The following is a 54,457-nucleotide window of genomic DNA, read 5'->3' as shown; positions in this document are numbered from 1 at the left end:
GGTCCAAAATCGAAATCCCCATAGCTCAGCGCATGCGGCCCGCAGGTTCGGGCACCGTCGACTTTCCGACGCCTCACGGCGTCCGAAACTCTAAACGAAACCCGAACGGCAGCTTTCTTCCGAATTACCGCAAAAGCAGCCCCCCGTTCAGCCCCCGTGTTCGCGCCCGAAATCAGGCCGCTCGTCGTCTTGCCCCTGTTCGATCACCTGACGCCGGATCGCGCGCGTGCGGGTGAACAGGTCGAACAGCGCGTCGCCATCGGCTGAGCGGATGGCGCGCTGCATGGCGGTGAGGTCTTCCGTGAACCGCCCCAGCATCTCCAGCACCGCGCCCTTGTTGCTGAGGAACACATCGCGCCACATGACCGGGTCGGACGCGGCGATGCGGGTGAAATCGCGGAAGCCGCCTGCCGAATACTTGATCACTTCGCTTTGGGTCACATCCTCCAGATCGCTGGCGGTGCCCACGATAGTGTAGGCGATCAGGTGGGGGATGTGGCTGGTGACGGCGAGCACCAGATCATGGTGCGCCGCATCCATCAGCTCGACCTTCGATCCGAGCGCGGCCCAGAATTGGCTGAGCGCCTCCAGCTGCGCCGGATCGCAGCCTTCGGGCGGGGTGATGATGCACCAGCGGCCAGCAAACAGCGTGGCGAACCCGGCGTCCGGCCCGCTCTGCTCGGTCCCGGCGACGGGGTGCGCCGGGATGATGCAGGCACCCGGCAAGGCCTCGGCGAGGGCTGTGGCCACCGCTTCCTTGGACGAGCCGACATCGCTGATAATGGCATCGGGTTTGAGCCCCGGCGCAATCGCCCGCGCCGCATCGCCCATGGCGCCGACGGGGACGCACAGGATCACCAGATCGGCTTCAGCAACGGCGGCTTCGGCCGTGTCGCAGACGGTGCCAACCAGCCCGCGCTCGGCCGCGCGGGCGCGCACTGCTGCGTCGCGGTCCCAGCCGGTGGTGGCAATGCCGAGGCCCCGCGCCGTGATTGCCAGCCCGATCGATCCCCCCAGCAGGCCCAGCCCGATAATGGCGACGCGGGAAACCGTCACGCAGCTTCTCCGCACAGCGCCCGCAAGGTCGCGATGACGCGGGTCATATCGTCGGTCTTCCCGATCGTGATGCGCAGCGCATTGGGCAGGCCTTGGCCGGGAAGGTGGCGGACCGCATAGCCGGCATCTGCGAGGGCTTCCAAGGCCTGGAGCGCGGTCACATCGCCTTCAAACTGCACGAGCAGGAAGTTCGCCTCGCTCGGGCTGGCCGAGATGCCGTGGTTGCCGAGCATGGCGATGGCATCGGCCAGACGCGTGCGTTCGCGGGTGTTGTGGTCACGGCTGGCGGCGACGAAATCCTGATCGCCCAGCGCCGCAAGCGCCGCCTTTTGTCCGCTGACCGAAACATTGAACGCGCCTCGCAGCCGGTTGATCAGATCGATCAGATGCGGGGCGCCCGTGACCCAGCCGACCCGCTCGGACGCCAAGCCATAGGCCTTGGAGAAGGTGCGGCTGACCAGCACGTTCTCGTGGCGCGCGGCCAGTTCGAAGGCGGCGTGCTGGAGGGCGGGATCGATGTATTCGCCATAAGCCTCGTCGACGATCAACAGCACGTGCGGCGGAAGCCCGGCATGCAGGCGTGCGACTTCGGACGGGGGCAGATAGCTGCCGACCGGGTTGTTGGGATTGTCAAGCAGCACAACCTTGGTGGCGGGCGTGACCGCAGCCAGCAGATTGTCCACGCTGGCAGCATAGCTGACATCATCGGCGAACACCGGGGTCGCCCCGATTTTCTGCGCGAGCAGCGGATAGAGCGAGAAGGAATAGCGCGAGGCCAGCACCTCGTCTCCCGGCCCGGCCAGCGCCTGCACCGCGCAATGCAGCAGCTCGCCCGAACCCGTGCCGCACACGATCCGGGCCGGATCGAGGCCATGCACCGCAGCAATTTTTTCGCGCAAGGCACGGGCATCGGGATCGGGATAATCGGCCGGGTTGTGCCCCTCAAACAGGGCCGCGAGCGCCGCGGGGCTGGCGCCTAGCGGGTTCTCGTTGGCCGACAGCTTGGTCAGCGGTTTTCCGCTCGCCGACTTGGACTTGCCGGGCACATAGGCGTGGATCGCGCTGATCCACGGTTTGGGTTCTGGTCTGAGCATGGTCATCGTAACCGGTCGCTTGAAGAAAAGACGGTGCTTCGACAAGCGCAAGCCGAAGGCGAAATCAAAAAATCTCCCCTGACCCTTCGCCCTGAGCTTGTCGAAGGGCCGTTTTTCCGCTTTCGCAGCTTTTCCATGAACGCCGCGCCATCCATCTCTCCGGTCTATGCGATCCCCCACCCCCTGCCGCTCGACAGCGGGCAGGTGCTTGCCGATGCGCAGATCGCTTACGAAACCTACGGGACGCTGGCCGCTGACAAAAGCAACGCGGTGCTGGTGTGCCATGCGCTGACGGGCGATCAGTATCTTGCCAGCCCGCACCCGATCACCGGCAAGCCCGGCTGGTGGGAGCGGATGGTCGGCCCCGGCAAGCCGATCGATACGAACCGCCACTTCGTCATATGCGCCAATGTCATCGGCAGCTGCATGGGATCGAGCGGGCCTGCCAGCCTCGCACCCGATGGTCAGCCTTACGCCATGCGCTTCCCCGTCATCACCATCCGCGACATGGTGCGCGGGCTGGTGGCCTTGCTCGATGGGCTGGGGATCGAACGGCTGCACGCCGTGGTGGGCGGGTCGATGGGCGGGATGCAGGCGCTGAGCCTTGCCGCCAACTGGCCCGAGCGCGCGGCGCGGGTGCTGGTGATCGCATCGACCGCGCGCCATTCCGCGCAGAACATCGCCTTTCACGAGGTCGGGCGCCAGGCGATCATGGCTGACCCCGCGTGGGCCGGGGGCGATTATTACGCGAGCGATGCCAAGCCCGACAACGGCCTCGCCGTGGCGCGGATGGCGGCGCATATCACCTACCTGTCCGAGGCGGGGCTGACCGAGAAATTCGGCCGCCGCTTGCAGGACCGGGAGGCCAAGGGCTTCGGCTTTGACGCCGAGTTTCAGGTGGAAAGCTACCTGCGCTATCAAGGCAGCGGCTTCACCCGCCGGTTCGATGCCAACAGCTACCTCTATATCACCCGCGCGATGGATTATTACGACATCGCCGAGGAGTTTTCCGATGTCCCGGGGGGCGGCAAGCTGGCGGATGCGTTCCGGGGGACGCAGGCCCGCTTCTGCATCGTCAGCTTCGACACCGACTGGCTCTACCCCACCGCCGAAAGCCGCCATGTCGTCCACGCGCTGAACGCGGCCGGCGCGAAGGTCAGCTTTGTCGAACTCTCCGCGCCGCACGGGCATGACAGCTTCCTGCTGGAACACGATCAGCTTGACCGGGTGGTGAAGGGGTTTGTGGAATGACGCCCTCCAATTCCAACCTGCGCCCGGACCTTGCCGCGATTGCCGCCCATGTCGCGCCGGGCAGCCGGGTGCTCGACATTGGCTGCGGGGACGGGGCGCTGATGGCGGAGCTTGAAAGCGTCAGCGGCTGCGATGCGCGGGGCATGGAGTTGGATGGCGCGCTGGTGGAACGCTGCGTATCGCGCGGCCTCAGCGTGGTGCAGGGCGATGCCAATCTCGATCTGGCGAACTATCCCGACAAGGCGTTCGATTACGCAATCCTGAGCCAGACATTGCAGACCGCAACTCGGCCCGACCTGATCCTTGACGAATTGCTGCGCGTCGGGCGGCGGGCGTTCGTCTCCTTCCCCAACTTTGCCCATTGGCGCACGCGGGCGGTGCTGATGTTCGGCGGGCGGATGCCGGTGACGCGCGCGCTGCCGGTGAGCTGGTACGAAACCCAAAACATCCACCACGTCACGGTCGAGGATTTCCGTGACCTCGCCCGGATGAAGGGCGCGAAGGTTGAACGCGCGTGGTTTTTTGCCAACGAAAAACAAATCGGCGCGCCAGCCGCTAACTGGCGCGCCGAATTCGCGGTGTTTGAATTGAGTAGGTAGTTTTGCGGCCATCTCTCGGTGGCGCAGACCCCCCGCCCCGCCTCCCCACCCGGCCACCAATAGTACCACTATGTTATGGTGGCCGGGCGGGGAGGCGGGGCCGGCGGTCTGAGGGGGCACCTGCGTGACCCCTTCCCATCAAACCCTATGCAGCATGCACAGCTTGTGGCCATCCAGATCGAGCACGTAGCCGAGGTTCAGCGTCCCCATCGCGCCGGTGCGCGGGCCCGGCGGGTCTTCGATCGATGTGCCGCCCGCTGCCACCGCGGCATCGTGGAATGCCTGCACCTGTTCCAGGGAATCGCACGCAAAGCCAATGGTCGCGCCGTTGGCACAGGTCGCCGGTTCGTTGTTGATCGGCTGGCTGATCGCAAAGATCCCGCCCTTGTGGAACCAGAATGCCCGCTTGTGGCCGGTTGCCGCCTCGTTGACGTTGCCGGGACCAGCGCCCAGCGTCGCCAGCACAGCATCATAAAACGCCTTGGCGCGGTCAAAGTCGTTGGTGCCGACCATTATGTGACTGAACATGGATTTGCGTCTCCTCTCAAAGGACGGGTTGCGGATTAGGACGGAATTCACGCGCCCGCAATCGGCATTTCGGGACAGATTTCGGTAGCGCCCGGTTCAGCTTGCAGGCCATAGAACGGCCTATGCTCAACGCCATTCTTGCCGCTGCACTGACCCTGCAATCCGTTGCCCCGATGGCCGCCGCCGCACCGGCGGGGCCTGAACCCGCGCCGCTATCCCAGGAAAACCGCGCGCTGCTGCGCTGTGCCGCGGGTTTTGCGCTGGTGGCGCAAGGACAGGCCGCAGGCGATCCGCAGGCCAAGGCCTGGCCCGATCTGTCGGTGCGCGGGCGGGAGTTCTTTGTCCGGGCGATGGCGCAACTGATGGATGCGACCGGGCGCGACCGGGCTGGCATTGCCGCGCTGGCCAATGCCGAGGCGCAGGCGCTGACCGCCAATGGTGAGGCTTACAAGGTCATGCCATCGTGCATGCTGATGCTTGAGGCGACGCGGCTTTGAATACTCCCCCGTTAGTGGCGCCGTGCGCTGGATTTGGTATGCAAAATGCTGCACAGCTAAGCGCCTTATGTGGCTCCTCTATCAATTTCCGTTGTGCCCCTTCAGCCGCAAAATCCGGTTGCTGCTGAGCGAGAAGAACGTGCCCTTCGATCTGGCGCGCGAAGACCCGTGGTCTGCGTCGGATATGTTCTTCAACCTCAATCCCGCCGGGCGCACGCCGGTGATCGTCAATGCCGAAAAGAACATCACCATCCCCGATAGCCGCGCGATCGCGGAATATTTCGAGGAAACGGTGGACCGCAATCCGATGATCAATGGCACCGCCACCCAGCGGGCGGAAATCCGCCGGCTGGTCGCGCTGTTCGACGAGAATTTCTACGCCGATGTCACCGCGCCCCTGCTGTCCGAACGCATGAAGAAGCGCATCCTGCGCCAGCCGCCCGATAGCGGCGCGCTGCGCAATGCGATGAAGATGGCGCATGGGCATCTCGATTATCTCGACTGGCTGATCGACAATCGCCCGTGGGTGGCGGGATCGACGATGAGCCTTGCCGATCTGGCGGCAGCAGCGCAGATTTCAGTTGCGGATTATCTGGGCGGGATCGACTGGCAGGGCCACGAACAATCGCGCGGCTGGTATGCCGTGTTCAAAAGCCGCCCGAGCTTTCGACCGCTGCTGACCGAGCGGATGGACACGATCAAGCCGCCTGCGCACTATGCGCTGCTGGATGGGTGATGGCCCGGCGGCGGCGGGCGCTTATTCGGCCTCGTCTTCTTTGTTGCTGATGGCGTGGGCGATCGTCCAATTCGCGATGGCGACCGTAAACAGGCTGCCAATCACGACGCCCGAGATATCGAGCCAGCCCAAAATCCGTGCGGCGGTCATGCCCAATGCCATAAGCACCAGGACCGAGCCGAGTGTCCGCAATAAGATGATCTGAGCGCTTTTGTCTTCTGTCTGCATAGCAGCCTTTCTTGGCGATCGTCGTAGATTGTCAGACTTGTCCGGTGCTAACTATCACCCATATGCCGGACGGACAAAAGGCATGACGATCCAAGGGAGAAGGCGATGGAGAAGCTTGAACTGACCGAAGCCGAATGGCGCGAAAAGCTATCGCCGTTGCAGTATCACATCCTGCGCGAAGCCGGCACCGAACGCGCCTTCACCGGCGAATATGACAAGCTCTATGACGAAGGCGAATACCACTGCGCCGCCTGCGGGACGCAGCTGTTTTATTCGACCGCGAAGTATAACAGCGGCTGCGGCTGGCCCGCCTTTACCCGCCCGGCGGACGAGGACGTGATCGAGGAACACCGCGACACAGCCTACGGCATGATCCGCACCGAAGTGCGCTGCGGCACATGCGGCGGCCACCTTGGCCATGTCTTCCCCGATGGCCCGCCCGAACAGGGCGGCTTGCGGTACTGCATCAATTCGGCTGCGTTGATCTTTACGCCTGCCTAGGTGTGCAGGTCTGATGGCGGGCGCGGTCGGGGCAGCGCCGGGGAAGGCATGGTAAACCCGGGTTCACCCCCGGTTACAACTTGCCTATGCATGGGCGCGCCTCCCGCTTTATGCGGGGGGTCTCAGATAGGCGCAGATAATGTCGAAACGGGGTGAGCGGTTGCAGAACAAGGGGGGACGCGGAACGCGCCGGGCAGCGACGCAGCGAACAGCCGGGCCTGCCTCGGATGGCGGCGATGGCGATGCGCAGCCCTCGCGCGTCAGGCGGTGGGTCGGGCGCGTGGCCGTGTGGAGCGGCGGGCTGGCGCTGCTGGGTCTGATCTTCCTCGCCTTTGCGGTGGGTTTCGCCGCGTCGTCATTGCCCGACTATGCAACCCTGCAAGCGACCCAGCCGGGCCAGACCATCGTCATCCGCGCGCGCGACGGGCGCGAACTGGTTGAAATCGGGCCAAGCTTTGGCGAATGGATCGATTATCCCGACATCCCCGAAAACATGACCAACGCGATGATCGCGGTCGAGGACAAGCGCTTCCGCTCGCATTTCGGGGTTGATCCTGTGCGCCTGACCGGGGCGCTGATCGAAGGCGTAACCGGATCACGCTCGCGCCTTGGCGGTACGTCAACCATCACCCAGCAGCTGGCCCGCAACCTGTTCCTCAACAACAACCGTTCGCTCGACCGCAAGGCGCGCGAGGCGGTGCTGGCGCTGGCGCTCGAATGGAAGTTCTCCAAGGAGCAGATCCTCGAACTGTACCTCAACAAGGTCTATTTCGGCGGCGGCGCCTATGGCATCGATTCCGCCAGCCGCAAGTTCTTCAGCCACCCGGCCAATGCCCTGAGCGTCGAGGAAGCGGCGATCATCGCCGGGCTGGTCAAAGCCCCCAGCCAGTATTCACCCACCGCCGATGTGCAGGCTGCGGTCGACCGGGCGCAGGTGGTGCTCGGCCTGATGCGCGAGCAGGGATACATTTCTGCCGATCAGGCGATGGTCGATGTCAGCGCGGTCCAATTGAAGGAGCAGGCGGGGCAAAACTCGGTGCGCTATTTCACCGATTGGGTGCTGCCGCAGCTCGATATCATCCTGCCCGAAACCTACGAGCCGATCGAGGTGTGGACCACGCTTGATACAGGCATGCAGCGCGCGGCCACCGCTGCGATCGAGGCGAACACGCCCGGCGGCGCGCAGGGCGCGCTGGTCAGTCTCGACCGGGACGGCGCGATCCTGGCGCTGGTCGGCGGCACGGATTATGTCGCCAGCAATTTCAACCGCGCCACCACCGCGCTGCGCCAGCCTGGCTCTGCATGGAAGCTGTTTGTCTATCTTGCCGCGCTGGAAGCGGGGTACACGCCCGAAGACAAGGTGGTCGACACGCCGGTGACGATTGACGGGTGGAGCCCGCGCAATTCCAATGGCCGCAACGTCGGCGAGACCGATCTGCGCACGGCCTTTGCCTATTCGATCAACACGGTCGCAGCCCAGCTTGGCAACGAGGTCGGGTTCGGCACGGTCGCATCGATGGCCCGGCGGTTCGGGGTGAATTCCAAGATCGACACCAATCCTTCGATGGTGCTGGGCGCGTCCGAGATGCGCGTGATCGAGATGACACAGGCCTTTGCCGGGATCGCGGCCAAGGGGGTTCCGGTGGCGCCCTATGGCATCACCAAGGTGACCGGCGCGAGCGGCGAGGTGCTGTACCGCCGCGAAGCCCAGCGCCAGTCGGCCGCCGTGCCCGATTACGTGGTCGCGGGGATCACCGATCTGCTGCAAGCCGCCGTGCAGACCGGCACGGGCCGGGCGGCCGATATCGGGCGGCCGGTGGCGGGCAAGACCGGCACCACGTCGTCCAACAAGGATGGCTGGTTTATCGGCTTTTCCAGCGGGATCACCACCGGCGTCTGGATGGGCCGGGATGACGCCAAGGCGGTGCCGGGGCTGCAAGGCGGACGCGCACCGGCGCAGGCCTTTGCCGCCTATATGCGCTATGCTGTGCGAAGCCGCCCGGTCGAGGAATTCGATGTTAAGCTCGAACTGCCCGACTGGCAGCTTGAGCCGGACGAAGAGGCCATGTTCGGCGCCCCAGAGGATTATTACTACATCGACGAAAACGGCAACATGGTCGAGCCGGCGCGGCGCGAACCGGATGGCGAACCCTTCGGCGTCGAGGGCGAACGTGGGCCCAACGCGCCGCCAGCCGCCAGTCAGGACTTCCTTGAGGAGGCGACCGGCGGGGCGCTGACCCAGAACCCGCGTCCGCCGCGGGAGCCGCGGCGCAGCGCGCCGCCCTTGCCGCCGGCTCTCAAGCCGGTCGAGGATTAGGCGGGCCCACTCTCGGCAGCGAATTGACGAGAGTGGTGGCGTAAAAAAAGGGGCGCCGGGATATGCTCCCGGCGCCCCCTTTTTGAAGGCAGTCAAACTGCGGCTGCGTCAGCGCAGACGGATCGGCACGAACTGCGGCGGCTGGGTCCGGCGCTGGATGCGCAGCAGGATGGCGTCGCGTTTCTCAGCGGTTGCCGCATTGATCTGCGCCAGCAGTGCCTCGACCGTGGCGACGGACTGGTAATTGGCCGACAGGATGATGTCCCCGCGGCGCAGACCCTTGCGGGCTGCATCGCTGTTGGGATCGACCGCGGCGACCACAACGCCTTGCGTTTCGGCCGGTACGCCGAGCGAACGGGCGATCTGCGCGCTCATCGGCATGACCTGCATGCCCAGCTTCTGCTCGATCGTGCTGTCGGAGGTTCCCGGTGCCATCGGTTCTTCGGCATCGGGATCGAAGGTCTGCGCCTGGCTTTGCAATTCCGCTTCGGTCGGGCGCTTGCCCAGCGTGACATTCACGTTGACCTTGGCACCGTCACGCAAGACTTCGACCGGCACCTTGGCGCCCGGCTGGAGATTGGCGACCAGGAACGAAACCGATTGGTCGGCAGTCACGTCCTTGCCGTTGACCATGGTGACGATATCGCCCGGCTTCAGGCCAGCGCGGGCCGCAGGGCTATCGTCCTGGACGGTCTGAACCAGCTCGCCCCGGCGCTTGGGCAGGCCGAGCGAGGCAGCGAAATCTTCGTCAATCGGGGCCAGGCCAACGCCGAGATAACCGCGCTCGATCTCACGGCCTTCGCGCAGTTTCTCGACGATCGGTGCAGCGATTTCCGCAGGAATGGCAAAGCCGATCCCGACGCTGCCGCCCGAGGGCGAGAAGATCGCGTTGTTGATGCCGATCACATTGCCGCGCATGTCGAACAGCGGGCCGCCCGAATTGCCGCGGTTGATGCTGGCATCGGTCTGGAGAAAGCGATCATAGGGGCCGCCCTGGCCCGTGTTGCGATACACGGCAGAGATGATCCCGCTGGTCACGGTGCCGCCAAGCCCGAAGGGATTGCCGATTGCGACCACCCAATCGCCCACGCGGGCCGCGCTCGAATCGCCGAACTGCACGAAGGGGAAGGTCTTGTTGGCGCGGATCTTGAGCACGGCAAGGTCGGACGCCGGATCGGCGCCGACAAGGTCGGCTTCATATTCGGTGCCATCGGGCAGCGTGACGGTGATGGCCTCCAGCTTGGCGCGGGTATCGGGCGGTGCGATCACGTGGTTGTTGGTCACCACATAGCCATCGGCCGAAATGATGAAGCCTGACCCCAGCGACTGGGCTTCGCGGGTTTGCGGCTGCCCGCTGCCACTTCCGCCGCCGCGGCGGTTGAACAGTTCGGCAAAGGGCGTGCCGGCAAAGGGGTTGTTGGCCACTTCGACCCGCTGGCGGGTGGCGATATTGACCACCGCGGGCTGCAACTGGGCCGTCAAGTCGGCGAAGCTGGCAGGCGCGCCGGCAACCGGCACCACCCGGTCCATGACCGCACCATCGTTTTGCGCAACCTGAGCGCCCAGCGGCGATCCGGTAATCAGTGACATGGCAGCGCCGCCCAGCAGCAGCGCGCTCGACAATCCGTATACGTAGCGCACGTTGTTCACGTCCTCATGGTCCTTATACTGTGCAAGAACGCGCAGGCCTACCGCAGCGTTCCGCAAACCGTTGACAGGGCCGGCCACGCAGGGCCGGTTTCACTTCCCCAAATGCCCTTTTGCGGGCTGAACGCGGATTGAACGCGACCAGCATTCGGCGGCGCTGGTCGTCGCTTGATCGATTGCGGCCTCATTCACCTTTGAACTGGCGGAAATACTCGCTGTCCTGCGACAGGACCATTGTGCTTTGTCCTTCGCCGGCAAGGAATGTCTGGCGATAGCTCTGCATGGCGCGGTAGAAGTCGTAGAACTTCGGGTCCTTGCCATAGGCTTCGGCATAGATGCTGGCTGCTGCCGCCGAGGCTTCGGCCTGAATGATCTGGGCATCGCGTTGCCCGGCGGCCCGGATCGTCGCGGCCTCTTCCTGCCGATCGGTTTCCATCCGCGTGAAGGCTGCATCAAGCGGGCGGCCTTCGGGCAGGTCGGCCGCCTTGATCCGCACATCGAGCACCTGCGCGCCGTAATTGCGCGCCTGCCGATCAAGCGTGGCGGTGATGTTCGCCATCGCCGTGCCGCGTTCGGCATTGATCAGCGCCGAGAACGGCCGGCGTCCCAATTCCTGACGCAGAACCGAGGTCAGGATCGGCAGCAATTGGGCCTCAAGCTGGCGCTCTGTCCCGGCCTTTTCGACCAGCGTGACCGGATCGATGATCCGGTAGCGGGCATAGGCATCGACTTGCAGGCGCTGCTGATCGTTGGAAAGCACCTGCGTGCGCTCCATATCGAGATCAAGCACCCGGCGGTCGATCATTTGCACCTGTTCGAGGAACGGGATGCGCAGCTGCAAGCCCGCGCCGGTCTGGCCATAGGGCACATCGGGACGGAACTGGTTGAAGACGCGGACGGGCTTACCGGCCTGCACCACCACCGCCTGATGGGTTTCGGGAATGATCACCACGCTCGAAAGCAGGGCGACCACCAGCGCAGCCGCAGCGATCCCCAGGGCTTTGTAGTTCTGGAGTAGGTTGGTCATGGCTTTACTCCCCCTGCTGCGATTGCGGCGCGGGCTGGGCTGGCGCTTGCGCGCGGCGCTTCAATTCGGGCAGCGGCAGGTATGGTGTCACATTGCCGGTTTCGACGATGGTCTTGTCGGTCTTCGACAGGATCTGCTCCATGGTCTCGTAATACAGCCGGCGCCGGGTCACTTCGGGGGCCAGCTTGTATTCGGCATAAATGTCGTTGAATTCGCTTGCATCACCCTGCGCGCGGGCCAGCAGCTGCTGCGCAACAGCGCGCGACCGGTTGATCGCGGCATCGGCATCCTGCTGGGCTGACGAGACGTCCTTGAACGCTTCTTCAACGCGGCTGGGCGGATCGACCTTGTTGATTTCGATCCCCTGGACCGAAATCCCCGACCGATAGGCATCAAGCCGCGCCTGCATGGCGGCGCGCACATCCTGTTCGATCTCGGCCCGGCCTTCGCCGGTCAGCACGGTGTCGAGCTTTTGGCGCGCCACAGCCGCACGCATCGCGGCCTCGCCGATCTCAAGCAGGGCGTTGCGCGGATCGGACAACTGATACTGGTAGAGCGTCAGGTCCGAAATATTCCAGCGGATCAGATAGCTCAGATCGACCAGGTTCTGGTCGCCGGTGAGGATCAGCTTTTCGGTCTTGGTGCCGGGCACTTCTTCCAGCCGCACCTGCGTGACGTTTTCTTTCTGGACCATGTGCAGTGGCCAAGGCGCGGTGAAATTCGTGCCCGAGTTCAGCTCATGGGAATATTTGCCGCCAAGCCATGTCACCACCGCCTGTTCGCCCGGCTGGATGAAATGCACGCTGGTTGCGCCCACCCACACCAGAGCAACCCCGGCGAGGATCACCGGCAGCCAGCTTTTGCCATCGGGGCGTTCGGGAAAGCGAAAGGCCGGCCCGCCGCCGCCGCCAGCGCGGCGCGGGCCTTCCGGGCCGCGGCTTTTGAAGATGTCTTCGATGCTGGCAGAGCGCCGCTTGCCGGGCTCGTTTGCGCCGGGAAGCCACGGGTTGCGCGGGCCGCTGTCACTGCCACCGCCGTCGCCCGAAGGCCCGTCCTCACCAGACCCTCCGCCGCCGCCCCAGGGGTTGTTCTTTCCAGCCATGGCAAGGCCTTTCAGACCTGCGCCAAGGCGTTCTCTCCAGCCGTCCATTCTTTGCATAAGCTGTTTATAGGCACGGGTTCTCGTGAAAAACAGGGGTCCGCTGCGTGAATTTGGTGGTAGAGGCGTGCGCAAATGGACAAGTCACCCCCCAAACCTGCACAAACAGGTGCTGACGAGGCACTGATCCGCGCGGCCTTGCCTGCTGAAATCGACCATCGCTTGCGCTCTGCCAGGATTGTGGCGCGCCGCGCGGTGATCGTCGCCGAAGCGGGCGATCTGGGCGATACCGCCCGCGCTGCGTTGGAGGCGGATATCACGGCGGCGCTGACCCCGCTGGCTGACATCGACGAAGTGCGGATCGCGCTGATCGGGGAACGGCGCCGGCGGCGGCTGATCGCGGTGGGCAGCGGCAAGGGCGGGGTCGGCAAGTCGACGCTGACCACCAATCTTGCTGTCGCCCTCGCCCGGATGGGCCGCAAGGTCGGCGTGATTGACGGTGACATTTACGGGCCGTCTCAACCCAAGCTGTTGAAGACCGAAGGGATCAAACCCGCCGCCACGCCCGATGGCAAACAGCTGATCGCGATCGACAGCCCTTATGGCGTCAAAGTGCTATCGATGGGTCATATCGTTGCACCGGGCAAGGCGCTGGCATGGCGCGGGCCGATGACCGGCAAGGCTTTGTCGCAGTTGGTCGATGCAGATTGGGGCGATGCCGATCTGCTGCTGATCGACCTGCCGCCGGGCACGGGCGATGTGCAACTGTCGATGCTGTCCGCCCATCGGCCCGACGGCGCGGTGCTGGTATCGACGCCGCAGGATCTCGCGCTGATCGATGCCGCGCGCGCGGGGCAATTGTTTGAACAAGGCGATGTGCCGATTATCGGCCTGATCGAGAACATGGCCGGCTATTGTTGCCCCGAATGCGGCCATATCAGCGATCCCTTTGGGTCGGGCGGGGTGGAGAAGTTTGCCGCAGCGCTCGACATCCCGTTCCTGGGCCGCGTGCCATTGACGCTGGTGACGCGGATCGCAGGCGATCGGGGCGAGCCTCCTGCGGCCGGCGATGACGAGACTGCCGCGCCGTTTCGCGCCCTTGCGGAAAGCCTTGCGCGCTGGCTCGATACCGGGACCGTCTAGGCGATGCCGGTCTCGCGGCGCGGATTGCTGGCAGGGGCAGCGGCGGGCGGCGGCCTGGTTCTGGCCTGGTGGCTGATGCCGCGCGCCTATGCCAGCCCGCTGGTCGCCGCAACCGGTGAGCACGTGTTTGGCGCCTGGCTGAAAATCGCGCAGGACGGCGTGGTGACTGTGGCGGTTCCCCAGCTTGAAATGGGGCAGGGGATCTCCACGCTGCTCCCCCAGATTGTTGCGTATGAATTGGGGGCGGATTGGCGGCAGATCGCGGTCGAGCCTGCGCCGGTTTCGGGCGCCTATGCCAATATCCCGCTGGCGGCCCAGTGGATGGCGCTGTGGGATCCGTTTGGCGCGGGCCTTTCTGCTGCCAGCGATGCTGTGATTGCCGCACGCTTTGCCGGGTCGCACCGCTTCAATGCGACAGCGGCGGGCACATCCCTTGCCGCCTATGAACAACCCTGCCGCGAAGCCGCTGCGGCCGCCCGCGCGATGCTGGCCCAGGAAGCCGCCTCGCGCTGGGGCGTGGCGTGGGAAGAGTGCGAGGTCGAAGGCGGTTTTGTGACCCACGGCACCCAGCGCGCCACCTTTGGCGAACTGGCCGAGGCGGCGGCGGAATATACGCCGCCCGACCCGCCTCCCTTGCGGCCTGAGCCGCCGCGCGAAAAGCCGCTGCCCGCCGATGTTGATGGCGCGCCGGCCTGTCCGCGGATCGATCTGCCATCGAAAGTTGATGGTTCCTATCGTTTCGCCGGCGATGTCCGGTTGCCGGGCATGGTCTTCGCCTCGATCCGTCACGGGCCGTCCGACGGATCGGAGCTTGCCGGGTTCGATGCCAAGGCTGCCGTCGGGATCAAGGGGCTGGCAGGGATCGTCGAAAGCAGGCGCTGGCTGGCTGTGGCGGCTGAGACATGGTGGAGCGCCGACAGCGCGCTGGCCGCGATGAAGCCGCGCTTCAGGACCGCCACCCCGGTCAACAGCGCCGATATCGATGCGCGGCTCGACAGCCTGCTGACGGGCGGCGATGCGCATGTGATTGCCGAAACCGGGTTTGGCGGCGATGCGCTGCAACGGGTTGATATCGGGCGGCGTTACGAGGTGGAGCCGGCCTATGCTGCGCCGGTCGAAACAGCCACCGCAACGGCGCGGTTCGCCGATGGCCGGCTGGATCTGTGGATCGCCAGCCAGGAGCCGGAACAGGCGCGCATTGCCGCGGCCCGGGCGATCGGCATTTCGCCCGAGGATGTCGCGCTGTATCCCATGCCCGCAGGTGGCAGCTTCGATGCGCGGCTTGAACATGACCACGCCATCGAAATCGCCCTGATCGCGCGCGAACTTGGCCGCCCGGTGCAGCTGGTCTGGCCGCGCCGCGACGAACTCATCCGGGCCCGCCCGCGCGCGCCGGCGTGGTTGCTGCTCGGCGCGCAGCTGGCCAAAGGCGGGGCCAAGGGCGAAGGCGGGGCGATTGATGCCATGCGCATCCGTATCGCGACGCCGCCTGCCGCGCGCGAATTCGGCAAGCGATTGTTCGGCAATCTTACCAGCATGGCCGCGATCCGCGAGACCACGGGTGAGGCCGATCCGCTCGCCTGCGAAGGCGCGGTCCCGCCCTATCAGCTGCCCGCGCTGCTGGTGGAACACGTGCCGGTCGAAATTGGCCTGCCGGTCGGCCGGGTCCGCGGCAATGCCTATGGGCCGACCACCTTTGGCATCGAAAGCTTTATCGATGAAATCGCGGCCCAATCCGGGCGCGAACCGCTGTCGTTCCGGATGTCGATGCTGGGCAGCGATGTGCGGCTGGCCGCCTGCCTCCAGCGGGCCGCGCAATTGGCGGGATGGGATGGCGGCGCGGATCAGAGCGGGCAGGGCCTTGCCTGCGCGCGGATCGGCGACGGGCCAGAGGCCGCGCGCATTGCCTGCGTGGCGACCGCGCGGCAGGGCGAAGGCGGTGTGCGCGTGATCCGGCTTTCGGCGGCGGTGGATATTGGCCGGATCGTCAATCACGACATCGCCAAGCAGCAGATCGAAGGCGGCCTGGTGTTCGGCATCGGCATTGCGCTGGGCAATCCCATCCGCTTGCGCGGCGGTTTTCCCGACGCAGCCGATGACAGCGCTCTGGGCCTGCCGACGCTGACCGATTGCCCCGAAATGCGGATCGAGTTCATCGCCAGCGAAGCCCCGCCTGCCGATCCCGGAGAGCTGGGCGCGGTGGTCGCGCCGCCTGCCATTGCCAATGCGCTGTTTTCGGCTACGGGGTTGCGCCTGAGACGCCTGCCCCTACTTTCGGACGGCATATGACCCGCACATTTTTGCAACACTGCGTCTGGGCAAAGCACTTTGCCCGGAAACGAAATCGCTGCGAGGCGTTAGGCGGGCTATGACCTGGCAGACCCAGCGCCTTCCGGGCGATCATCCTCCTGTATCAAGCGGCAAGATCGGCGTGCTGCTGGTTAACCTCGGCACGCCCGACGGGCCCGACACGGAATCGGTGAAGCGCTACCTCAAGCAATTCCTGTCCGACACGCGGGTGGTGGAGATTCCGCCGATTGCCTGGCAGCTGATCCTTCGCGGGATCATCCTCAACACCCGGCCCCAGAAAAGCGCCAAGGCCTATGCCAAGATCTGGACCGAACGCGGATCGCCGCTGGCTGACATCACCTCGCGCCAGGCCGAAGCGATGGTCGGCAGGTTTGGCGACAAGGTGCAGGTCGACTGGGCGATGCGGTACGGCAACCCTTCGATCGAAAGCCGGATGACCGCGCTGATGGCCGACGGCTGCGACCGCATCCTAATCGCGCCGATGTATCCGCAATATTGCGCCGCGACGACCGCGACCGTGTTCGATGAGGTCGCCCGCGTGCTCAAGAAGATGCGCTGGCAGCCGGCCTTGCGCTTCGTGCCGCCCTATCATGACGAGCCGGGCTTTATCGCCGCGCTGGCCGATGATCTGACCCGGCAGGTGCGCGCCCTGACCTTCAAGCCCGAAGTGATGCTGCTCAGTTTCCACGGGATGCCGCAGCAGACGCTGGAAAAGGGCGATCCCTATCACTGCCATTGTTGCAAGAGCGCGCGGCTGCTGCGCGAAGCGCTGGCCCCCCGGCCCGAATTTGCAGGCGTGCGGTTTGAAACCACGTTCCAGTCGCGCTTCGGCCCGGCGGCGTGGCTGGAACCCTCGACCGATGCGACGCTGATGGCCGAAGGCGACAAGGGCACCAAACGGCTGGTGGTCGCCGCGCCGGGCTTTGCAGCGGATTGCGTCGAGACGCTGGAAGAACTGGCGCTGGAAGGCCGCGACGAGTTCATCGAGCATGGGGGCGAGGATTATGCCGTGCTCGATTGCCTCAACACCTCGGATCATGGTCTGGCCATGATCGAAGCAATGCTGCAACGCGAATTGTCGGGTTGGGTTTGACGCTTCGGAAACTGCCACTAATGTAAGTTGCGAATCCGAACCTGATTGACGGAGCATCACAGCATTATGGCGACCACTGCCGAAGCCACGCGTTTGTCCGAGCGCGCCTCTGCCGAGGCACCCCGCCACTGGGGCGAGGGGCGGCTGACTGACGCCGACTTGGCCCATATCCCCGGCGATGCGGGCTGGCCCGTCGTTGGCAACACCTTCACCATGCTGGCCAACCCGCACGCCTTTGCGGCGCGCATGATCAAGACCCACGGCAAGGTCTACAAGAACCGCGCCTTTGGCGGCTGGCAGATCGCCCTGATCGGGGCCGAGGCAAATGAGCTGCTGTTGTTCAACAAGGACAAGATCTTCTCCAGCGAACAGGGCTGGGGCCCGGTGCTCGACCAGCTGTTCCCGCGCGGGCTGATGCTGCTGGATTTCGACCATCACCGGATCGACCGCCGCGCGCTTTCGATCGCCTTCAAGCCGGAACCGATGCGGCATTATTCGGCCGCGCTGAACCGCGGCATCGCCCGCGAAGTGGCAAGCTGGGCCGGGCCGCGCGCGTTCTATCCGGCGATCAAGAAGCTCACCCTCGATCTGGCCGCGGACAGTTTCATCGGCCTGCCGTGGGGGCCGGAAGCCGACACAATCAACGAAGCTTTCGTTGACATGGTCCAGGCCTCGGTCGCGCCGATCCGCAAGCCACTGCCCTTTACCAAGATGAAAAAGGGCGTGGATGGCCGCGCGTTTCTGGTCGACTATTTCACCAGGGAAACATTGCGCCGCCGCGCGGAAGGCGGGGGGCAGGACATGTTCAGCCAGTTCGCCACCGCGACGCGCGAAGATGGCAGCCTGCTGCCGGTCGACGAGGTGGTCGACCACATGAACTTCCTGATGATGGCCGCGCACGACACCATCACCTCGTCAGCCACCTCGCTGATCTATCATCTGGCCACCAATCCCGAATGGCAGGAAAAGCTGCGGGCCGAGATCATGGCGGTCACCGGCGGGCCGGACGGTTCGGGTGAGCCGCGCCCGCTTGATTACAACGATCTGGCCAAGCTTGAGCTCACCGAAATGGCGTTCAAGGAATCGCTGCGGATGATCCCGCCGGTGCCCTCAATGCCGCGCCGCGCGCTGCGCGCCTTCGAATATGGCGGGTATCGCATCCCGGCAGGCGCGATGGTCGGGATCAATATCTACTGGACCCACCATTCGGAGGAATATTGGGACAATCCCTTCGCCTTCGATCCGCTGCGTTTCTCGCCCGAACAGGTGAAGGCGCGCCACAAATACGCCTGGGTGCCGTTCGGCGGCGGCGCGCATATGTGCCTAGGGCTGCATTTCGCTTACATGCAGGTCAAGATCCTGCTGGCGCAATTGCTGCAACGCTACCGGATCGAGGCTGCGCCGGGTTACAACCCCGAATGGCAGGATTGGCCGATCCCGCAGCCCAAGGATGGGCTGAAGGTGACGTTTACGCCGCTTTGATTTTCCGCAGCGCCTCCGCGCTGCGAAATCCTCGCTCACACGGCCTGAAGGCCGCGCCGCTGCGGGCGGCCGGTCGGCCTTGCGGCGGCTATTTCGCCGACTGGTGAATTGCTCACCCCGCCGCTCCTTAAAAATCCACCGCGATCCCGTCGCCCCGCTCCCAGTCACCGTAACGGGTGGGGGAGAGCTTTTCGTCGTTTGTCACCGCCTTGGGCGCGGGCACCGGATCGTTGGTCCAGTGGGCGGGCTTTTTGAACGCTTGCGCGGCTTGCGACTTCTCTTTGGTCATATGATCCAAATGCGCATGCTGGCACTTGGTTTCAAGAACGGTTAGGGGCCGCCGGATGGTCAGTACCCCCGGTCTCCCCGTGCGCCGCGCTGCGCTTCGCCTGCTTGATGCCGTGTTCCGGCGGGGCGAGACGCTCGAACAGGCCGAAGGCGGCGCATTGGGCGATATCCGCAAGGCACCCGACCGCGCGCTTGCCAAGGCGATTGCGGGCGAGACCCTGCGCTGGCTGACCGATCTCGATGCGCTGATCGACAGCGCGACCAAGCAGAACCTGCCCGATGATGCCAAGGCGCGGATGGTGCTGCGGATCATGCTGGCCCAGGCGCTCCGGCTCGACACCCCGGCCCACGCGGTGATCGCGACCGGGCTGCCGCTGCTCGCCGGCGGCCCGCGCCGGTTGGCGCACGGGGTGTTCTCCGCGCTGGTCAAGCCGGGCCGCAGCGTGCTGCCCGAAGTGCCGACGCTGCCGGATGCCGTGGTGGCCCGCTGGGGCGCTGAGAAAGCCGCGGCGATCGCGCCGGGCCTCGCCTTCCCGCCCGAACTCGATCTGGCGCTGAAAGACGCCGCCGAGACCGAGACCCGCGCCGTGGCGATGGGCGGGGTGACGCTGGCGCCGGGCCATGTCCGCCTGCCGCGCGGCGCGGCGGTGGAGAGCCTTGCCGATTACAAGGCCGGTGACTGGTGGGTGCAGGATCTTGCGGCCTCGATCCCGGCCCGTCTGCTGGGCGAGGGGGCGGGCCAACACGCGCTCGATCTGTGCGCAGCGCCGGGCGGCAAGACGATGCAGCTGGTCGCAAACGGCTGGAACGTGACCGCGCTCGACAGCTCCAAACGGCGGCTGGAACTGCTGAAAGACAACCTGAAACGCACGGGCCTGAAAGCCTCGCCGGTGCGGGCCGATGCGCTCACGTGGGAGCCCAAGCACCGCTTTGATGCGATCCTGATCGACGCCCCCTGCACCGCGACGGGCACCTGCCGCCGCCACCCCGACGTGCTCCACCGCATCGGCGCGCGGCAGATCCCCGAGATGGTCGAACAGCAGCGCGCGCTGGCCGCCAAGGCGGCGGAGTGGCTCAACCCCGGCGGCGTGCTGGTCTACGCGGTATGCTCATTGGAGGCCGAGGAGGGCGAAGGGCAGGCGGCGTGGATCGATGCGAATTGCGGCCTTACGCCCGTGCCGATCACAGCCGCAGAATTGCCGGCAGGGCTAACCCCCACACCCGAAGGCTGGCTGCGCACCCATCCGGGAATGCTCGCCGAACACGGCGGGCTGGACGGGTTTTTCGCAGGGCGGTGGGTGAAACCCTAACCCGTCGGCTTGGGATCAAGATAGGATATGCTGTCGAGCGCGATGAGATAGTCGACCTGGGTCAGCACGCCATTCTTCAAGGTATAGGCCACCAGCCTGCGGGGGCGATCGGGATGCCAAAAGACATCCTTGGCGATCGGGGTCCAGAACTCTTCGACCACAATGCGGCCCTGCCGATCGCGCCAGAACTTCTCGCGCAGCATCTGGAAGCGTTCCACCCGCCCGCCAGCCAGGCCTTCACGCCACGCCAGCCAAGACGCACGATTGTCGAACATCGGCTCGCCGTCGTTGGTGACGACCAGATCTTCGGCAATCATTGCCTTGAGCGCATCGGAATGCTCAGCCGGCATAAACTGCGGCAAAGCGTCGAAAAACGCCTGTTCGGCAGACACGACACCGGGCGGCGGTGGCGGCGGGGGGGCGGCTGCGGCTGCGACAGGCAAGCCGATAGCCAGCAACGCGCAGGCAAGCCGCATTTTCAAGCTCAATCCTTCACATACTTCTGGAAGCTCTTGCGCAGCTTCATCAGCTTGGGCGGGATCACCGCGAGGCAATAGGGATTGCGCTGGCCTTCGCCGTCCCAGTATTCCTGGTGGTAATCCTCGGCCGGATACCATTCCGCTGTCTGCGCGCCGCCTGACAGGCCTTCGATCGTGGTGACAGCCACCTTGCCATGATCGGCATTCCAGCGCGCAATCGCGGCTTCGGCCTCGGCACCCTGCTCTGCCGACAGCGGGAAGATCGCGCTGCGGTATTGCGTGCCGATGTCGCCGCCCTGCCGGTTCAGCTGCGTCGGATCATGCGTGCCGAGGAACACGTCGTAGATTTGCGGCAAGCCAATCACATCCGTGTCAAAGGTCACCCGGATCGCTTCGGCATGGCCGGTGGTGCCGGTGCACACTTCCTTGTAAGTCGGGTTCGCCTTGGTGCCGCCGATATAGCCGCTTTCCACCAGGCTCACCCCCACCACATCGCGGAACACCGCCTCGGTGCACCAGAAGCATCCGCCTGCAATGATTGCCGTGTCCAAGTTGCTCATCGAAATCTCCATTGGTATTGCGCAAAGATAGGCTAGCACGCGGCGATTGCCATGCGTTGGCGAGCGAAATTTCATGCCTTGGAGAGAGACCCCATGACAAAACTGATCCTTGCCGCCGCCGCGAGCGCGCTTGCCCTCGCGGCCCCGCTGATGGCGCACCAGCACGCCAGTCACGCCGATCACGGCGAGACGCATGCGCTCGATACCGCCGCTTTCAACAAAATGCATGGCGAGGCTGTGTCGGGCGCGATCAATCACCCCACCCGCAAGGAAGACCGGGTGCGCGATGTGCATCGCCACCCGGCCGAAGTGCTCGCCTTCTTCCATGTCGGCCCGGAGATGAAGGTTGGTGAATATTCGCCCGGCGGCGGCTGGTATTCGCGCCTGCTCGGCCATTATCTGGGCGGCGAGGGGCAGCTGGTGGGCCTTTACAACAACCCGCTGACCGCCACCGCCGATCCCGCCCGCCAGCAGCGCATCCGTGACATGGCGGCAGGCTTCGGCAAGGAAGTGGCAGGCTACACCGGGCTGCCGGCCGAAAAGTTCAGCGGCATGACGCTGGAGACCATCCCTGCCGACCAGAAGGGCACTTTTGACCGTATTCTGGTGATCCGCGCCCTGCACGGCATCACCCGCGCCGGGATCGCCGATACCGAAATCCGGGCCATGCGCGAATTGCTGAAAGATGACGGGATGATCGGCATCGTCCAGCACCGGGCCAAGGACGATGCGCCCTGGTCCTATGCCAATGGCACCAAGGGCTACCTGAAGCAGCAGGATGTGATCGACTTCATGCGTCTCAATGGGTTCACGCTGGTCGCTGCAAGCGAAGTGAACGCCAATCCGATGGACACCGCCAACCACCCCGAAGGCGTGTGGGAAATGCCGCCGACGCTGGCGACCAAGCGTGAAGACCTGAAGGACAAGGGCGAAAGCGACCGGATGACACTGCTCTTCAAGAAGTCGGCATAATGCTCTAGGGGCGGCGGCATGACCGCACTCACTGTCGCCGCCCTTCAGCTTCCCCTTGGTTCCGAAGACGAGGCCGCCAATATCGCCGCCGTTTCGGCGCTGGTCGAGGAGGCCGCCGCCCAAGGCGCGCAGTTGATCCTGCCGCCGGAATTGTTCAGCGGCCCCTATTTCTGCCGCGAGGAGGACGAGGCGCTATTTGCGCTCGCCCGCCCGACGCTGGAACACCCCAGCGTGATCGCCATGCGCGACCTTGCCGCGCGGCTGAAGGTAACGATCCCCACCAGCTTCTTTGAGCGCGACGGGCATCACTATTACAACACTCTCGCCATGATCGGCCCCGATGGCGCGGTGCAGGGCACCTACCGCAAAAGCCATATCCCCGATGGGCCGGGTTACGAGGAAAAATACTATTTCCGTCCCGGCAATGATGGCTTCAAGGTATGGGATGTGCCGGGTGAGGGCGGAGCGATCGTCAAGATCGGCGTCGGTATCTGCTGGGACCAATGGTATCCCGAATGCGCGCGGGTGATGGCGCTGTTGGGGGCGGAATTGCTGCTCTATCCCACCGCGATCGGTTCCGAACCCTATGATGCCGATCTCGACACCAGCCGCATGTGGCGGCGTGCGATGATTGGCCATGCGGTATCGAACTGCATGCCGGTGGTCGCCGCCAACCGCATCGGTTCCGAAGGCGGGCAGCGCTTTTACGGGCACTCCTTCATCACCGACGAATGGGGCGATTTCCTTGGCGAGTATGGCGCAGGCGAGACCGGCGTGCTGATCGCCCGGCTCGATCTGGCGCAGGCTGCAAAGCACCGCGCAGGCATGGGCTTCTTCCGCGACCGCCGGCCGCAGCTTTACGGGCGGATCGCGCAGGACATCTGAGGCGGTGTCCAGCACCTATCTGATCGCGGTCGGCAGCAACCGGCGGCACCACCGCTTTGGCGCGCCCGAAGCCGTGGTGCGCGCAGCGATGGAGGAATGCGCAAGCCTTGGCACCGTTACAGCGCGCTCGCCCGTCATTGCGACGCCGGCGATGGGCGCGGCGCAGCGCCGCTTTGCCAACGCCGCGCTGGTGCTGGACAGCGACCTTTCCCCCACCGCCCTGCTCGCGGCCTGCAAGCGCACCGAGCGCGAATTCGGGCGGCGCCCCGGTCAGCGCTGGGGCGACCGGGTGCTGGACCTCGACATTATCCTGTGGAGCGGCGGACGCTGGGCCAGCCCCGGCCTCACCATCCCCCACGCAGCCTTTGCGCAGCGGCGGTTTGTGCTGACCCCGGCGTGTACGATTGCCGCCAGTTGGCGCGCTGGTGCGACGGGTTTAACGCTCGCCCACCATCAAGCCCGCTTGACCCGCCCGCGCCCCCTGCCTAGGGGAGCGCCCTTCGCGTGAGCGCACTGCGCCAGCGTTACCCAGGTGGACCCGTAGCTCAGTTGGTAGAGCAACGGACTTTTAATCTGTAGGTCTCGGGTTCGAGCCCCGACGGGTCCACCATTTTTGTTTTCGCACGCCGTCCGGCGCGCGATATCCTCGCTCTCACGGCCTGAAGGCCGCGTCGCTGCGGGCGCCCGGTCGGGCTTGCGGTCGCTGTGCGCCCGTTCCAGCGCCTAGCGAGATGTCGCCGCGAATGGCTGGCTAGCCTTCCTTCTTCCGGTCCAGCCAGCGTGCTGTCTTCACTCCGCCGGTAATCAGGAACGGCACCAGCACCAAGCTTAGCACCACCTTGGCCAGCACCTGACCGATCATCAGATCGGTGATGTCGAACTCGCCGTAAAAGGCCAGCGTGATGAAGATCACCGAATCGACCGCTTGTGACAGCGCCGAAGCAATCGCGCCGCGCACCATCAATCCGATCGTGCTTTCCGCACCTGACCCGCGCAGCCGGTCGAAGATCCAGATATTGAGCAGCAGCGAGGTGATGTAGGACGCCGGGCCCGCCATCCACACCCGCCAGGTCGACCGGTGCACCCGTTCAAACGCGGCAAGATCATCCGGGCGAAAGGCCACCATCTCGGGCGAGGCAGGCAGCGCCAGCACCAGCCACATCAGCACCGCCGACAGCCCCAGCGGGAAGAACCCCCACCACACAATCCGCTTAGCCGCATCGCGCCCGTAAAGCTGGGACAGCGTGCTCGAAATCACCACCAGCAGCAGGAAGGGGAAGATCCCGCTCTCCACGGCCAGACTGGTCGGCCACAGCTGCACCTGCTTGAAGGCGAGCACGCCGGCCAGCACCGTCATGCCGCCATACAGCAAAGTAAACACAAACAGGCCCAGCGGCATGGAGCCCAGCGGATCGGCGGCGGCGGCGGGCGGCTGCGGTTGCGGTGTGGTCATCGCCGGTGTGCTAGCCAGCCCACGGACAAAAGAAAAGCGCCGCCCGCGCACCTGTCACCGGCACCCTTGCTGGCGGGCGGTACGGGCTGCCGCGCGCATCAGGCTTGCAAGTCGGTTCGCAAACTGCCACGCCCGAAGGTGCTGCACGCAGGGCAAGCGCCCCCGCGCGGCACGAAGGTCGGGACGCTTCCAGCCAAATCGAGGGGCATTTGCTGCCGTGAACGAGAGTATCACGTCCATCCTGCTTAGCCTTGCAGGGGTCGCCGCCATTCTGGCGATAGCTTTTGCGCTGTCGAACGGGCGGCGGCGGATCAACCTGCGCGTGGTCGGGTCAGCCTTTGCGCTTCAGGCGATTACCGCCTTGATCGTGCTGCGGACCGAAGCGGGCGTTGCCGTGATCGGCGGTCTGTCGCGCGGGGTGATTGCGCTGCTCGATTTCTCCAAGGTCGGGATCACGTCGGTGTTCGGCCCTATGGAGAACAATCCCTTCGCCAACACCTTCGTAATTGGCGCCTTGCCGGTGATCGTGTTTTTCGCTGCGATTGTTTCGATCCTCTATCACCTCGGCATCATGCAGCGGCTGGTGCGCTGGGTGGGCGGGGCGATCGGGTGGATCACCGGGATCAGCAAGGTCGAGGCGCTGGGCGCGGCGGCCAATATTTTCGTCGGGCAATCGGAAAGCCCGCTGGTGGTGCGGCCCTATCTTGCGGCGCTCTCGCCTGCGGGCCTGTTCACGCTGATGAGCGTGGGGATGGCGGGCGTGGCGGGCACAATCCTTGCCGCCTACGCCAGCTTCATCGGAGAAGAGGCCGTGCCCTTCCTGCTGGCGGCGGCGTTCATGTCGGCGCCCGGCGGCATCCTGATGGCCAAGATCATCATGCCTGACGAGCCGCACAAGCCGGCCGGTTATGAAGGCTCGGTCGCCGCCGCAGCCGTGGCGCGCGCACGCGGCAAGCCCAACACGATGACCGAGGCAACCCGGGTCGTGATGTATGACGAAAACGGCCAGCAGGTCGAATTGCCGCAGGCGCGCATCAGCGCCGTGGGTCCAGCAGCGATCCTTGAAGGCGGGCTCAAGACTGACGAGGTCAGCACGGCGGAAACCTTCGAGGAAGGCCAGCGCCCTGCCAACATCATCGAAGCCGCCGCGCAAGGCACGCAGACCGGGGTCAAGCTGGCGGTGGCCGTCGGCGCGATGGTGATGGTGTTTGTGGCGCTGGTGGCGCTCGCCAACGGGATGCTTGCCGGGATCGGCGGCGGGATCGTGGGCCTTGCCGATGGCATGGGCGCGCCGTTTTCGCCCGAGGCTGCTGCCTGGCTGCAAGGGATCAGTTTCCAGAAACTGCTCGGGTACGTGTTTGCACCGGTGATGTTCCTGATCGGCATTTCGGATTGGAATCAGGCGCAGATTGCCGGCGGATTGTTCGGCACCAAGATCGTGCTCAATGAATTCGTCGCCTTTATCGATCTGGGTGCGATGCAGGGCAATGAACTGACCGCGCGTAGCCGGGCGATCATCACCTTTGCGCTGTGCGGGTTTGCCAATTTCTCGTCCATCGCGATCCAGATGGCGGTGACCGGCGGGCTTGCGCCCAACCAGCGCCCGGTGATTGCCCAACTGGGGCTGAAGGCGCTGGCGGCAGGCAGCCTTGCCAACCTGATGAGCGCGGCGCTGGCCAGCCTGTTCCTGCCTTACTGATCGGCCCTGTCCCCGGCGCGCAGGGCTTGGCAGGGCCGCACAGGCCGGTGTAAGGGCCCGGGCATGACCGACATTGCTTCCGTTTCCCTCGCCCAGCCGCTTGAAACCATCGCCGATGAGTTGGGGCGCAGCTTTGGCGAAAACGGCTTTGCCGTGGTGCGCGATCACGGCATCCCGCAGGATCTGATCGACCGCGCCGAGGCGGCCTCCAAGGCGTTCTTCGCGCTGCCCGATGCGGTCAAGCGTGCCTACAAGATCGACGGCGGCGGCGGCGCGCGCGGGTATACGCCGTTCGGCACCGAAAAGGCCAAGGACGCCGGAGTGTTCGATCTCAAGGAGTTCTGGCATGTGGGCCGCGATTTGCCCGAAGGCCATGCCTTGCGCGAATTCATGGCGCCCAACGTCTGGCCGGCCGAGGTCGAGGATTTCCGCGAAACCATGACCGCGCTGTTCGCAGCCTTCGAGGTTGCCGGTGGCCGCGTGCTCGAAGCGATTGCTCTCCACCTTGGCCGCCCGCGCGATTTCTTCGCGGCGAGCGTTGCGGACGGCAATTCGGTGATGCGGCTGCTGCATTACCCGCCGCTGGAAGAAGGCGCACCCGAAGGGGCGATTCGGGCCGCCGGGCATGAAGACATCAACACCATTACCCTGCTGCTGGGGGCGGAGGAAGCCGGGTTGGAACTGCTTACGCGCGCAGGCGAATGGCACGCGGTCGATGTGCCGCCGGGCGCGCTGGTCATCAATGTTGGCGACATGCTGCAACGCCAGACCAATGGGCGACTGCGTTCGACCACGCACCGGGTGGTCAACCCGCGCGGCGATGCGGCGCGGCGGGCGCGGTATTCCATGCCGTTCTTCCTGCATTTCCGGCCCGATTTCATGATCGAGCCGCTGCCCGAATGCATCGATGCCGGCGCCGCGAATCCGCCGCCCGCACCGATCAGCGCGCATGATTACCTGATGCAGCGCCTGCGCGAGATCAATCTGGTCTGACGGCAGCGTTTCCGGCCGTTTTCGGCTCTCCGGGAAATTCCTTGTCGCCGTTGCTGCGATGCAACACTGGCGGCCAGAACCAACGCAAATCCGACACTTTTGTGGCGTTTGCGGAGACTCCCACTATGGAAACGCCGCGCAGGGGCGTAGCATTTCATCAAACTGTCACAGAACAGTCGCTTTGCCGCAAGCGTTCAGGCCTAGGGCAGGCCGCATCACACGATTTGTCTCTCTCCACCGTTACTCTCTCCATCGTTACAGGGGCTTTCATCCATGAAGCTTAAGTATCTTCTCGCCGCGAGCATCGTCAGCCTTGCCGCGACCACCACCTTTGTTGCCGCGCCCGCTTCGGCGCAGCAGATCGTTACCGATGTCGAAGGCCGCGTGACCGACGAATCGGGCAACCCGCTTGGCGGCGCGACCATCACGGTGACCAACACCAGCACCAATGCCGTGCGCACCACCACCGCCGATAGCCAGGGCAATTTCCGCGTCTCCGCGCTTCCGCCGGGCGGCCCCTACGAAGTGACGGCTGATGTCGATGGCTTCGAAGGCCAGACCGTGCAGGACGTGTATACCGCGCTCGGCCGCCCCACCACTTTCAGCTTCGCGCTCACCCAGACTGCGGCTGGCGCCGAAGACAGCGTCATCATCGTTACCGGCTCGCGCGCCGGTGTGAAGCAGCTGGCGGTCGGTCCGGGCCAGGCGTTCGGCTCGATTGAGCTCGGCGCGTTCCCGTCGATCACCCGCGACATCCGCGACATCATTCGCCTCGACCCGCGCGTCAGCCTTGAATTCAACGGCGGCGAAGGGTTTGACCGTATTTCCTGCCTTGGCGGCAATGACCGCGCCAACACCTTCACGGTCGACGGCATTGTGCAGGCCGACGTGTTCGGTCTGAACGGCACGCCGTTTGCAGCCCGCAACTCGCTGCCCCTGCCGTTCGATGCGGTGGACCAGACCTCGGTTGAATTCGCGCCATTCGACGTGGAATATTCGGACTTCACCGGCTGTCTCATCAACGTGGTGACCAAGGCCGGTAGCAACGAGTTTTCGGGCTCTGCCTTCATCACGTATTTCGATGGCGGGATGCAGAACGACGAAATCACGCTGGCTGACGGCACCACCCGGCCGTTCAACGCCGGCGAAGAAAAGCGCTGGGGCGCCACGCTGTCGGGCCCGATCATCAAGGATCGCCTGTTCTTCAGCTTCGCCTATGAAGAAACCGATCTGGTTGAAGGCGCAGCCTCCTCGCCCTTCGGCTTTGGCGTAGGCAACCCGGAACTGGGCGTCACGGTTGCCGATTTTGAGCGTTTCTCGCGGATTGCCCGCGATGTTTACGGTCAGGAAACCGGCCCGATCGCCACGTCGCTGCCCAACACCAGCGTGCGCTATTTTGGCCGTCTCGATGGCCAGATCAACGATGATCACCGCGTCGTTGTGACCTATCAGCGCCTCGACGAAAGCAAGATCGAAGACGATTCGGGCGCAGCCTTCACCGGCATCAACTCGTTCGAGAACGAAGGCACGATTTCGGATTACTATTCGGCGCAGCTTTATTCGAACTGGAGCGATTCGGTTTCGACCGAACTGCGCATCAGCCGCGCCGACGTGTCGGACGTGCAGGGCCCGCTGGGCTTCGATGAAGCCAACGGCGCCAACCCGGCCACGCGTTTGGTGGTCGGCACGCCCAACCGCACCAGCGGTCAGATCCCCGGCGGTGTGAACGGCCAGCTGTTCTCCGGCCCGGGCTTCTCGCGCGCGCTCAACCAGCTTGATTCGACGGTCGATCAGGCCCGCTTCATCATGAACATCGATGCGGGCGGCGGCCACAACTTCAAGCTGGGCGCGGAATACAACAATCTCGAAGTGTATAACCTGTTCCTGCAGAACGCGACCGGTTCGCTGTACTTCCAGAACCTCGACGATTTTGAGCGCGGCCTGATTACCGGCGGCAATAACACGGCGGTCAACTCCGACCGTCTGGTCGGTAACGAAACCATCGGGGCCGACATCAACGTCCCGCGCGGGGTCGATTTCGACAATGCGGCCGCGCAATTCTCGCGTCAGATCTACTCGTTCTTCGCGCAGGACGATTGGCAGGCGACCGATCAGCTGGCGATCAACGCCGGTGTGCGTGTGCAGCTGTATGACGGTGGTTCGCCGCCGGCCAACCCGCTGTTTGCCCAGCGCTTTGGCTTCAGCAACTCGGTTGGCTTCTCGTCGCTGGATCCGGTGATCCTGCCGCGTCTGTCGGCGACCTATGCATTCGATAACGAAGGCTTCTTCTCGAACACCCGTCTGACCGGCGGCGTCGGCATCTTTGCGGGCGGCGATCCGGTGGTGTTCTTCTCGAACGCGTTCTCGAACACGGGCAACAACTTCGCCACGTCGAACACCAACCTCTGCGCCGCCGGGACATTGCCGCGCGGTCCGGGTGGCAAGGTGAGCGTGCTGGATGCGGCCGGTAACTTCACCGGCGTGCCGCAGTGTCTGACCACGGCCGGCGCAGCGATTGCCGACCGCGGCAATGCAGCGGTCCAGTCGATCGACCCCAACCTCGACATCCCGACCGCCGTGCGCGCCAATATCGGCCTCGCTACGGAATTCGGCACCGAGGGCGGGTTCTTCAGCAACTGGCGTCTGAACCTCGACTACATTTACACGCGCTTCAACGACACGCTGACCGTGGTGGACCTTGTCCAGCAGGTCGATCCGCGTGAGGGCCGCGGTGGCCGGACCGTTGATGGTCGTCCGATCCTGCGCCCGATCGACCCGCTGAACGCAGGTTGCGGGGCCCAGCTGGTTGGCACCGGCGGTAACAACCCGCAGTGGACGGGTCTGAGCCCGGCGTGCTTCAATGCCGGAAACTCGGTGCTGCAGGAGTTCCTCCAGCTCACCAACGGGCCGAGCTTTGAAGCGCATAACGTGTCGGTCATCCTGACCAAGCAGTTCGACGGCGGCATCATCACCGACGGCGGCAGCGTGAACATCAACTTTGGCTATGCCTTCAGCGAAAGCCAGCAGTCGGTGAATGCGCGCGATGCGACCGCGGGTTCGTTCTTCGATGGCACCGCCGCGTTCGATCCGCAGAATGTCGGCGTGTCGCAGTCGGGCTTCGAGACGAAGCACAACTTCACGCTGGCGATGAACTTTGCCGAAGAGTTCATCGATGACTACAAGACCAGCCTGGGTCTGTTCTTCCGTGCCTCGGAAGGCCGTCCGTACAGCCTGACCTTCAACACACCGGCACGGGGCACTACCCCGCCGTTCAACACGGCACAGTCAGTCCAGTTCTTCCGGGGCAACTCGTCGGCGGAAGAAAATGTACTGGCGTACATCCCGACCGGCGTAAATGATCCCAACCTGTCGCCCTTGAGCAATCAGGCGGCGGTTCTGGCCTTCCTCGATGCGCTGGAGAATGGCGTGCCGCTGCCCAACAGCAACGTGCGCCAGCAGCTGGATTGCGATTTCACGCCGGGTCAGACGGTCAACCGCAACACCTGCCGCAATGACTGGATCTTCGATCTTGACCTGCGGATCAGCCAGGAACTGCCGTTCCTCGGCAAGCTGACGGGTGTGAAGAATGACCGGATCGAGCTGTTTGCCGACGTCGTCAACGTGCTCAACCTGGTCGATGCGACCTGGAACAACGTGAACACGCTGGGCGGAGCTGATGGCCGCGTGGCGCTGATCCAGGGTGGCTATGATGCGCAGGGCCGTTACGTGCTGGCCAACTTCCAGGCGGCCGGTCCGCAAGGCCAGCCAGGCAATGGCGGTTTCGCTGAAACCGTGGCGCAGGCTTCGGCATGGCGCGTTCAGGTCGGTGCGCGCTACGAGTTCTAATTCGTAACCACGCTGATCTTACCCATGAGCGGCGGGGCCTTCGGGCTCCGCCGTTTGTGTTTGGGGCAAGGGGGCGGCGCGGCAAGGCAGGCACGCGCGGGGCAGGCGTTGCCGTGAAAAGCGCCAGATCGGCGCCCAGATCAGCGTAACGTGCTGCTGCTGGTTGGCTTTGCGCCATTTGCGCCCGCCCTTTCGGCCGCGTTCAGCAGGGCGTGCACCAGATTGCTGCGCAGCGCGCCGGGGGCACCGGTCACCAAGGCACGCTCCAGCGCGGCGGCGGCTTCTCCCAAGGGCGCTTCGCCGAACATCGCGGCAGTTCCGCCAACCTTGTGCAGCAGGCGGGTGAGGCTGTCGCATTGGCCCAGCGGCGGCGCGCTGGCAGCGGTCAGCCAGCCTTCGTCCAGCGCCACTTGCACGGCATCGACCATTTCCTGCCGCCGCCCGTGCCAGCGCGCCACCAGCCGGGGCGACCGGGCCAAGGCCGATGCGCGCGCGGTGGGGGGCGATGGCGCGCGGTGGGGAGCGGCTGCGGCGGCCTGATCGGCCTCGACAATCCGCGTCGGCAACCAGCGTTGCAACGCACGGGCCAGCTGGGCGAACACCACCGGCTTGGCCAGATGCCCCTGCATCCCGGCGGCCCGCGCGGCGGCGACATCTTCGGCAAAGGCATTGGCGGTGAGTGCGATCACCGGCAGCAGTTCCGGCCCAATCCCTTCGGCCCGGATCGCCTGGGTCGCGGCCAATCCGTCGCAATCGGGCATCTGGATGTCCATCAGCACCAGATCATAGGGCCTGCCGCGCATGACCTGATCGATCACCATGGCAATCGCCTCGTTCCCGTCATGCGCCACGGCGACCTCCTGCCCGCAGCGTTCCAGCATCTCGCTCACCAGCAGCCGGTTGATGTCATGATCTTCGACCAGCAGGATCCGCGAGGGGGCAAGCGGCTGCGGCGGCATATCGTCGGCGTGGGTGCGCCCCGGCAGCGGCGGTTCGGGCGTCGGCGGAGCCAGCGTCGCAGGCAGCACCAGCGTAAAGCGCGACCCTTCGCCCGGCGTGCTTTCGACCGCGATCTGCCCGCCCAGCAACGCAGCCAGCTGGCGGCTGATCGACAGGCCCAGCCCCGTTCCGCCAAACCGCCGCGCGGTATCAGCCTGCCCTTGCGTGAAGGGGTGGAAGATCGTTTCAAGCTGGAGCGGGCTGATCCCGATCCCGCTATCGGCCACGGTGATTTTAACCGATTGCCAGCTGATCCGGTAACTGACCGTGATATGCCCGGCTTCGGTAAACTTGACCGCGTTGCTCAGCAGATTGAGCAGGATCTGGCGCAGTCGCAGGCCATCTGTCAGCACCCACGGCACGGACATGCGGGCGTCGGCGGCGTCATCACTGTTTTCGTTGACGAGCTCGAATCGCAGACCCTTGCGTTCGATCGCCGGGCGATGCAGCGCCGCGCATTCGGTCAGGCAGGCGGTGATATCCACCGGCGCACGGTCGATGGCGAATTGCCCGCTTTCAATCCTGCTGAGGTCGAGCACATCGTTGAGCAGCATCATCATGGATCGGCCCGATTGCACGATCAGTTCGGCAAACCGGCGCTGGTCGCCTTCAAGCTCACCCTGAAGCATCAGTTCGGCAAAACCCAGCACACCGTTCATCGGGGTGCGGATCTCATGGCTCATATTGGCGAGGAATTCCGACTTTGCGCGCGCCGCGTTTTCGGCGCTGCGCCGGGCGCGGGTCAGCAGCAGTTCCAGCTCCACCCGCTCGGTCACGTCCCGCGCGGCGACCACGACGCCCTCGGGCGCGCCGGTATCGGGGTTGCGCATGACAGCGCAGTCGGCCTCGACGAAGACCGGCGCGCCATCGCCATCATCGGCAAAGCGGCGATAGGTCACCCGCTCACGCTCGCTGGTGCCGCTCAACAACCGCTCCATCGCTTGCACCGTGCGGTCAAGCGAATCGGGATGCATGCGCGCAGTGGCATGGCGGCCGACATAGGTTTCCGGCGGCACGCCCAAAACCTCGCGCACCGAGCGCGAGGCGTAGGTGCATATTCCCGCCAGATCGTAACGCAGGATCGCATCGCTGATGTTTTCGGCGAGCAAATCGACCTCGCGCTTGCCCGCTTCCAGCCGCGCCATCATCCGGTCACGCCCGGCAAGGATCGCGGCCACTGGCAGTCCGGTCAGGAAATTGGCGGCGACAAAGGCTTGCAGCAGATGCAGTTGCGCAATGCCGCCGCCGCTTGCCGCAGCGATCGGGCCATGCCCGGCAAAGGTCATGAACCCGGCGACCAGCGCCACCCCCGCCACATTCAGCGCGCTGCCCAGGCTGCCCAGCCGGAAGGCATGCAGCAGCGTGATCGGCTGGATCAGGAACACCAGCGGATAGTGGGTCTGGTTGAACACCAGCGAAGCGCAAGCCACCCCGCCGCTGAGCAGGGCGATGCTTTCCAGCGGCCGGGCCGGAGCGGCAGGCATCAGCCCGCGTGCGCGGTCGATCACCAGCAGGGCAACCGGCACGATCAGCACCATCGCCATGCTGTCTGTCAGAAACCAGGCCATCGCCCCGGCGCGCAGCTCTGCCAGCGTATCTCCCATGGCAGGCGCGGTCAGCGTCGCGGAGATCAGCGGTCCGATCAGCCCGCCAGCCCAGACGAAGCGGGCAAGATCGCCGAGGCGGGTCATATCCGGCTGCCCGCGCCCCGCCATCGTGGTGCCAGCTTTTCTGGTGAGCGCGAGAACCGCCACAATTTCAGCGATATTGGCAAACGAGAACAACATGGCGATGGAGTTGGGCAATTGCTGCACACCATTGGCAGCAAGGCTGGCGGCAAAACAGGCGAGCAGCAGCGGCACCTCATTGCGCAGCCGGGCGCGTAGCAGCAGTGCGACCAGGCAGGCATTCGGCAGCCAGATCGGGCTGACAGTATCGTCGGCATGGGTCAGCAGCAGGCTGAGCACAGCGAGCGCCAGATAGGCTGCGGCCCCAAGCAGGGCGGCGATCAGGCTTGCCCGGTCGAGCGGGCCCGCAGCGATCCCGCATCGTTCCAGCCAGCGTTCAAACCGCGATAGCCGCACGGGCCCACTGGCCGCGTCATCGATGACGAAGCCTGCCAAAGCCTCCGGCTTCATGGTGCTGCCGGGCTGCTTTTGATCCGTGTGTGCTTGATCACTCCGGTCCATCGCCAATTGTTGCAAGATTGATATAACAGCTGCCGGCCGTTTGCCGGGGCAAGTGCATCCGGATCGGATCAATCGCAGAGCGGGATGACAGGCATGGCGCCCAACCGAAGCTTCCAATCGCGCCCGCGGCGGCTCAGCTGGCCGTTGATCGCCGGGATTGCGGCGCTGCATCTGGCGGCGCTTTACGGGCTGGCACGCGCGCTTGCCCCCGACATGACGGGCGCGGTCGTGCGGGAGGCACTGGCGGCTTTTGCGTTGACGCCTGAGGCGCCGCCGCCTCCTGCGCCGCCGCCGCCGCAGAACCAGTCGGAACCGGATGAAGGGGCGCAAGGTGCACCGGGGCGCAAGGCGTCGGCGCAGCCTGTCACCAGCCCGCCGCCCCGGGTGCGGGTGAAGCAGGATGACCCGCGCCCGCAAGCCGCATCCACCGGCACCGCCAGCAATTCGGGCGCGGCTGCGGCGGGCGAGGGCACCGGGGCGGCGGGCACCGGCTTTGGCACGGGCAGCGGCAATAGCGGGGCCGGGCGCGGCGGGATCGCTGTCAGCAAGCCCGTTCATATTTCGGGCCGGATCGACAACGCCCGCGATTTTCCCGTGCCCGCTGGGGGCCGTGCGGCCCGGCGCGGAACGCAGGTGATCGTCCGCGTGACCGTGGGCACTGATGGGCGCGCGCGCGATTGCGCGGTGATCCGCCCCAGCCCCGATCCCGAGGCCGACCGGATCACCTGCCAGCTGATCGAGAGCCGTCTTGGCTTCCGGCCTGCCACTGATGCGTCCGGCAATCCCGTTGCGGCCCCGTTCTATTGGCGCCAGCAATGGTTCTGACCGGCGCGGTGCCAATTATTCGCCAGATCAGACTCGTTTCGCGGACGCTTGCTGATATAGCGTCGCCGCGAATAAGGGGGTTTACGTGACTGCGATCCATCCGGTCATCTTGTGCGGCGGCAGCGGGACACGGCTGTGGCCGGTGAGCCGCAGGGCGGTGCCCAAACCGTTTCTGCCGCTGGTCGGTGACGAGACCCTGTTTGAACAGGCGCTCAGCCGGGTGGCTGGCGATGATCGCTTTGCCGCGCCGATGGTGGTGGCCGGGGCAGATCATGCTGATCTTATTCGGGCGCAGTTGGGCGATCTTCCCGGTGCGCGGCTGGTGATTGAACCGGTGGCGCGCAACACCGCGCCCGCCATCGCTCTTGCCGCTGCCTTGCTGCCGGCCGATGCCGTGATGCTGGTCTGCCCGAGCGATCATCACATCGCCGACAGCGCTGCCTTTCGCGCCGCTGCGCTGGCCGCCGCGGCGCTGGCGCGCGACGATTACCTTGTCAGCTTTGGCATCGCGGCTGACCGGCCCGAAACCGGCTATGGCTACCTCAGACGGGGCGAACCGCTCGCGGGGGGCTTTGCCATTCGCCAGTTTGTGGAAAAGCCCGACCTTGCCCGCGCCAAGGCCTATCTGGCGACCGGCGAGTATAGCTGGAATGGCGGGATCTTCGCGTTCCGCGCAGGGCACTTGCTGGCTGAGCTCGCAGCCTATCGCCCGGCCATGGCGGAGCTGGTCGCCGAAGCGGTTGCCGGCGGCGCGTCCGAAGGCGGGTGCTTCCACCCGGCCGCAGCGCCGTTTGCCGCGATCGCGGGGGATTCCATCGATTATGCGGTCATGGAAAACACCGCCCGCGCCGCTATGGTGCCAGCGGACATGGGCTGGTCCGACATCGGCAATTGGGCGGCCTTGGCCGATGCGCTGACCCACCAAGCCGACGCCGACGGCAATATCGTTCGGGCAGGCGCTGCCGATCTTGCGGAATGCAGCGGCGTCTTCGCCATGACCGATGGCCCGCGCATTTCCGCTGTTGGCCTCACCGATATCTGCATCATCGTGTCGGGCGACGAGGTGCTGGTGACCACGCGGGCGGGCGCGCAGGCGGTGGGCAAGCTGCCCGGAGCCACCCACCAATGAACGCCGGCCCGTCCCCGGTCCGTCAGCTGCCCACGCGGCTGGTCGACAAGGTCTGGGGGCGCGATGTCCTGCCTGCGCCATTCTGCGCGCCGTCCGGTGTGCGGATCGGGGAAATCTGGTTCGAGCCGCCGCCTGAAGTGCCGCAGGTGCTGGTGAAGTACCTGTTCACCAGCGAGAAGCTGTCGGTGCAGGTGCATCCGTCTGATGCCAACGCGCTCCCCGGTGAAGCGGGCAAGGAAGAATGCTGGCTGGTGCTCGACGCGCAGGCAGACGCCCGCCTGGCCATTGGCTTTGAGCGTGCTGTCACACCCGGCGAGATCGCCGCGGCCGCGCGTGATGGCACCATCGAAAGCCTGCTCACCTGGCATCCGGCGCGGGCGGGCGATCTGTTTTATCTGCCGGCCGGCACAGTCCACGCGATTGGCCCGGGCCTGTCGATTGTCGAAGTGCAGCAGGCCAGCGATACGACGTTTCGCCTGTATGACTATGGCCGCCCGCGCGAACTGCATCTGGAGCGCGCGCTGGCGGTGGCTGATGGCGCGCCTTATGCCGCAGCGCACCGCCGTTCGATTGCCAGCGGACAGGTGCTGGTCGATGGCCCGCATTTCCGGCTCGACCGGGTGGTGGGCGCGCCCGATGCGGCCACGCTGTCCGCCTATTCGGGCGCGCTGCTGGCCCTGCCGCTGGCGGGCGAAGTGGCAGCCAGGGACGGATCGGCCCGCGCCGTGGCCGGGGAATGCCTTGTCGCAGACAGCCTTGGCAGCCTCGATTTCAGCGGGGCAGGCGTGACCTTGTTGACGCGTCACCTTTAGGCGTCACGCGCCGGTGAGCAGCCGCTCGATCTCGGTCATGCCGTAAGGCTTGCGCAGCACCGCATCCGCGCCCAGCCGCGAAAAACTGCCAGCGCCTTCGGCGTAGCCTGTCGCCAGCACAAAGCGCACGCCCGCCGCGCGCAAGGCCTCGGCGATCGGTTCGGAGGATTCGCCGCCGAGGTTAAAGTCGATGATCGCGAAATCCGGCGGGCTTTCGGCAATCGCGGCCAGCGCGCCGGCGACCGAGCTTTCCAGCCGCACGTCGCCCACGCCGAGCCGTTTGAGGTTTTCTTCGGTATCGAGCGCGATGATGATGCTGTCTTCCACCACCAGCACGCGGGCAGGCTGGAGCGGAGCGGGCGGTTCGTGCTGCGGTGCGGGTACCGGGCGCGCTGCGATGGGCTGGGAAAGTGGTGGCCCGGCATCAGTGAGATAGCGCGCAGGGACAAGGAAATCTGCCTCCACCCCTGCCAGCTTGTAGCGCACATCAGCCTCGCCCTGCAGATCATGCGGAACCGACCGGGTGATGATGGCCGAACCAAAGCCCGCCCGTGTCGGGGCTGTGACCGGCGGACCGCCGACCTCGCGCCAGTGCAACGCCAGATCGCCAAAGGCCGTGCGCGCCAGCTCCACCGCGACGCTGCCGGCCGGCGCGGAAAGGCTGCCGTATTTGGCTGAGTTGGTGGCGAGTTCGTGCACCACCAGCGCCAGAATGGTGTAAGCCTCCGGTGCGATCAGAACATCGTCGCCGGTCAGACGAAAGCGGGGGCGATCAGCGCTGCCATAGGGTGCCAGCTCTGCCTCGATCAGCCGGGTCAGGCTGGCCGGGCCCCAGTTCTTGGCGGTGATGTTTTCATGCGCTGTCGCCAGCGCGGCGATACGCCCGCCGATGATCGCGGCAAATCCCGGCACGCTCAGCGCCTCGGCCTGTGATTGCGATACCAGCGCGCGGATCAGGCCGAGGATATTGCGAACGCGGTGATTGAGCTCGGCAATCAGCAAGTCTTGCTGCGCGGCGGCGCGGGCGCGCTCGCGGGTCAGATCCTCGCTCATCCGCAGGATCACCTCGATCAGCGTGCGGCGCAGGCGGGCGGCGATTTCGCATTCATCGGCGCTCCAATCGGCGCTGTGGCCGCGCACGGTTTCCTGCCATGCGGCAAAGCTGGAGCGGGGCTGGAGGGGTTCGCCCGGAGCGGCGACGGCCTTGGCAGGATCGCCCGCCCACTGGATCACCCGGTCGAGTGGACGGCGCCACAGCACCAGCGAATCGCGCGTACCCCGCGCCAGCGGCAGCACCAGCGCGCCCGCGGCGCGGCCGGCAAAGCTGGCAGCTTCGGGAAGCTGGTCGGCCAGCCGCGTGCTGGCATGGGTGGCACCGCCGAGGGTGCTGGCCAGCAGCGGGGCGATGGCGCGAAACTCTGCCTCATCGGGCGCTGCGCCGCTGGCCCGATATTCGCCATCGGCAAACAGGGATATGCCGTCGTGGGGAACAGCCTCGCGCAGCAGTTCTTCGATCAGCGGCAGGCTGTCGGCCAGCGTCACGCCGCCGACCAGCCGCACCAGCAGCCGGTCGTTCAATTGCCGCGCCCGTTCGCGCAAGGCTTCGGCCTGCGCGACCAGAATGCGGTCGAGCATCAGCGAGAAGGTCTGGCTCAGCAATTCGGCCACTGTCCGCAGCGAGTAGGGCGGCAAGCGGCTGCTGCGATGGTGGCACGAAATCATGCCCCACAAGCGGTCGTGCCGCACGATCGCAATCGCCAGGCTCGCGCCCACGCCCATGTTGCGCATGTAGGCCAAGTGCATCTTCGAGTGCGAACGCAGCATCGACATCGACAGATCAAGCGGCGCGTCGTCGGGGCCGGTGGCAGGGAGGATGGGGACCGGCTCCGAATCCATGTCGGCGATGATGCGGAAGCGGTTGCGGCGGAACAGCTCGCGGGCCTGCTGGGGAATATCGGCCGCAGGATAACGCAGGCCTTTGAGCGGCTCCATCGCCTGATCGCGGTCCTCGGCGATCACTTCGCCGCTTTCGTCGGCATGAAACCGGTAGATCATCACCCGGTCATAACCGGTCATCTGGCGCACCAGCCGCGCTGCGGTATCGCACAGGGCAGCCACCGTGGCGGCCTGTTCAAGCTGCGCAATCACGGGCACGATCATGCTGACATGGTCGGCAAAATCATTGCGGGCATGATGTTCAAACTCGATCACCCGCAGCCCGCAGCTGATATGCACCGCACAGTCGAAAAAGTGGCCTTTGCCCGTTAAATCAATGCCAAAGCGCCGTTCTTGCGTGTCGGTTCCGGCAAGATTGGCAAGCGCTTGCAGCAACGTGCCGAGCGCGGGGGCGGCGATGATCCGGGCGAGCGGCGTGCCGGGCGCAGGGGTTTGGGCCAGCCCCAGCAGATCGGCGACATTCGCCGATGCATGCGCCACCAGCCCATCTTCGCCCGCTGCGATCAGGCCGCCAAAGCTTTGGACAGCGGCAATATGGTGGATGGCCTCGCGGTCGCATTCGGTCAGCGTATCGGTGCGCTGCTGATAGTTCACGATGCCAGGCTTTCGCGGATGGTGTCAGCACCCTGCTTGGCATCGGTTGCGGCCAGAAAATGCGCGAATACGGCTTCGGCGGCATGGGCTGCACCGGCGGCTTCTTCCGGCGCGGCGGGTTGATCGATCCGGGCGCGCAGGGCCTGCCAGAAGGCCATCATCGCGGCGTCTTCAAGGAATGCGGCGGGCCATGCGCCGCCGCCGATCCGGGCGACCTGCCGGGCAATGGCGCGGTTGCCGAGCGCCGAGCCCGCCAGCACCCAGGCGGTGCCCAGCGCAGCGCCTGCCGGAGATCTGCCGCCGGGGTCAAGGGCGGTCTGGCGGGGATCAAACGGGGCGCAAGCAGGGGGCAAGCCCATGCCCAAAGCGGTCAGATCAGCGGCCAGCAGGGGGGTTTGCACCGGCGGTGTCAGATCGGCGGGCGCATGGTCGGCCAGCCACGTTTCCAGCGGCGCGCGTGCGGCATGTTGCAACGCAAGGAAGCGGGCATAATCGCTGCGGGTCTGCCAGCCGCTGGCGGCCTGCATGGCATGGTCGAGCAGATCGTGCGCCGCCATGGTGGCGCTGCGCAGGTGATCGCGCAATGTCGCGCTTGCCCCTGCCTGATGCTTCCCCGGCGTCATGTGATCCGCCCTTCCTGCCCGATTCGGCGATTCAGCCGAATTGCCGCCTTATCCTCGGGTTACAGCCGGAGTGTAAGATGAATTAGGCAAAAGTGTATGTCCAAATATTATGACATACGGGCAGGGGCTTGGCAATTGCGAACCGGCAGCCGCGCGGCTGTCATCAGGGGGCGAGCAGGCGGCCGCCTTCCTTCTTGACCGCTGCCTCCAAGGGGCCGCGCATCAGGCCCAGCAGCAGCGGCAGATCCATTTCGATCACGACGTCATTGTCGCGCACCTCAACCCCGCCGGGAATGGTCTGCCCGACCACCTCAGCGGTGATCGTCATGCGGTCTTCGCTCGGCCAGGTGGTGGTGACCTTGGCGAGGCCCGGCGGAAAGAACCCCGCGATTTCATCGGCATGGGCCCGCATCCGGCGGCGCACTTCATCCTTGGTCAGATCATGGGGCAGGGTCACGCGCATGGCTCAGCGCTCCTTGGGCTGGGGTGCAGCGGCGAAATCTGGCAGGGGCACGCCGGTATCGGGTTGGCGCCTATCCTCCAGCGCTTCGGCCCCGCCATAGCGGTATTCGAGATAGCGGCTCTTGATCGCCAGATCATCGAGCGCGCCTTCGGCCAGCCGCCGGGTCACCCGGTCAACCTCGCCGGACAGCTTTTCGAGGCTTTCGGTCAGGCGCTGGTCGGCGGTCTTGCCCGCGTGCTCCTCTGTGCGCAGGTGGGCCGGGATCTTGCGATAATTCTCGATCGTCTCGGGGATGTACTCGCCCACCAGCTCGCGTACCTCCGCCATCGCCGGTTCGTTGTCCCCGAGGCCCTTCAGTTGCAGTCCGAGCGCATCGAGCTGCACCCCGAGCCGGTCAATCAGCGCCTGCGCGGGCGGGGGCAATGCGGGGCGCTGCGCTTCTAGCCAGATTTCGGTGCGCGCGACCATGCCCTGCGGATTGCCCTGCTTCAGTTCAGCGCGCTGCGGAACCTTCACCTTCCCGGTCGCCGCGAACATGGCGAAGATGAACGCGGTGAGCGCGACGACAGTCATCACTCCCCAGAAACCGATCCCGCCGATGATCGCTCCGGTGATGCCGGCCCCCACATACAGCGCGAACACGGCAATCGCGATGTTGCGGACCTTTTTCAGCAACGCCTTGGTCTTCAGCTCGGCCGAAGCCTTGCCGATGCTTGCCCTGCGCGGCGCGGGGCGGTGCGTTCCGCCCTCGCGCTGCACGGCAAGGCTGGTCTTGGCCTCGCGCAGGATGCGGTCGCTGTCGCGGGTGCTGTCTGCCATCACTTATCCAGTGCGAGCAGCGAGGGCGTTTGCGCAGCGACCTTGGCCTGCGCCTGCGCCTGACCTTCGGCGCGGGCGATATAGCCCTTCGACCGCTCGACCTCGCTGGTCAGCACATTGACCGTCTGCTTCATCGAATCCAATGCACGCACCTTGAAGGCGTCGACCTCGTCCATCGTGTCATAGATGTTCTGGAAGGCGCGTTGCAGGGTTTCCAGCGGGATTGTGCTGGACGCTGCCTGTTCATGGATCTGCGCGGTCTGTTCGCGCAGCAGCGTGCTGGTGGAATCGATGATGTCAGCCGTGGTCTTGTTGAGCGCCGTGATCTGGCCGAGCACAAGCCGCTGGTTGGTCATCGCCTGCGCCACCGTCACCGCCGTGCGCAGCGCACCGACGGTGGTGGTGCTGGCGCGGTCAACGCCCTTCACCAGTTCGACATTGTTCTTCTTCACCAGATCGAGCGCGAGGTAGCCCTGCACGCTCACCGCCATCTGGGTCAGCAAATCCTGCGTGCGCTGGCGGACATAGAACAGCGCGCTTTCCCGCAGCGCCTTGGCCTTCGCCGGATCGGAGCTGTCGAGTTCCAGCGCCTTGGCTTCCAGCCGCGTGTCCAGCGTCTTGGCGATGTGGATCATCTGCTCCAGCTCGCCCATCGCGGCCCACAGCTTTTGCCGTTCGGTATCAATCGCGGCATTATCGAGATGCAGTTCCTTTTTGCCGCTTTCCAGCCGCTGGAGGATCGAGGCGATATGCCCCTGCGCCGAGGTATAGCTGTCGAAGTAGTTCTTGATCTTGTTGCCGAAGGGAATGATCCCGAGGATCTTGCGCGGGCCTGACAGCTTGCCTTGCCGGCCCGGATCCAGGTCTTCTACCGTGCGGCGCAGTTCGGCCAGGTCCTTGCCCACGGTGCCATCGCCATCCATCGCGCGCACTGGACGGTCGAGGAAACGGTTCGACATGGCGGCCGCGGCGCGGATCTGTTCCTGCCCCATGCGGGTGATCTGATCGACCTTTTCGCCGAACTGGGGCGAATTGGCATCCACTGTCACCAACTCGTTCACGAAGGCATCGACCTTGGTGTCGAGCTTGGACTTCTGCTCGGCCGACACCGGCACAAGGCCTGCCGCCTGCTCGGGCGCGACCACCGGCACCGGATCGGGCGGCGTGAGCGAAAACGCATTGGCGGTCACGGTCTGGGTTTCGGTGCTCATGCCTTGTCTCGTGCTCCCTGAGGCTGGCCGCAGCGCGCGCGGTCACCCTTGCTGTATTAGTGATCTAAAACACGCCTTTCAAGCTGGCGCGCATGCTACGCCGGTAAGGGGCATTTCGTCCATGCGCGGCGTGCATGGCTTGGCAACCTGCTGCAAGCCGGGCTATCGCCGCCATAACAGACGATTGGGCGAGGGCTTGCGCGGATGAACGAAACCACCAAAACCGCATCCCTGCGGTCCGCGCTGGACGAATTGCGCAGCTGGTGGGCCGTCAATGTCATCGGGCAGGTCGATCAGATCGAAGTGACCGAACGCCGCCGCGAAGAGGGCAAGCTGTCCGAACATTATCTGTTCATGACAGTGATGAGCGGGGGGATCGCGATCCTTGGCCTGCTGCTGTCTTCGCCTGCGGTCGTGATTGGGGCGATGCTGCTGTCGCCGCTGATGGGGCCGATCATGGGCCTTGGCTTTGCGCTGGCGATTGGCGACTGGAACTGGCTCAAGCAATCCATCCGCACGTTGCTGATCGGCAGCGTGATGGCCGTGCTGCTGTGTGCGTGCCTCGTGTTTCTGTCCCCGATCCAGACTGTCACCAGCGAAATCGCGGCGCGCACCCGGCCCAATCTGTTCGATCTGTTTGTCGCGCTGTTTTCGGCGCTGGCGGGCGCCTATGCGATGATCCGCGGGCGCGAGGGCGCGATTGTCGGCGTGGCGATCGCGACTGCGCTGATGCCGCCGCTCGCAGTGGTAGGCTTTGGGTTGGCGACGTGGAACTGGCCGGTGTTTTCGGGCGCGCTGCTGCTGTTTGTGACCAACTTCATCACTATCGCGCTGACGGCCTTCGGGATGGCGAAGCTCTATGGCTTTCGCAATGCCTTGAGCGCGCGCAACACCATGTTCCAGAACATCGCGGTGGCGACGGTGTTTGTAGCACTCGCCGTGCCGCTCGCCTTTTCGCTGCAACGGATCGCGTGGGAGACCAATGCCCAGCGCATCGTGCGTACGGAAATCCGCGACCAGTTCGACGGCCGCTCGCAGCTTGATCTGCTGGAGATCGATTTTGCCGCCGCGCCGGTCGGGATCCATGCGGTGGTGTTCACGCCGGTGCTGCGTCCGGGGGTCGAGGCGGGGCTATCGGCGGCGTTGTCGCAGCGGCTGGGTGAGGAGGTGCGGCTCGATCTGGTGCAATACGAGGTGGGCACGAATGATTCGGCGGCGGAACGCGCGCAGCTTTCTTCCGCCCGTGCCCGCGAAGAGCGTGAGGCATCCGCCCGCATTCAAGCGCTGGCCGTGCGGCTGGCGCTGGCGGCCGGTGTCGCTTCGGAGGATGTGCTGATCGACGAAGCCCGCCGCCGCGCGCTGGTGCGGGCCAAGCGATTGGAAGGCGCCAGCCTTGCGACCTACCGGGCGCTGGAATTGCGCATTGCAGGCAGCGAGCCTGACTGGACCATCGAACTGATCCCGCCTGCGATGCCACTTGATGCCACGATTGCGGTGGAGGATGGCGAACCAGACGCAGGCTCGGTCAGCCTCGTGCAATGGGCGGCGCTCAGGCTGGATCGCGGCGTTGTGCTGACAGGGCCTTCAACCGAGGCAGAGGCGGCAGCGGAGGCCTTGCGCGAGGCAGGCGTGGCGGTGGAAGTACGCGCAGGCGGAGCGCCGCTGCGAGCCGGGTGGGCGGTGCAGGAGGAGTAGGGGCGCCCGCTTTGGCGGGGTCTCCGCCAAAAAGCGGAAGTTCGGGAAGCGACCCCGAAGTGGACGTTCCCCTTTTCGTCGCCCCGTGCTTGACACGGGGCTTGGCTACTTCTGCTCAGGTAGTGGTTTGCCATGATGTAGACCCAGCCACCCTGCTCCATACACCGCGTATCGCGCCAACGCCGACGGAAGAAAAGCCAAGCCCCGTGTCAAGCACGGGGCGACGATGAAGTGAGGCGGAAGCTTTCCACCCACGTCCGGCCATGAACGCCCTTGAATGCGTGCGTCAAAAGCGGACGCGGGTGCCTGCCTTACGCCGCCAGATCAATCGGCACGATTTCGCCCGCCAGATACAACTTCTTCGCCTTGGCGCGGCTGAGTTTGCCCGATGACGTACGCGGCAAGGTGCGCGGCGGTACCAGTTCGACGATGCAGCTCATGCCCGTGACCGAGCGCACCTTGTCCGCGATCTGGTCGCGCAGCTTCACGCGCTCTTCGGGATCGCTGACCTTGCAATGCACCAGCACCGCGGGCGCTTCTTCGCCGTTTTCCATTTCGATGGAGAACGCTGCGATGTCGCCGTGGTTGAAACCGGGCAGCTGTTCCACCGCCCACTCGATATCCTGCGGCCAGTGGTTCTTGCCATTGATGATGATCATGTCCTTCGCCCGGCCGACGATGAACAGATAGCCCTTGGCGGTGTAGCCCATGTCTCCGGTGTCGAGCCAACCATCGACCAAGCAGTCGCTGGTGGCTTCCTCGTTGCGGAAGTAGGAGTGCATCACGCTCGGCCCGCGGCACCACACCTTGCCGATCTGGTGATCGGCGCGGCTCTCACCGTTCTCGCCGCGGATCGCGACGTCCATGTCGGGCAGCGGCTTGCCGCAGTTGACGATGGCGCGGTAGCGGGCCGGGCGCGACAGATCGCGCGGGGCGCCCGACAGACGCTCTTCCTCGACCAGTTCGACCCGGATGCCTTCGCCCGGCGGCATCACCGTCACCGCCAGCACGGCTTCGGCAAGGCCATAGGACGGGGTGAAGCTCGAGGCCTTGAAGCCGGCTTCCGCAAAGGCGTTGACGAAGTTCTGCATCACGTCCGGCCGGATCATGTCCGCGCCGTTGCCGGCGATGCGCCAGCGCGATAGGTCGAAGCGTTCGGCCACGTGGCTCTGGCTCGAAATGCGGCGCGCGCAAATGTCGTAGCCGAAGGTGGGGGAATAGGAGAGCGTGTTGCCCGGATTGCGGCTGATCATATCGAGCCACGCCAGCGGGCGGCGCGCGAAGGCGTCGGGCTTCAAATAATCGCCCGACACCTGATTGGCGATCAGCGACAACAGGCAGCCGACCAGCCCCATGTCGTGATACCACGGCAGCCAGCTGACGCAGCGGTCATTCGCGCCAAGCTCCATTGTGGTCGAATGGCCGTAGAGATTGTGGAGCAGCGCCCGGTGCGTCACCGCTACCCCGGTGGGAAAACGGGTCGAGCCGGAGGAATATTGCAGGTAGCAGATATCGTCCGGGCTGGCCTGCGGCAGGTCGCAATCGGGGGCGGGGCGCAGCGCGAAGTCCTGCCAGCTTTCTGCCGGGCAACCCTGCCGGGCAGCGGCCGCGGCGGCCATCTCGGCGATTTCTTCGGGGTAGAGGAGCAGCTTCGGGTCTGAACTTTGCAGCTGCACCGCCAGTTGGTCGATAAAGCTTTCCTTGCCGCCAAAACTGGTCGGCAGCGGCAGCGGCACCGGCCATGCGCCGACATAGACACAGGCGCAGAACAAGGCCGCGAAATCGGGGCCGGTCTCGGCGATCAGGGCGACGCGGTCCTGCTTGCCGATCCCGGCAGCGAACAGCCGGCGGGCCATGACCAGCGCATCTTCGCGCATCTGCGAATAGGGATAGACCCGCGCCAATTCCCCGCGCATGTCATGGAAATTGAGCCCCTTCAGGCTCTGCGCAGCATAGTCGATCGCGTCGTTGAAGGTTGCAAATTGCGCACGAATCCGCGGCAGGTCGCAATCATTCGGCGTCGGCGTCAGAACGGCCTCGGTCATATTATTCAACGATACCCGTAAGTTGCGGCGCGGTTCATGGTGGTGGCCCTTCCGCGCTCTGGCATAACCCCGTGATGCCGGGCATAGTCCGGCCGTGTCCAATGCACCGCATTTGATAAGGAAAGTGGCACGAATAAGGCGAAATGGTTTCACGTAAAGCGAATTCGTCATCACCCGGCCATGCAGCAGGGGAAGATTCCGGGTGGAAACGCCGGAGCGAAAAGCGGGTGAAACCTCCGCTCGGCGAAGCACAACTGCGCGATCTGGCGCTGCATTACGCTGCCCGCTTTGCCACCACCGCCGCGCGGGTCGAGGCCTATTTGCTGCGCAAGATCCGCGAACGGGGGCTGGCCGAGGATGCGGATGGCCGGACCGTGGATGTCGATATTTCCGCCCTCGTCGCCCGGCTGGTGGAACTGGGCTATGTCGATGATGACGCCTATGCCCGGATGCGCGCGCGCGATCTGGGCGGGCGAGGCTATGGCGGGCGGCGGGTCGAAGAAACGCTGCGCCATGCGGGCGTGGGCGAGCAGGTGCGGCGCGATCATGCCCCGGGAGAGGCTGCCAGCCGCCGTGCTGCGGCCTTGATGGCGCAAAAGCGGCGGATCGGCCCCTATGGCGCGGGCAAGAACGACGGGGGCGACCCCCTTGCCGCCCGCAAGGCCCACGAAAAAGCCGTTGCAGCAATGCTGCGTGCAGGCCACCAGTACGACCACGTCCGGTTCGTGCTCGCCGCAGCACGGATCGAAGACATCGACAATTGGCTGGCCGAGGCGGCCGACGCAGAAGGAACCGAAGACCAATGGTAAGGCAGATGCTGGCCGGCGCGGCGTTGATGCTCGGCGCTTTGGCGGCGTGCTCACCGGGAACAAGTGCGACCGCCAGTGCGCAATCGCCCGCACCGGCAGCAGAGCCTGCGGCGCGCCATCCGGTGTCGGGGCTTGCGGTGATTGATCTCACGATCGACCGCGCGGGCACGCCGCTCGCATTCAAGGTCGAACTGGCGGACACACCCGAGGCGCAGGCGCGCGGCCTGATGTTCCGCACGGCGCTGGGCGATTATGAAGGGATGATCTTTCCCTCCGCCGCGCCCGAGCCGCGCAGCTTCTGGATGAAGAATACGCCGCTCAGTCTCGACATCATCTTTATCGGGGCGGATGGCCGGATTCTCAACATTGCCGCCAACACCGTGCCCTATTCGCTCGATTCGGTCCCGTCACAGGGCCTCGCCAGCGCCGTTCTGGAACTGCGTGCGGGCCGGGCCAAGGCGCTGGGGATCGTGCCGGGCGACCGGGTGACGTTCTAGTTTGTGTCCGCGGAGGCGGGCACGCAAACAAGCACTCTCACCCCTTGGCGCATCCGCTCTAATCCGCTAGGCGCACCGGCATGGGTATCTTCGCAAAAATCTTCACCTGGTGGGATGGTGCCACCATCGGCACGCAGCTCTGGGCCAGCCGCGCGAAGGGCGAACATGTTGGCACCGACGCGGCGGGCAACAAGTATTACCGCGCCCGCCCGGCGGCTGCCGCAGGCCTCAACACCGGATCATACACCAGCCGCGACAAGCGCTGGGTGATCTACAACGGCGCCAATGATGCCAGCCGCGTGCCGGCCGAATGGCATGGCTGGCTGCACGGCACCTATGACGAGGTGCCCGAAAGCCACCTGCCCCCGCCCAAGATCTGGGAAGTGGATTACACCCCCAACGCAACCGGCACCGCGCAGGCCTATCGCCCGCAAGGCGCGCTTGAGCGTGGCGGCCAGCGCGCCCGCGCCGTTGGCGATTACGAAGCGTGGACGCCCGGCAGCGCGGACAGCTGAGCGGCGCGGTGAGGCCTCTGGTTGTTATCCTTCCGCTGATATTGGCGGCGTGTGATACCTTCGCGCCTGAAGCCGAAACGGTAAAAGTGCCGCTGGACGATGCCAGCCCTGCCGCTGCGGCGGCTGCCCCGGCAGCCCCCGTCAATGATTACGGCGCGACCCCGATGAATGAACGGGTGGCTGTGCTGGGCCTGCTCAACAAGCGCAACAATGTCACCGAAGAACTCCGGCTGAAGCCCGGCGAAGCGCGCGAGATCGGCCCGGTGATCGTTCGCCTGTCCGCTTGCGAGCGAACCGCGCCGTGGGAAATGCCGCAGCAGACCGGCGCCTTCGTGCAGGTCGACATCCGCGAGCGCGGCGCGGCGCAGCATACCCGCGTCTTTTCAGGCTGGATGTTTGCCCAATCGCCAAGCCTGAATGTGGTCGAGCATCCGGTCTATGATGTCTGGGTCAAGGATTGCACGATGCGGTTTCCCGGCGAAGAGGGCCCGGCCTCGCCCAAGGCTGACGCATCCGGCACGCCGGCGCCGCGCCCGTCGGCTGCGCCAACCACGGCTCCCGTCGCTGCGCCGCCAGCGCCCGTTGCGGCAGCGCCGGCAGCGTAGCCGGTGTCGAACCAGCGCCACGCCGTGCCAAGGCTGGAATGGGGCAGCCCGCTCGCCTGCTCCACCAGCCGCCGGTAATCGGCCTGCGCCAGCTCCACCGCACCCATCGACCGCAGATGCTCGGTCATGAATTGGCAATCGAGCAGCGCGAACCCTGCGCGCCGCATCAGCGCCACCAGCCACGCCAGCGCCACCTTGCTTGCATCCTGCGTGCGGCTGAACATGCTTTCCCCGCAGAACACCCGGTCGAAGCTGACGCCGTAAAGCCCGCCGACCAGCCGGGCCGCACCATCTTCGCCGGGCTGCCAGCATTCCACCGAATGGGCATGGCCGGCACGGTGGAGGCCGATATAGGATTGCACAATCCGCTCGCTGATCCAGGTTTCGGGATGATCGAGCCGCGGTTCCGCGCAGGCGCGGATGATCTGTTCAAACGCGCGATCAACCGTCACGGCAAAGTGATCGGCCCGCAGCACCTTGCGCAGGCTGCGCGACAGATGCAGCGCGTCCAGCGGGATGATCGCCCGGTCGCGCGGTTCCACCCAGAACACTTCGGCATCCTCGCGCTTGTCCGCCATCGGAAAAATGCCGCTGCGATAGGCCAGCAGCAGGGTCTCGACCGGGATGGGAGGGCTGATAGGCGCGTGCATGATTGCAGCGCACCATACATGGCCGCCTGCGATCAGGCAAAGAGGATTGCCTATCGCCAAAGGCTTCGATAAAGGCACCGCTCCGACGCGCTGCAGGGGTGTAGCTCAGTTGGTAGAGCATCGGTCTCCAAAACCGAGGGCCTGCGGTTCGAGTCCGCACACCCCTGCCACTTTTTCGCGTTTCGAACCGGCCTCTGCCGGTTCGTCCTCCCGGCAAATCCTTCGTTTCGCTATGCTTCACTTCGGGCCGGTCCGGGCACGCGGTCGCGCTTGCGACGCCTCTGGCGCCGTATTGCGCCGCCGACGACAAGTTGCGCCTGGCCCCGCCGTTCATCTCGTCGTAAGCCGAAGCGTGTATTCCTGTCGACGAACCGAATACGCCCTCGCACAGGAGACACGAAGATGAGCGCCTACACCTTCCGTTCCTCGCGCCCCGACCACTGGGTCAGCCCGCGCCCCACTCGCGATCCGGCGCGGGGCCGGGCGATTCACGGCCCGCTTCAACCGATGTGGTCGCAGCCTGGCCTGGTCGCCCGCCTGCTGGGATTGCGCTGAGGCGGAGCCGGCGTTCAAGCATTCTTGCATTTGCGCGGCCCTGCGCGTATGGGCGATGGCGTCTTATCCGACATCGGCAGAACATCCCGCCCCTCCGACGACCTTGTCCCGGACGGCGCGGACCCTTACCTGAAAGCCGCCTGACCGGACGAGACGCGCAGGCATTACGCGAAGGAACGCAGCGGCATGGCCGAACAGAAGATCGCTCCCACCACCGGGGCAGAAGAAAAGAAGCGCAAGACCTCGCCCGGCGAGTTCTTCAATCAGGTCAAGACCGAGGCGAACAAGATCGTCTGGCCGACCCGCGAAGAAACCGTGCGCACTGCGATCTTCGTGTTCATCTTCATGATGATTCTCTCGCTGTTCTTCCTCGGCGTCGACAGCGCGTTCGGCGCGATCGTGCGCGCGCTGATCGGCCTGCTCCAGTAAGGCGCCCGGCGCCGTTTGATTCTCTGCCCGTCAGACCCCATTTTCCAAGGACTTTCCATGGCTGCTCGCTGGTACATCATCCACGCTTATTCCGGTTTCGAGAACAAGGTACGCGATGCCATCATCGCCGAGGCGGAGCGGCTTGGCCTGACCGAGGGCGTCGAGGAAGTGCAGGTGCCGACCGAGACGATCACCGAAGTGAAGCGCGGCAAGAAGGTGCAGGTCGAACGCAAGTTCATGCCGGGCTACGTGCTCGCCAAGCTCAACATGACCGATGATGTCTATCACCTCGTCAAGAACACGCCGAAAGTGACCGGCTTTCTGGGTTCGGGCAACAAGCCGCAGGCGATCTCGGAACGTGAAGCCTCGCGCTATTTCGGCGGTGTTGCCGAAGCGCAGGCAACGCCCAAGCGCGAAATCAGCGTCGATTACGAGATCGGCGATTCGGTCAAGGTCAACGCCGGGCCGTTCGCCAGCTTCAACGGGATCGTCGAAGAACTCGATTTCGACAAGCAGCGGGTCAAGGTCAGCGTGTCGATCTTCGGCCGTGCGACCCCGGTGGAACTGGGCTTCGAGGAAGTCGAACTGGTCAAGTAAGGGTGTTGTGTGTGCGTGCCCGCCTCCGCGGGCACGTCCTCGGTGCGTCCTTGCCGCCCTACCGCTTCGCTCCTTTAGGGTGATTAGTCCTCCGCCAAGCCCCGAGTGCCTGCGGGCGGGCTGTTGCCCGTGCGGCCTCTGGCGAGACCGGTCTTGCGCTTCTGTGGTCCGGTGATGAAAACCCGCCCCGGCATCTGCCAGCGCAAGCGCCGCTTTGCCTCCCGCGAGGAGTGTGAGGCGGTCGCTCTGGGCGCGGAAACACGCCTGCGCACTTACAAATGTGCGCTGTGCGGACAGTTTCACCTCACCAGCCGCACCAAGGGCCTGCGCCCGCCGCGTGGTTTCGGTTGATTTCGGGCAGGCCTGCGACTATGCGGCGCCCTTCGCTGGCTCCGGCTGGCGATTCCGCGCGGGAGCCTCTGCAAAGGCACGAAGCAGAGGCGTTTGACCGCTCAACATGAGCCTGCGCTGGAAACAGCCGGGCAACAGTGCGACAGGAGTAAGGCCCCATGGCCAAGAAAATTGAAGGCTATATCAAGCTGCAGGTGGCCGCCGGCTCTGCAACCCCCTCGCCGCCGATCGGTCCGGCGCTGGGTCAGCGCGGTGTGAACATCATGGAATTCTGCAAGGCGTTCAACGCCGCCACGCAGGAACTGGAAAAGGGCATGCCGATCCCGACCGTCATCACGGTTTACGGCGACCGCTCGTTCACCTTCATCACCAAGACGCCGCCGGCGTCGTACCTGCTGAAGAAGGCCGCTGGCCTGAAGTCGGGTTCGAAGGAGCCCAGCAAGATTTCGGCCGGGACCGTCACCAACGCGCAGATCCGCGAAATCGCGGAAGCCAAGATGGCTGACCTGAACGCAAATGATATTGACCAGGCGATGAAGATCATCGCCGGTAGCGCCCGCTCGATGGGCCTCGAAGTGGTGGAGGGCTAAGCACATGACCAAGATCACCAAGAAGGCCAAGGTTCTGGCCAGCCTCGACCGCGAAAAGCTGTACACCGTCGACGAAGCGCTCGCGACGCTGCGCCAGTTCAAGACCAAGTTCGACGAAACCGTCGAAGTGGCGATGAACCTCGGCGTCGATCCGCGTCACGCTGACCAGATGGTGCGCGGCATGGTGTCGCTGCCGTCGGGCACCGGCAAGGACGTCAAGGTTGCCGTGTTCGCGCGCGGCGACAATGCTGAAAAGGCGCTGGCTGCCGGGGCCGACAAGGTCGGCGCCGAAGACCTGATGGAAGACATGCTGGCGGGCAACCTCGATTACGGCCGCGTCATCGCGTCGCCCGACATGATGGGTGTCGTCGGGCGTCTGGGCAAAATCCTTGGTCCCAAGGGCCTGATGCCGAACCCCAAGCTCGGCACCGTCACCCCCAACGTCGCGCAGGCGGTCAAGGACGCCAAGAGCGGCCAGGTTGAATACCGCGTCGAAAAGCAGGGTATCATCCACTCGGGCATCGGCAAGCTGAGCTTCACCGATGACGCGCTGAAGGCGAACTTCAAGGCGCTGACCGAAGCCGTGGTGAAGTCCAAGCCTGCGGGCGCCAAGGGCAAGTATGTCCGCAAGGTCACCATGACCTCGTCGATGGGTCCGGGCCTCAAGGTTGACCTCTCGGAAGTCGAAGGGGCGTAATTTTTGCGCCTCAGGCGCCGGCGGGGCCGTTCGGCCCCTTGGCTACCGCGCCATTAGGCGCGGCGGCCAGTCGGCCTTGCGATCCCCTTGGGATCGAGTTGTGGCGCAATGCAAACATGGGAAGGGTCGGAAGGCGGTGGCTTTCCGGCCCTTTCGCTTGGGCGGGATAAGGCATTCTGCCCACTTGTCTTTGGCTTTAATCTGCCCATCTTGGTGGGGAAAACGCGGCGCCCTTTCCTCCCCTGCCAGCGCTTTGTGAAAGAGGTTGGCCGATGCCTGTTGCGCCCGAACGCCTTGCCGGATGGCTTGGCCCCAAGTGGCTCGTGGTTGGTGTTGCGCTTGCTGCCGATGGACTGCTGATGAGCTACGATCTGCGTCTCGGCATCGCGGCAAGCGTGCTGCTGGGTGTGATTGCAGCGATGTGGCTGTATCTGGCGCTGCGTTACGGATCGCTCAGCGGCGCGCCGTCGGGCCGTTCTGCGCTTGTGGCACAGGTGCGTGTGCAGGAGAGCAACCGCCGCAGCGCGGCCGCGATCACGCGCGGCGAATCAGGCCCTCAGGACCGCCCGAATCCGACCCAGCGCCCCTGATCGCTGCGCCAGCGCTTTGGCGCTGAGCACGCCGGCATCAAACGCGGCCCGCGCGCCCAGCAGGCTGCGGTTGGCAAGGGTCGGCTCCAGCAGCACCAGGCTGGAACACGCCGCCGCGTGCGTGCCGAACATGTCCTTGTGTGCGCCATCACCCTCGGTGAAGTCGAACCAGCGGTAGCGATTTTCGCCAAACAAGCGCTCCAGGGCGTCCATTTGCAGCACTGTGCCAACCGATAGCCGCGCCCATTCCGGATCATAGCCGAGATGGGCATAGACCAGCGTCTGCCCCATCACCGGCAGCGCAAGGTAGGCCACCGGCTGACCGCCCGCATGCAGCAGGAAAGCGCGCATCCCGTCCGCTTCGGCCGCCTCCAGCATGGCGCGGCGCGCCTCCGGGCTTTCGGGCAATCCGGCATCGAGCAGCCGCGCCTGATAGGTACGCGCCGACAGCGGCAATGCGGCGACGAGGAAGGCTTCGACTTGCGCCGGGGTGCGATGTTCGGTCACGGTGTAGCCGCCCGCCTCGTCCCCCAGCTTGCGCGCCTTGCGCCGCAAGGTGGAGCGGGTCTTGCCTGAAAACTGCGCCATGTAGTCATCGAAACTCTGGGTCATATCGATGTAGTGACGGCGATAGTCCTGCCGACCGCCCGCGATGAAGCCGGGATAGCGGGCGGTGATTGCGGGCAGCTGCACGGTCGGGGCGGAGAGCACCCGCACCCCGTCACGCCCGCTCGGCGGCAGGGCAGGCAGGACGCCGGCCAGCACATCCTCTAGGCTGAAGGCCCAGGTGGAAAGCGCGCGCGGCACGCTCAGCAGGCGGCGCGATCCCACGGTGAAGTCGATGGCAGCGGTGCCCACAGCGCGTCCCTAAAGCGCGCCGTAGAGCGCGTTGGCGACGAATTGTTCGGCTATCCGGCGTCCCGTCCGCATCGCGCTGGGCGGCAGCGGCTGACTGGCCCGGATCGGCGAGCGCACGCTGGGTGGTGTGTCCGCATAGGTGCCGGTCGTTATCCCGGGCATGGTGTTGAAGGACAGTTCACAGGAGCCGTAAGGCGACATCCAGCTTTACGAGGTGTCGCCTTGGCCTGATCGATTTCCCGGCGGATGGTCTTCCGGGAG

The 54,457-nt window shown here is 65.2% G+C and carries 52 protein-coding genes, 2 tRNA genes and 1 pseudogene; 34 read left to right on the top strand and 21 right to left on the bottom strand.

Annotation, left to right across the window (positions count from 1 at the left end; translation table 11 throughout):
- Positions 1-147: 147 nt before the first annotated feature.
- Together C0V72_RS10100 and C0V72_RS10095 are read right to left on the bottom strand one after the other, a co-directional pair.
- Positions 148-1,056, bottom strand: coding sequence for a prephenate/arogenate dehydrogenase family protein (locus C0V72_RS10100; protein ID WP_101794007.1), 909 nt, complete (start codon positions 1,054-1,056; stop codon positions 148-150).
- Positions 1,053-2,156: a pyridoxal phosphate-dependent aminotransferase gene (locus tag C0V72_RS10095; protein WP_172438988.1), complete on the bottom strand. Its 1,104-nt coding sequence runs from the start codon at positions 2,154-2,156 to the stop codon at positions 1,053-1,055. The genes C0V72_RS10100 and C0V72_RS10095 overlap by 4 nt, the downstream gene beginning before the upstream one ends.
- Before the next feature lie 129 nt (positions 2,157-2,285).
- Here C0V72_RS10095 and metX point away from each other — a divergent pair, with 129 nt between their 5' ends.
- Positions 2,286-3,401, top strand: a complete 1,116-nt coding sequence (metX, locus tag C0V72_RS10090; RefSeq protein WP_101794013.1) for a homoserine O-acetyltransferase MetX — start codon at positions 2,286-2,288, stop codon at positions 3,399-3,401.
- Entirely contained in the window at positions 3,398-4,000 is a 603-nt protein-coding gene (metW, locus tag C0V72_RS10085) for a methionine biosynthesis protein MetW (protein ID WP_101794006.1), read from the top strand. The genes metX and metW overlap by 4 nt, the downstream gene beginning before the upstream one ends.
- A 138-nt stretch (positions 4,001-4,138) precedes the next feature.
- Here the strand turns inward: metW and C0V72_RS10080 are convergent, their stop codons facing one another.
- On the bottom strand, positions 4,139-4,528 hold the full coding sequence (locus C0V72_RS10080) for a VOC family protein (RefSeq protein ID WP_101794005.1): 390 nt from the start codon (positions 4,526-4,528) through the stop codon (positions 4,139-4,141).
- 122 nt (positions 4,529-4,650) lie between these two features.
- Here C0V72_RS10080 and C0V72_RS10075 point away from each other — a divergent pair, with 122 nt between their 5' ends.
- Positions 4,651-5,025, top strand: coding sequence for a hypothetical protein (locus tag C0V72_RS10075; protein ID WP_101794004.1), 375 nt, complete (start codon positions 4,651-4,653; stop codon positions 5,023-5,025).
- Positions 5,026-5,092: 67 nt separating this feature from the next.
- A complete protein-coding gene (locus tag C0V72_RS10070; protein ID WP_101794003.1) occupies positions 5,093-5,761 on the top strand; it encodes a glutathione S-transferase family protein in 669 nt (222 codons plus the stop codon).
- Between the two features lie 21 nt (positions 5,762-5,782).
- On the opposite strand, the gene C0V72_RS10065 is transcribed toward C0V72_RS10070, so the two are convergent.
- Entirely contained in the window at positions 5,783-5,989 is a 207-nt protein-coding gene (locus tag C0V72_RS10065) for a hypothetical protein (RefSeq protein ID WP_101794002.1), read from the bottom strand.
- A 105-nt stretch (positions 5,990-6,094) separates the two neighbouring features.
- On the opposite strand from C0V72_RS10065, the gene msrB reads away from it, so the two are divergent.
- Positions 6,095-6,490: a peptide-methionine (R)-S-oxide reductase MsrB gene (gene msrB, locus C0V72_RS10060; protein WP_101794001.1), complete on the top strand. Its 396-nt coding sequence runs from the start codon at positions 6,095-6,097 to the stop codon at positions 6,488-6,490.
- A 139-nt stretch (positions 6,491-6,629) separates the two neighbouring features.
- Positions 6,630-8,807, top strand: a complete 2,178-nt coding sequence (locus C0V72_RS10055) for a transglycosylase domain-containing protein (RefSeq protein ID WP_101794000.1) — start codon at positions 6,630-6,632, stop codon at positions 8,805-8,807.
- A gap of 108 nt (positions 8,808-8,915) precedes the next feature.
- Here the strand turns inward: C0V72_RS10055 and C0V72_RS10050 are convergent, their stop codons facing one another.
- The 3 genes from C0V72_RS10050 to hflK all read right to left on the bottom strand — a co-directional run bounded on the left by C0V72_RS10050 (position 8,916) and on the right by hflK (position 12,583).
- Positions 8,916-10,448, bottom strand: a complete 1,533-nt coding sequence (locus tag C0V72_RS10050) for a Do family serine endopeptidase (protein ID WP_233999883.1) — start codon at positions 10,446-10,448, stop codon at positions 8,916-8,918.
- A gap of 190 nt (positions 10,449-10,638) precedes the next feature.
- Complete coding sequence (gene hflC / locus C0V72_RS10045; RefSeq protein ID WP_101793999.1) at positions 10,639-11,481, bottom strand: protease modulator HflC; 843 nt, start codon at positions 11,479-11,481, stop codon at positions 10,639-10,641.
- Positions 11,482-11,485: 4 nt separating this feature from the next.
- The gene (hflK, locus tag C0V72_RS10040) at positions 11,486-12,583 is read right to left on the bottom strand and encodes a protease modulator HflK (RefSeq protein WP_101793998.1); all 1,098 of its coding nucleotides are present in this window, start codon (positions 12,581-12,583) and stop codon (positions 11,486-11,488) included.
- Between the two features lie 132 nt (positions 12,584-12,715).
- Here hflK and C0V72_RS10035 point away from each other — a divergent pair, with 132 nt between their 5' ends.
- The 4 genes from C0V72_RS10035 (at position 12,716) to C0V72_RS10020 (ending at position 18,608) form a co-directional block, all read left to right on the top strand.
- Positions 12,716-13,723 carry an Mrp/NBP35 family ATP-binding protein gene (locus tag C0V72_RS10035; RefSeq protein ID WP_101793997.1) on the top strand — a complete coding sequence of 336 codons (1,008 nt, stop codon included), beginning with the start codon at positions 12,716-12,718 and terminating at the stop codon, positions 13,721-13,723.
- A 3-nt stretch (positions 13,724-13,726) separates the two neighbouring features.
- A complete protein-coding gene (locus tag C0V72_RS10030) occupies positions 13,727-16,012 on the top strand; it encodes a molybdopterin cofactor-binding domain-containing protein (RefSeq protein WP_101793996.1) in 2,286 nt (761 codons plus the stop codon).
- A 79-nt stretch (positions 16,013-16,091) separates the two neighbouring features.
- The gene (gene hemH, locus C0V72_RS10025) at positions 16,092-17,126 is read left to right on the top strand and encodes a ferrochelatase (RefSeq protein ID WP_101793995.1); all 1,035 of its coding nucleotides are present in this window, start codon (positions 16,092-16,094) and stop codon (positions 17,124-17,126) included.
- A 66-nt stretch (positions 17,127-17,192) separates the two neighbouring features.
- Positions 17,193-18,608 (top strand): cytochrome P450, encoded by a 1,416-nt coding sequence (locus C0V72_RS10020; protein WP_101793994.1) that lies wholly within the window; start codon positions 17,193-17,195, stop codon positions 18,606-18,608.
- Positions 18,609-18,735: 127 nt separating this feature from the next.
- On the opposite strand, the gene C0V72_RS10015 is transcribed toward C0V72_RS10020, so the two are convergent.
- Positions 18,736-18,897 (bottom strand): DUF1674 domain-containing protein, encoded by a 162-nt coding sequence (locus C0V72_RS10015; protein WP_101793993.1) that lies wholly within the window; start codon positions 18,895-18,897, stop codon positions 18,736-18,738.
- A 55-nt stretch (positions 18,898-18,952) separates the two neighbouring features.
- Between C0V72_RS10015 and C0V72_RS10010 the strand changes: the two genes are divergently transcribed.
- Positions 18,953-20,206: an RsmB/NOP family class I SAM-dependent RNA methyltransferase gene (locus C0V72_RS10010; protein WP_101793992.1), complete on the top strand. Its 1,254-nt coding sequence runs from the start codon at positions 18,953-18,955 to the stop codon at positions 20,204-20,206.
- Here C0V72_RS10010 and C0V72_RS10005 read toward each other — a convergent pair.
- Together C0V72_RS10005 and msrA are read right to left on the bottom strand one after the other, a co-directional pair.
- Positions 20,203-20,688, bottom strand: coding sequence for a hypothetical protein (locus C0V72_RS10005; RefSeq protein WP_143704565.1), 486 nt, complete (start codon positions 20,686-20,688; stop codon positions 20,203-20,205). The two genes, C0V72_RS10010 and C0V72_RS10005, sit on opposite strands and share 4 nt — an antisense overlap.
- Positions 20,689-20,690: 2 nt before the next feature.
- Positions 20,691-21,245: a peptide-methionine (S)-S-oxide reductase MsrA gene (gene msrA, locus C0V72_RS10000; RefSeq protein ID WP_101794011.1), complete on the bottom strand. Its 555-nt coding sequence runs from the start codon at positions 21,243-21,245 to the stop codon at positions 20,691-20,693.
- Between the two features lie 93 nt (positions 21,246-21,338).
- On the opposite strand from msrA, the gene C0V72_RS09995 reads away from it, so the two are divergent.
- The 4 genes from C0V72_RS09995 to C0V72_RS09980 all read left to right on the top strand — a co-directional run bounded on the left by C0V72_RS09995 (position 21,339) and on the right by C0V72_RS09980 (position 23,712).
- Positions 21,339-22,217, top strand: coding sequence for a class I SAM-dependent methyltransferase (locus tag C0V72_RS09995; protein ID WP_101793990.1), 879 nt, complete (start codon positions 21,339-21,341; stop codon positions 22,215-22,217).
- 18 nt (positions 22,218-22,235) lie between these two features.
- Positions 22,236-23,102: an N-carbamoylputrescine amidase gene (aguB, locus tag C0V72_RS09990; RefSeq protein ID WP_101793989.1), complete on the top strand. Its 867-nt coding sequence runs from the start codon at positions 22,236-22,238 to the stop codon at positions 23,100-23,102.
- 4 nt (positions 23,103-23,106) lie between these two features.
- A complete protein-coding gene (folK, locus tag C0V72_RS09985) occupies positions 23,107-23,610 on the top strand; it encodes a 2-amino-4-hydroxy-6-hydroxymethyldihydropteridine diphosphokinase (RefSeq protein WP_101793988.1) in 504 nt (167 codons plus the stop codon).
- Between the two features lie 26 nt (positions 23,611-23,636).
- Positions 23,637-23,712, top strand: a tRNA-Lys gene (locus C0V72_RS09980).
- A 141-nt stretch (positions 23,713-23,853) separates the two neighbouring features.
- Here the strand turns inward: C0V72_RS09980 and C0V72_RS09975 are convergent.
- Positions 23,854-24,555, bottom strand: coding sequence for a queuosine precursor transporter (locus C0V72_RS09975; protein WP_101793987.1), 702 nt, complete (start codon positions 24,553-24,555; stop codon positions 23,854-23,856).
- 217 nt (positions 24,556-24,772) lie between these two features.
- On the opposite strand from C0V72_RS09975, the gene C0V72_RS09970 reads away from it, so the two are divergent.
- From C0V72_RS09970 to C0V72_RS09960, 3 genes are all read left to right on the top strand, one after another.
- The gene (locus tag C0V72_RS09970) at positions 24,773-26,254 is read left to right on the top strand and encodes a NupC/NupG family nucleoside CNT transporter (RefSeq protein ID WP_233999882.1); all 1,482 of its coding nucleotides are present in this window, start codon (positions 24,773-24,775) and stop codon (positions 26,252-26,254) included.
- Positions 26,255-26,317: 63 nt separating this feature from the next.
- A complete protein-coding gene (locus tag C0V72_RS09965) occupies positions 26,318-27,247 on the top strand; it encodes an isopenicillin N synthase family dioxygenase (RefSeq protein WP_101793986.1) in 930 nt (309 codons plus the stop codon).
- 273 nt (positions 27,248-27,520) lie between these two features.
- Positions 27,521-31,093, top strand: coding sequence for a TonB-dependent receptor (locus C0V72_RS09960; RefSeq protein WP_101793985.1), 3,573 nt, complete (start codon positions 27,521-27,523; stop codon positions 31,091-31,093).
- A gap of 140 nt (positions 31,094-31,233) precedes the next feature.
- Here the strand turns inward: C0V72_RS09960 and C0V72_RS09955 are convergent, their stop codons facing one another.
- Entirely contained in the window at positions 31,234-34,230 is a 2,997-nt protein-coding gene (locus C0V72_RS09955; protein ID WP_172438987.1) for an ATP-binding protein, read from the bottom strand.
- Positions 34,231-34,374: 144 nt separating this feature from the next.
- On the opposite strand from C0V72_RS09955, the gene C0V72_RS09950 reads away from it, so the two are divergent.
- From C0V72_RS09950 to C0V72_RS09940, 3 genes are all read left to right on the top strand, one after another.
- Positions 34,375-35,106: a TonB family protein gene (locus tag C0V72_RS09950; protein ID WP_101794009.1), complete on the top strand. Its 732-nt coding sequence runs from the start codon at positions 34,375-34,377 to the stop codon at positions 35,104-35,106.
- Positions 35,107-35,191: 85 nt separating this feature from the next.
- Positions 35,192-36,235 carry a mannose-1-phosphate guanylyltransferase gene (locus C0V72_RS09945; RefSeq protein WP_101793983.1) on the top strand — a complete coding sequence of 348 codons (1,044 nt, stop codon included), beginning with the start codon at positions 35,192-35,194 and terminating at the stop codon, positions 36,233-36,235.
- Positions 36,232-37,047 carry a class I mannose-6-phosphate isomerase gene (locus C0V72_RS09940; protein WP_101793982.1) on the top strand — a complete coding sequence of 272 codons (816 nt, stop codon included), beginning with the start codon at positions 36,232-36,234 and terminating at the stop codon, positions 37,045-37,047. Before C0V72_RS09945 ends, C0V72_RS09940 begins: the two co-directional genes overlap by 4 nt.
- A 3-nt stretch (positions 37,048-37,050) precedes the next feature.
- Here C0V72_RS09940 and C0V72_RS09935 read toward each other — a convergent pair whose 3' ends face one another.
- From C0V72_RS09935 to C0V72_RS09915, 5 genes are all read right to left on the bottom strand, one after another.
- Positions 37,051-39,597: an HWE histidine kinase domain-containing protein gene (locus C0V72_RS09935; protein ID WP_101793981.1), complete on the bottom strand. Its 2,547-nt coding sequence runs from the start codon at positions 39,595-39,597 to the stop codon at positions 37,051-37,053.
- Positions 39,594-40,220, bottom strand: a complete 627-nt coding sequence (locus C0V72_RS09930) for a biliverdin-producing heme oxygenase (protein ID WP_101793980.1) — start codon at positions 40,218-40,220, stop codon at positions 39,594-39,596. Before C0V72_RS09930 ends, C0V72_RS09935 begins: the two co-directional genes overlap by 4 nt.
- 163 nt (positions 40,221-40,383) lie before the next feature.
- Positions 40,384-40,683 (bottom strand): polyhydroxyalkanoic acid system family protein, encoded by a 300-nt coding sequence (locus C0V72_RS09925; RefSeq protein ID WP_101793979.1) that lies wholly within the window; start codon positions 40,681-40,683, stop codon positions 40,384-40,386.
- A 3-nt stretch (positions 40,684-40,686) separates the two neighbouring features.
- Positions 40,687-41,502 carry a hypothetical protein gene (locus C0V72_RS09920; RefSeq protein WP_101793978.1) on the bottom strand — a complete coding sequence of 272 codons (816 nt, stop codon included), beginning with the start codon at positions 41,500-41,502 and terminating at the stop codon, positions 40,687-40,689.
- Positions 41,502-42,713 carry a toxic anion resistance protein gene (locus C0V72_RS09915; RefSeq protein WP_101793977.1) on the bottom strand — a complete coding sequence of 404 codons (1,212 nt, stop codon included), beginning with the start codon at positions 42,711-42,713 and terminating at the stop codon, positions 41,502-41,504. The genes C0V72_RS09920 and C0V72_RS09915 overlap by 1 nt, the downstream gene beginning before the upstream one ends.
- A 204-nt stretch (positions 42,714-42,917) precedes the next feature.
- Here C0V72_RS09915 and C0V72_RS09910 point away from each other — a divergent pair, with 204 nt between their 5' ends.
- A complete protein-coding gene (locus C0V72_RS09910) occupies positions 42,918-44,408 on the top strand; it encodes a TIGR00341 family protein (protein ID WP_101793976.1) in 1,491 nt (496 codons plus the stop codon).
- Positions 44,409-44,719: 311 nt separating this feature from the next.
- Here C0V72_RS09910 and C0V72_RS09905 read toward each other — a convergent pair whose 3' ends face one another.
- The gene (locus C0V72_RS09905; RefSeq protein WP_101793975.1) at positions 44,720-46,453 is read right to left on the bottom strand and encodes a fatty acyl-AMP ligase; all 1,734 of its coding nucleotides are present in this window, start codon (positions 46,451-46,453) and stop codon (positions 44,720-44,722) included.
- 227 nt (positions 46,454-46,680) lie between these two features.
- Between C0V72_RS09905 and C0V72_RS09900 the strand changes: the two genes are divergently transcribed.
- From C0V72_RS09900 to C0V72_RS09885, 4 genes and pseudogenes are all read left to right on the top strand, one after another.
- A complete protein-coding gene (locus C0V72_RS09900; protein WP_233999881.1) occupies positions 46,681-47,262 on the top strand; it encodes a RecX family transcriptional regulator in 582 nt (193 codons plus the stop codon).
- Entirely contained in the window at positions 47,256-47,759 is a 504-nt protein-coding gene (locus tag C0V72_RS09895) for a DUF192 domain-containing protein (protein ID WP_172438986.1), read from the top strand. Before C0V72_RS09900 ends, C0V72_RS09895 begins: the two co-directional genes overlap by 7 nt.
- 80 nt (positions 47,760-47,839) lie before the next feature.
- Positions 47,840-48,274 carry an NADH:ubiquinone oxidoreductase subunit NDUFA12 gene (locus tag C0V72_RS09890; RefSeq protein ID WP_101793973.1) on the top strand — a complete coding sequence of 145 codons (435 nt, stop codon included), beginning with the start codon at positions 47,840-47,842 and terminating at the stop codon, positions 48,272-48,274.
- Between the two features lie 164 nt (positions 48,275-48,438).
- Positions 48,439-48,675: pseudogene (locus C0V72_RS09885) on the top strand (DUF2155 domain-containing protein); the annotation flags it as partial.
- A 35-nt stretch (positions 48,676-48,710) separates the two neighbouring features.
- Here C0V72_RS09885 and aat read toward each other — a convergent pair.
- Positions 48,711-49,529, bottom strand: coding sequence for a leucyl/phenylalanyl-tRNA--protein transferase (gene aat / locus C0V72_RS09880; RefSeq protein ID WP_101793972.1), 819 nt, complete (start codon positions 49,527-49,529; stop codon positions 48,711-48,713).
- Positions 49,530-49,623: 94 nt separating this feature from the next.
- Between aat and C0V72_RS09875 the strand changes: the two genes are divergently transcribed.
- From C0V72_RS09875 to C0V72_RS09850, 8 genes are all read left to right on the top strand, one after another.
- Positions 49,624-49,699 (top strand) — tRNA-Trp (locus tag C0V72_RS09875).
- A gap of 232 nt (positions 49,700-49,931) precedes the next feature.
- Positions 49,932-50,084 (top strand): hypothetical protein, encoded by a 153-nt coding sequence (locus C0V72_RS16430; protein ID WP_172438985.1) that lies wholly within the window; start codon positions 49,932-49,934, stop codon positions 50,082-50,084.
- Positions 50,085-50,270: 186 nt separating this feature from the next.
- A complete protein-coding gene (gene secE / locus C0V72_RS09870; protein WP_101793971.1) occupies positions 50,271-50,513 on the top strand; it encodes a preprotein translocase subunit SecE in 243 nt (80 codons plus the stop codon).
- 57 nt (positions 50,514-50,570) lie between these two features.
- Positions 50,571-51,110 carry a transcription termination/antitermination protein NusG gene (nusG, locus tag C0V72_RS09865; RefSeq protein ID WP_101793970.1) on the top strand — a complete coding sequence of 180 codons (540 nt, stop codon included), beginning with the start codon at positions 50,571-50,573 and terminating at the stop codon, positions 51,108-51,110.
- A 174-nt stretch (positions 51,111-51,284) separates the two neighbouring features.
- Positions 51,285-51,461 carry a hypothetical protein gene (locus tag C0V72_RS16425; RefSeq protein WP_172438984.1) on the top strand — a complete coding sequence of 59 codons (177 nt, stop codon included), beginning with the start codon at positions 51,285-51,287 and terminating at the stop codon, positions 51,459-51,461.
- A gap of 158 nt (positions 51,462-51,619) precedes the next feature.
- Entirely contained in the window at positions 51,620-52,051 is a 432-nt protein-coding gene (gene rplK / locus C0V72_RS09860) for a 50S ribosomal protein L11 (RefSeq protein WP_101793969.1), read from the top strand.
- Between the two features lie 4 nt (positions 52,052-52,055).
- The gene (gene rplA, locus C0V72_RS09855) at positions 52,056-52,748 is read left to right on the top strand and encodes a 50S ribosomal protein L1 (protein ID WP_101793968.1); all 693 of its coding nucleotides are present in this window, start codon (positions 52,056-52,058) and stop codon (positions 52,746-52,748) included.
- A gap of 272 nt (positions 52,749-53,020) precedes the next feature.
- A complete protein-coding gene (locus tag C0V72_RS09850) occupies positions 53,021-53,338 on the top strand; it encodes a hypothetical protein (RefSeq protein WP_101793967.1) in 318 nt (105 codons plus the stop codon).
- On the opposite strand, the gene C0V72_RS09845 is transcribed toward C0V72_RS09850, so the two are convergent.
- Positions 53,297-54,196: a GNAT family N-acetyltransferase gene (locus C0V72_RS09845; protein ID WP_101793966.1), complete on the bottom strand. Its 900-nt coding sequence runs from the start codon at positions 54,194-54,196 to the stop codon at positions 53,297-53,299. The two genes, C0V72_RS09850 and C0V72_RS09845, sit on opposite strands and share 42 nt — an antisense overlap.
- A gap of 9 nt (positions 54,197-54,205) precedes the next feature.
- The gene (locus tag C0V72_RS16420; protein WP_172438983.1) at positions 54,206-54,358 is read right to left on the bottom strand and encodes a hypothetical protein; all 153 of its coding nucleotides are present in this window, start codon (positions 54,356-54,358) and stop codon (positions 54,206-54,208) included.
- Between the last annotated feature and the right edge of the window lie 99 nt (positions 54,359-54,457).

The organism is Porphyrobacter sp. TH134, assembly GCF_002855495.1.
In the GTDB taxonomy this organism is placed as follows: Bacteria; Pseudomonadota; Alphaproteobacteria; order Sphingomonadales; family Sphingomonadaceae; genus Erythrobacter.
Note: the sequence above shows the minus strand (reverse complement) of the source record. Positions and strands in the feature narration are given on the sequence as shown.

Coding starts and splice junctions, on each gene's coding strand:
- C0V72_RS10095 (WP_172438988.1), bottom strand. CDS start 2,156: ATGACCATGCTCAGACCAGAACCCAAACCGTGGATCAGCGCGATCCAC.
- metX (WP_101794013.1), top strand. CDS start 2,286: ATGAACGCCGCGCCATCCATCTCTCCGGTCTATGCGATCCCCCACCCC.
- metW (WP_101794006.1), top strand. CDS start 3,398: ATGACGCCCTCCAATTCCAACCTGCGCCCGGACCTTGCCGCGATTGCC.
- C0V72_RS10080 (WP_101794005.1), bottom strand. CDS start 4,528: ATGTTCAGTCACATAATGGTCGGCACCAACGACTTTGACCGCGCCAAG.
- C0V72_RS10075 (WP_101794004.1), top strand. CDS start 4,651: ATGCTCAACGCCATTCTTGCCGCTGCACTGACCCTGCAATCCGTTGCC.
- C0V72_RS10070 (WP_101794003.1), top strand. CDS start 5,093: ATGTGGCTCCTCTATCAATTTCCGTTGTGCCCCTTCAGCCGCAAAATC.
- C0V72_RS10065 (WP_101794002.1), bottom strand. CDS start 5,989: ATGCAGACAGAAGACAAAAGCGCTCAGATCATCTTATTGCGGACACTC.
- msrB (WP_101794001.1), top strand. CDS start 6,095: ATGGAGAAGCTTGAACTGACCGAAGCCGAATGGCGCGAAAAGCTATCG.
- C0V72_RS10055 (WP_101794000.1), top strand. CDS start 6,630: ATGTCGAAACGGGGTGAGCGGTTGCAGAACAAGGGGGGACGCGGAACG.
- hflC (WP_101793999.1), bottom strand. CDS start 11,481: ATGACCAACCTACTCCAGAACTACAAAGCCCTGGGGATCGCTGCGGCT.
- hflK (WP_101793998.1), bottom strand. CDS start 12,583: ATGGCTGGAAAGAACAACCCCTGGGGCGGCGGCGGAGGGTCTGGTGAG.
- C0V72_RS10035 (WP_101793997.1), top strand. CDS start 12,716: ATGGACAAGTCACCCCCCAAACCTGCACAAACAGGTGCTGACGAGGCA.
- C0V72_RS10030 (WP_101793996.1), top strand. CDS start 13,727: ATGCCGGTCTCGCGGCGCGGATTGCTGGCAGGGGCAGCGGCGGGCGGC.
- hemH (WP_101793995.1), top strand. CDS start 16,092: ATGACCTGGCAGACCCAGCGCCTTCCGGGCGATCATCCTCCTGTATCA.
- C0V72_RS10020 (WP_101793994.1), top strand. CDS start 17,193: ATGGCGACCACTGCCGAAGCCACGCGTTTGTCCGAGCGCGCCTCTGCC.
- C0V72_RS10015 (WP_101793993.1), bottom strand. CDS start 18,897: ATGACCAAAGAGAAGTCGCAAGCCGCGCAAGCGTTCAAAAAGCCCGCC.
- C0V72_RS10010 (WP_101793992.1), top strand. CDS start 18,953: ATGGTCAGTACCCCCGGTCTCCCCGTGCGCCGCGCTGCGCTTCGCCTG.
- msrA (WP_101794011.1), bottom strand. CDS start 21,245: ATGAGCAACTTGGACACGGCAATCATTGCAGGCGGATGCTTCTGGTGC.
- C0V72_RS09995 (WP_101793990.1), top strand. CDS start 21,339: ATGACAAAACTGATCCTTGCCGCCGCCGCGAGCGCGCTTGCCCTCGCG.
- aguB (WP_101793989.1), top strand. CDS start 22,236: ATGACCGCACTCACTGTCGCCGCCCTTCAGCTTCCCCTTGGTTCCGAA.
- C0V72_RS09975 (WP_101793987.1), bottom strand. CDS start 24,555: ATGACCACACCGCAACCGCAGCCGCCCGCCGCCGCCGCCGATCCGCTG.
- C0V72_RS09965 (WP_101793986.1), top strand. CDS start 26,318: ATGACCGACATTGCTTCCGTTTCCCTCGCCCAGCCGCTTGAAACCATC.
- C0V72_RS09960 (WP_101793985.1), top strand. CDS start 27,521: ATGAAGCTTAAGTATCTTCTCGCCGCGAGCATCGTCAGCCTTGCCGCG.
- C0V72_RS09955 (WP_172438987.1), bottom strand. CDS start 34,230: ATGAAGCCGGAGGCTTTGGCAGGCTTCGTCATCGATGACGCGGCCAGT.
- C0V72_RS09950 (WP_101794009.1), top strand. CDS start 34,375: ATGGCGCCCAACCGAAGCTTCCAATCGCGCCCGCGGCGGCTCAGCTGG.
- C0V72_RS09940 (WP_101793982.1), top strand. CDS start 36,232: ATGAACGCCGGCCCGTCCCCGGTCCGTCAGCTGCCCACGCGGCTGGTC.
- C0V72_RS09930 (WP_101793980.1), bottom strand. CDS start 40,220: ATGACGCCGGGGAAGCATCAGGCAGGGGCAAGCGCGACATTGCGCGAT.
- C0V72_RS09925 (WP_101793979.1), bottom strand. CDS start 40,683: ATGCGCGTGACCCTGCCCCATGATCTGACCAAGGATGAAGTGCGCCGC.
- C0V72_RS09920 (WP_101793978.1), bottom strand. CDS start 41,502: ATGGCAGACAGCACCCGCGACAGCGACCGCATCCTGCGCGAGGCCAAG.
- C0V72_RS09915 (WP_101793977.1), bottom strand. CDS start 42,713: ATGAGCACCGAAACCCAGACCGTGACCGCCAATGCGTTTTCGCTCACG.
- C0V72_RS09910 (WP_101793976.1), top strand. CDS start 42,918: ATGAACGAAACCACCAAAACCGCATCCCTGCGGTCCGCGCTGGACGAA.
- C0V72_RS09905 (WP_101793975.1), bottom strand. CDS start 46,453: ATGACCGAGGCCGTTCTGACGCCGACGCCGAATGATTGCGACCTGCCG.
- C0V72_RS09895 (WP_172438986.1), top strand. CDS start 47,256: ATGGTAAGGCAGATGCTGGCCGGCGCGGCGTTGATGCTCGGCGCTTTG.
- C0V72_RS09890 (WP_101793973.1), top strand. CDS start 47,840: ATGGGTATCTTCGCAAAAATCTTCACCTGGTGGGATGGTGCCACCATC.
- aat (WP_101793972.1), bottom strand. CDS start 49,529: ATGCACGCGCCTATCAGCCCTCCCATCCCGGTCGAGACCCTGCTGCTG.
- C0V72_RS16430 (WP_172438985.1), top strand. CDS start 49,932: ATGAGCGCCTACACCTTCCGTTCCTCGCGCCCCGACCACTGGGTCAGC.
- secE (WP_101793971.1), top strand. CDS start 50,271: ATGGCCGAACAGAAGATCGCTCCCACCACCGGGGCAGAAGAAAAGAAG.
- nusG (WP_101793970.1), top strand. CDS start 50,571: ATGGCTGCTCGCTGGTACATCATCCACGCTTATTCCGGTTTCGAGAAC.
- C0V72_RS16425 (WP_172438984.1), top strand. CDS start 51,285: ATGAAAACCCGCCCCGGCATCTGCCAGCGCAAGCGCCGCTTTGCCTCC.
- rplK (WP_101793969.1), top strand. CDS start 51,620: ATGGCCAAGAAAATTGAAGGCTATATCAAGCTGCAGGTGGCCGCCGGC.
- rplA (WP_101793968.1), top strand. CDS start 52,056: ATGACCAAGATCACCAAGAAGGCCAAGGTTCTGGCCAGCCTCGACCGC.
- C0V72_RS09850 (WP_101793967.1), top strand. CDS start 53,021: ATGCCTGTTGCGCCCGAACGCCTTGCCGGATGGCTTGGCCCCAAGTGG.
- C0V72_RS16420 (WP_172438983.1), bottom strand. CDS start 54,358: ATGCCCGGGATAACGACCGGCACCTATGCGGACACACCACCCAGCGTG.